57 protein-coding genes, 2 tRNA genes and 1 pseudogene (2 of these 60 cut by a window edge) are annotated in these 53,456 nt (G+C 62.3%); 23 read left to right on the top strand and 37 right to left on the bottom strand.

Annotated elements, in window-relative coordinates; genetic code table 11:
* The 5 genes in view from ACT6VE_RS19125 to ACT6VE_RS19105 are tightly spaced (at most 3 nt apart) and all read right to left on the bottom strand, a layout consistent with a single transcriptional unit that may run on beyond the window.
* Positions 1 to 241, bottom strand: the start of a protein-coding gene (locus tag ACT6VE_RS19125; protein WP_444800103.1) for a purine-nucleoside phosphorylase. The gene continues 572 nt to the left of window position 1, outside the view; only the first 241 of its 813 coding nucleotides appear in the window; its start codon is at positions 239 to 241; its stop codon lies beyond the left edge, outside the window.
* Positions 238 to 630 carry a cytidine deaminase gene (locus ACT6VE_RS19120; protein ID WP_444800102.1) on the bottom strand — a complete coding sequence of 131 codons (393 nt, stop codon included), beginning with the start codon at positions 628 to 630 and terminating at the stop codon, positions 238 to 240. Before ACT6VE_RS19120 ends, ACT6VE_RS19125 begins: the two co-directional genes overlap by 4 nt.
* 1 nt (position 631) lies before the next feature.
* Positions 632 to 1,603 (bottom strand): ABC transporter permease, encoded by a 972-nt coding sequence (locus ACT6VE_RS19115; RefSeq protein ID WP_444800101.1) that lies wholly within the window; start codon positions 1,601 to 1,603, stop codon positions 632 to 634.
* Positions 1,604 to 1,606: 3 nt separating this feature from the next.
* Complete coding sequence (locus ACT6VE_RS19110; RefSeq protein WP_444800100.1) at positions 1,607 to 2,740, bottom strand: ABC transporter permease; 1,134 nt, start codon at positions 2,738 to 2,740, stop codon at positions 1,607 to 1,609.
* Positions 2,737 to 4,272, bottom strand: a complete 1,536-nt coding sequence (locus tag ACT6VE_RS19105) for an ABC transporter ATP-binding protein (protein WP_444800099.1) — start codon at positions 4,270 to 4,272, stop codon at positions 2,737 to 2,739. The genes ACT6VE_RS19110 and ACT6VE_RS19105 overlap by 4 nt, the downstream gene beginning before the upstream one ends.
* Positions 4,273 to 4,453: 181 nt before the next feature.
* Here ACT6VE_RS19105 and ACT6VE_RS19100 point away from each other — a divergent pair, with 181 nt between their 5' ends.
* Entirely contained in the window at positions 4,454 to 4,684 is a 231-nt protein-coding gene (locus ACT6VE_RS19100) for a SlyX family protein (RefSeq protein WP_444800098.1), read from the top strand.
* Positions 4,685 to 4,747: 63 nt separating this feature from the next.
* Here the strand turns inward: ACT6VE_RS19100 and ACT6VE_RS19095 are convergent, their stop codons facing one another.
* From ACT6VE_RS19095 to ACT6VE_RS19085, 3 genes are all read right to left on the bottom strand, one after another.
* Positions 4,748 to 5,740 carry a BMP family lipoprotein gene (locus ACT6VE_RS19095; RefSeq protein WP_444800097.1) on the bottom strand — a complete coding sequence of 331 codons (993 nt, stop codon included), beginning with the start codon at positions 5,738 to 5,740 and terminating at the stop codon, positions 4,748 to 4,750.
* Positions 5,741 to 5,970: 230 nt separating this feature from the next.
* Positions 5,971 to 6,621: a peptide-methionine (S)-S-oxide reductase MsrA gene (gene msrA / locus ACT6VE_RS19090; RefSeq protein ID WP_444800096.1), complete on the bottom strand. Its 651-nt coding sequence runs from the start codon at positions 6,619 to 6,621 to the stop codon at positions 5,971 to 5,973.
* Between the two features lie 44 nt (positions 6,622 to 6,665).
* Complete coding sequence (locus ACT6VE_RS19085) at positions 6,666 to 6,986, bottom strand: hypothetical protein (protein ID WP_444800095.1); 321 nt, start codon at positions 6,984 to 6,986, stop codon at positions 6,666 to 6,668.
* Between the two features lie 236 nt (positions 6,987 to 7,222).
* Between ACT6VE_RS19085 and ACT6VE_RS19080 the strand changes: the two genes are divergently transcribed.
* A tRNA-Ser gene (locus tag ACT6VE_RS19080) sits at positions 7,223 to 7,312 on the top strand.
* A gap of 377 nt (positions 7,313 to 7,689) precedes the next feature.
* Complete coding sequence (locus ACT6VE_RS19075) at positions 7,690 to 8,046, top strand: hypothetical protein (RefSeq protein ID WP_444800094.1); 357 nt, start codon at positions 7,690 to 7,692, stop codon at positions 8,044 to 8,046.
* Between the two features lie 522 nt (positions 8,047 to 8,568).
* Here ACT6VE_RS19075 and ACT6VE_RS19070 read toward each other — a convergent pair.
* Entirely contained in the window at positions 8,569 to 9,258 is a 690-nt protein-coding gene (locus tag ACT6VE_RS19070) for a Crp/Fnr family transcriptional regulator (RefSeq protein WP_444800093.1), read from the bottom strand.
* A gap of 362 nt (positions 9,259 to 9,620) precedes the next feature.
* On the opposite strand from ACT6VE_RS19070, the gene ACT6VE_RS19065 reads away from it, so the two are divergent.
* From ACT6VE_RS19065 to ACT6VE_RS19040, 6 genes and pseudogenes are all read left to right on the top strand, one after another.
* A complete protein-coding gene (locus ACT6VE_RS19065; protein ID WP_444800092.1) occupies positions 9,621 to 10,469 on the top strand; it encodes a transporter in 849 nt (282 codons plus the stop codon).
* Positions 10,470 to 10,516: 47 nt separating this feature from the next.
* Positions 10,517 to 11,308 (top strand): hypothetical protein, encoded by a 792-nt coding sequence (locus ACT6VE_RS19060; protein ID WP_444800091.1) that lies wholly within the window; start codon positions 10,517 to 10,519, stop codon positions 11,306 to 11,308.
* 111 nt (positions 11,309 to 11,419) lie between these two features.
* Complete coding sequence (locus ACT6VE_RS19055; protein ID WP_444800090.1) at positions 11,420 to 12,388, top strand: DUF1254 domain-containing protein; 969 nt, start codon at positions 11,420 to 11,422, stop codon at positions 12,386 to 12,388.
* Entirely contained in the window at positions 12,385 to 13,752 is a 1,368-nt protein-coding gene (locus ACT6VE_RS19050) for a DUF1254 domain-containing protein (RefSeq protein ID WP_444800089.1), read from the top strand. Before ACT6VE_RS19055 ends, ACT6VE_RS19050 begins: the two co-directional genes overlap by 4 nt.
* 272 nt (positions 13,753 to 14,024) lie before the next feature.
* A pseudogene (locus ACT6VE_RS19045) lies at positions 14,025 to 14,572 on the top strand (recombinase family protein).
* 74 nt (positions 14,573 to 14,646) lie between these two features.
* A complete protein-coding gene (locus ACT6VE_RS19040; protein WP_444800088.1) occupies positions 14,647 to 15,702 on the top strand; it encodes an AraC family transcriptional regulator in 1,056 nt (351 codons plus the stop codon).
* Positions 15,703 to 15,753: 51 nt separating this feature from the next.
* On the opposite strand, the gene ACT6VE_RS19035 is transcribed toward ACT6VE_RS19040, so the two are convergent.
* The 3 genes from ACT6VE_RS19035 to ACT6VE_RS19025 all read right to left on the bottom strand — a co-directional run bounded on the left by ACT6VE_RS19035 (position 15,754) and on the right by ACT6VE_RS19025 (position 21,907).
* The gene (locus ACT6VE_RS19035; protein WP_444800087.1) at positions 15,754 to 20,910 is read right to left on the bottom strand and encodes a hypothetical protein; all 5,157 of its coding nucleotides are present in this window, start codon (positions 20,908 to 20,910) and stop codon (positions 15,754 to 15,756) included.
* A 277-nt stretch (positions 20,911 to 21,187) separates the two neighbouring features.
* Complete coding sequence (locus tag ACT6VE_RS19030) at positions 21,188 to 21,460, bottom strand: hypothetical protein (RefSeq protein ID WP_444800086.1); 273 nt, start codon at positions 21,458 to 21,460, stop codon at positions 21,188 to 21,190.
* A 213-nt stretch (positions 21,461 to 21,673) separates the two neighbouring features.
* Positions 21,674 to 21,907, bottom strand: coding sequence for a DUF805 domain-containing protein (locus tag ACT6VE_RS19025; protein ID WP_444800085.1), 234 nt, complete (start codon positions 21,905 to 21,907; stop codon positions 21,674 to 21,676).
* Between the two features lie 138 nt (positions 21,908 to 22,045).
* Between ACT6VE_RS19025 and ACT6VE_RS19020 the strand changes: the two genes are divergently transcribed.
* On the top strand, positions 22,046 to 22,270 hold the full coding sequence (locus tag ACT6VE_RS19020) for a helix-turn-helix domain-containing protein (RefSeq protein WP_444800084.1): 225 nt from the start codon (positions 22,046 to 22,048) through the stop codon (positions 22,268 to 22,270).
* 55 nt (positions 22,271 to 22,325) lie between these two features.
* On the opposite strand, the gene ACT6VE_RS19015 is transcribed toward ACT6VE_RS19020, so the two are convergent.
* Both ACT6VE_RS19015 and ACT6VE_RS19010 read right to left on the bottom strand, forming a co-directional pair.
* Positions 22,326 to 22,469 (bottom strand): DUF3768 domain-containing protein, encoded by a 144-nt coding sequence (locus tag ACT6VE_RS19015; protein WP_444800195.1) that lies wholly within the window; start codon positions 22,467 to 22,469, stop codon positions 22,326 to 22,328.
* A 2-nt stretch (positions 22,470 to 22,471) separates the two neighbouring features.
* The gene (locus tag ACT6VE_RS19010; protein ID WP_444800083.1) at positions 22,472 to 22,840 is read right to left on the bottom strand and encodes a winged helix-turn-helix transcriptional regulator; all 369 of its coding nucleotides are present in this window, start codon (positions 22,838 to 22,840) and stop codon (positions 22,472 to 22,474) included.
* A gap of 114 nt (positions 22,841 to 22,954) precedes the next feature.
* Here ACT6VE_RS19010 and ACT6VE_RS19005 point away from each other — a divergent pair, with 114 nt between their 5' ends.
* Genes ACT6VE_RS19005 through ACT6VE_RS18995 form a run of 3 tightly spaced genes read left to right on the top strand, consistent with a single transcriptional unit; the run spans position 22,955 to position 24,181 of the window.
* Entirely contained in the window at positions 22,955 to 23,581 is a 627-nt protein-coding gene (locus tag ACT6VE_RS19005) for a glutathione binding-like protein (protein WP_444800082.1), read from the top strand.
* Positions 23,581 to 23,964, top strand: coding sequence for a nuclear transport factor 2 family protein (locus ACT6VE_RS19000; protein WP_444800081.1), 384 nt, complete (start codon positions 23,581 to 23,583; stop codon positions 23,962 to 23,964). Before ACT6VE_RS19005 ends, ACT6VE_RS19000 begins: the two co-directional genes overlap by 1 nt.
* A gap of 4 nt (positions 23,965 to 23,968) precedes the next feature.
* Positions 23,969 to 24,181, top strand: a complete 213-nt coding sequence (locus ACT6VE_RS18995) for a tautomerase family protein (protein WP_444800080.1) — start codon at positions 23,969 to 23,971, stop codon at positions 24,179 to 24,181.
* 43 nt (positions 24,182 to 24,224) lie between these two features.
* On the opposite strand, the gene lhpI is transcribed toward ACT6VE_RS18995, so the two are convergent.
* The 7 genes from lhpI to ACT6VE_RS18960 form a co-directional block, all read right to left on the bottom strand.
* The gene (gene lhpI / locus ACT6VE_RS18990; RefSeq protein ID WP_444800079.1) at positions 24,225 to 25,907 is read right to left on the bottom strand and encodes a cis-3-hydroxy-L-proline dehydratase; all 1,683 of its coding nucleotides are present in this window, start codon (positions 25,905 to 25,907) and stop codon (positions 24,225 to 24,227) included.
* Between the two features lie 28 nt (positions 25,908 to 25,935).
* Positions 25,936 to 27,186: an NAD(P)/FAD-dependent oxidoreductase gene (locus tag ACT6VE_RS18985; RefSeq protein WP_444800078.1), complete on the bottom strand. Its 1,251-nt coding sequence runs from the start codon at positions 27,184 to 27,186 to the stop codon at positions 25,936 to 25,938.
* A gap of 7 nt (positions 27,187 to 27,193) precedes the next feature.
* Positions 27,194 to 27,916, bottom strand: a complete 723-nt coding sequence (locus ACT6VE_RS18980; RefSeq protein WP_069060376.1) for an amino acid ABC transporter ATP-binding protein — start codon at positions 27,914 to 27,916, stop codon at positions 27,194 to 27,196.
* Positions 27,909 to 28,562 carry an amino acid ABC transporter permease gene (locus ACT6VE_RS18975; RefSeq protein WP_444800077.1) on the bottom strand — a complete coding sequence of 218 codons (654 nt, stop codon included), beginning with the start codon at positions 28,560 to 28,562 and terminating at the stop codon, positions 27,909 to 27,911. The genes ACT6VE_RS18980 and ACT6VE_RS18975 overlap by 8 nt, the downstream gene beginning before the upstream one ends.
* An 11-nt stretch (positions 28,563 to 28,573) precedes the next feature.
* Positions 28,574 to 29,239 (bottom strand): amino acid ABC transporter permease, encoded by a 666-nt coding sequence (locus tag ACT6VE_RS18970; protein ID WP_444800076.1) that lies wholly within the window; start codon positions 29,237 to 29,239, stop codon positions 28,574 to 28,576.
* A gap of 69 nt (positions 29,240 to 29,308) precedes the next feature.
* Positions 29,309 to 30,118, bottom strand: coding sequence for an ABC transporter substrate-binding protein (locus tag ACT6VE_RS18965; protein ID WP_444800075.1), 810 nt, complete (start codon positions 30,116 to 30,118; stop codon positions 29,309 to 29,311).
* 175 nt (positions 30,119 to 30,293) lie between these two features.
* Positions 30,294 to 31,811 (bottom strand): aldehyde dehydrogenase (NADP(+)), encoded by a 1,518-nt coding sequence (locus tag ACT6VE_RS18960; protein WP_444800074.1) that lies wholly within the window; start codon positions 31,809 to 31,811, stop codon positions 30,294 to 30,296.
* A gap of 149 nt (positions 31,812 to 31,960) precedes the next feature.
* Between ACT6VE_RS18960 and ACT6VE_RS18955 the strand changes: the two genes are divergently transcribed.
* Positions 31,961 to 32,998, top strand: coding sequence for an Ldh family oxidoreductase (locus ACT6VE_RS18955; RefSeq protein WP_444800073.1), 1,038 nt, complete (start codon positions 31,961 to 31,963; stop codon positions 32,996 to 32,998).
* A 48-nt stretch (positions 32,999 to 33,046) separates the two neighbouring features.
* Here the strand turns inward: ACT6VE_RS18955 and ACT6VE_RS18950 are convergent, their stop codons facing one another.
* The 4 genes from ACT6VE_RS18950 to ACT6VE_RS18935 form a co-directional block, all read right to left on the bottom strand.
* The gene (locus ACT6VE_RS18950) at positions 33,047 to 33,679 is read right to left on the bottom strand and encodes a LysE family translocator (RefSeq protein WP_444800072.1); all 633 of its coding nucleotides are present in this window, start codon (positions 33,677 to 33,679) and stop codon (positions 33,047 to 33,049) included.
* A gap of 115 nt (positions 33,680 to 33,794) precedes the next feature.
* Complete coding sequence (locus tag ACT6VE_RS18945; protein WP_444800071.1) at positions 33,795 to 34,757, bottom strand: dihydrodipicolinate synthase family protein; 963 nt, start codon at positions 34,755 to 34,757, stop codon at positions 33,795 to 33,797.
* Positions 34,758 to 34,875: 118 nt separating this feature from the next.
* Entirely contained in the window at positions 34,876 to 35,580 is a 705-nt protein-coding gene (locus tag ACT6VE_RS18940) for a GntR family transcriptional regulator (RefSeq protein ID WP_444800070.1), read from the bottom strand.
* A 199-nt stretch (positions 35,581 to 35,779) separates the two neighbouring features.
* Positions 35,780 to 36,445, bottom strand: coding sequence for a GntR family transcriptional regulator (locus ACT6VE_RS18935; protein ID WP_444800194.1), 666 nt, complete (start codon positions 36,443 to 36,445; stop codon positions 35,780 to 35,782).
* A gap of 189 nt (positions 36,446 to 36,634) precedes the next feature.
* Between ACT6VE_RS18935 and ACT6VE_RS18930 the strand changes: the two genes are divergently transcribed.
* The 3 genes from ACT6VE_RS18930 (at position 36,635) to ACT6VE_RS18920 (ending at position 39,773) form a co-directional block, all read left to right on the top strand.
* Entirely contained in the window at positions 36,635 to 37,666 is a 1,032-nt protein-coding gene (locus tag ACT6VE_RS18930) for a trans-3-hydroxy-L-proline dehydratase (RefSeq protein WP_444800069.1), read from the top strand.
* A 167-nt stretch (positions 37,667 to 37,833) separates the two neighbouring features.
* Positions 37,834 to 38,511, top strand: a complete 678-nt coding sequence (locus tag ACT6VE_RS18925) for a FadR/GntR family transcriptional regulator (protein WP_444800068.1) — start codon at positions 37,834 to 37,836, stop codon at positions 38,509 to 38,511.
* On the top strand, positions 38,508 to 39,773 hold the full coding sequence (locus ACT6VE_RS18920; protein WP_444800067.1) for a CynX/NimT family MFS transporter: 1,266 nt from the start codon (positions 38,508 to 38,510) through the stop codon (positions 39,771 to 39,773). The genes ACT6VE_RS18925 and ACT6VE_RS18920 overlap by 4 nt, the downstream gene beginning before the upstream one ends.
* Here ACT6VE_RS18920 and ACT6VE_RS18915 read toward each other — a convergent pair.
* On the bottom strand, positions 39,743 to 40,441 hold the full coding sequence (locus ACT6VE_RS18915) for a 5-formyltetrahydrofolate cyclo-ligase (RefSeq protein WP_444800066.1): 699 nt from the start codon (positions 40,439 to 40,441) through the stop codon (positions 39,743 to 39,745). The genes ACT6VE_RS18920 and ACT6VE_RS18915 overlap by 31 nt on opposite strands.
* 73 nt (positions 40,442 to 40,514) lie before the next feature.
* Positions 40,515 to 40,859 carry a DUF488 domain-containing protein gene (locus tag ACT6VE_RS18910; protein WP_444800065.1) on the bottom strand — a complete coding sequence of 115 codons (345 nt, stop codon included), beginning with the start codon at positions 40,857 to 40,859 and terminating at the stop codon, positions 40,515 to 40,517.
* Positions 40,860 to 41,186: 327 nt separating this feature from the next.
* Here ACT6VE_RS18910 and rnk point away from each other — a divergent pair, with 327 nt between their 5' ends.
* On the top strand, positions 41,187 to 41,612 hold the full coding sequence (gene rnk, locus ACT6VE_RS18905; protein ID WP_444800064.1) for a nucleoside diphosphate kinase regulator: 426 nt from the start codon (positions 41,187 to 41,189) through the stop codon (positions 41,610 to 41,612).
* A gap of 164 nt (positions 41,613 to 41,776) precedes the next feature.
* Positions 41,777 to 42,301, top strand: a complete 525-nt coding sequence (locus ACT6VE_RS18900; RefSeq protein ID WP_444800063.1) for a hypothetical protein — start codon at positions 41,777 to 41,779, stop codon at positions 42,299 to 42,301.
* Between the two features lie 13 nt (positions 42,302 to 42,314).
* Here the strand turns inward: ACT6VE_RS18900 and ACT6VE_RS18895 are convergent, their stop codons facing one another.
* From ACT6VE_RS18895 to ACT6VE_RS18885, 3 genes are all read right to left on the bottom strand, one after another.
* Positions 42,315 to 43,466, bottom strand: a complete 1,152-nt coding sequence (locus ACT6VE_RS18895) for an HPP family protein (protein WP_444800193.1) — start codon at positions 43,464 to 43,466, stop codon at positions 42,315 to 42,317.
* Positions 43,467 to 43,637: 171 nt separating this feature from the next.
* Positions 43,638 to 43,724: transfer RNA gene (locus ACT6VE_RS18890), tRNA-Leu, on the bottom strand.
* 97 nt (positions 43,725 to 43,821) lie between these two features.
* Positions 43,822 to 45,252 carry a phosphomannomutase gene (locus tag ACT6VE_RS18885; RefSeq protein WP_444800062.1) on the bottom strand — a complete coding sequence of 477 codons (1,431 nt, stop codon included), beginning with the start codon at positions 45,250 to 45,252 and terminating at the stop codon, positions 43,822 to 43,824.
* A gap of 145 nt (positions 45,253 to 45,397) precedes the next feature.
* Between ACT6VE_RS18885 and ACT6VE_RS18880 the strand changes: the two genes are divergently transcribed.
* Positions 45,398 to 45,790, top strand: coding sequence for a BA14K family protein (locus tag ACT6VE_RS18880; protein ID WP_444800061.1), 393 nt, complete (start codon positions 45,398 to 45,400; stop codon positions 45,788 to 45,790).
* A 51-nt stretch (positions 45,791 to 45,841) separates the two neighbouring features.
* Here the strand turns inward: ACT6VE_RS18880 and ACT6VE_RS18875 are convergent, their stop codons facing one another.
* Entirely contained in the window at positions 45,842 to 46,144 is a 303-nt protein-coding gene (locus ACT6VE_RS18875) for a SelT/SelW/SelH family protein (RefSeq protein WP_444800060.1), read from the bottom strand.
* 178 nt (positions 46,145 to 46,322) lie between these two features.
* Between ACT6VE_RS18875 and ACT6VE_RS18870 the strand changes: the two genes are divergently transcribed.
* The gene (locus tag ACT6VE_RS18870; protein WP_444800059.1) at positions 46,323 to 46,772 is read left to right on the top strand and encodes a DoxX family protein; all 450 of its coding nucleotides are present in this window, start codon (positions 46,323 to 46,325) and stop codon (positions 46,770 to 46,772) included.
* On the opposite strand, the gene ACT6VE_RS18865 is transcribed toward ACT6VE_RS18870, so the two are convergent.
* Complete coding sequence (locus ACT6VE_RS18865; protein WP_444800058.1) at positions 46,763 to 47,161, bottom strand: hypothetical protein; 399 nt, start codon at positions 47,159 to 47,161, stop codon at positions 46,763 to 46,765. The two genes, ACT6VE_RS18870 and ACT6VE_RS18865, sit on opposite strands and share 10 nt — an antisense overlap.
* Before the next feature lie 191 nt (positions 47,162 to 47,352).
* Between ACT6VE_RS18865 and ACT6VE_RS18860 the strand changes: the two genes are divergently transcribed.
* Entirely contained in the window at positions 47,353 to 48,114 is a 762-nt protein-coding gene (locus tag ACT6VE_RS18860; protein ID WP_444800057.1) for a Crp/Fnr family transcriptional regulator, read from the top strand.
* Positions 48,115 to 48,160: 46 nt separating this feature from the next.
* Here the strand turns inward: ACT6VE_RS18860 and pyrC are convergent, their stop codons facing one another.
* The 5 genes from pyrC to ACT6VE_RS18835 form a co-directional block, all read right to left on the bottom strand.
* A complete protein-coding gene (pyrC, locus tag ACT6VE_RS18855; protein ID WP_444800056.1) occupies positions 48,161 to 49,201 on the bottom strand; it encodes a dihydroorotase in 1,041 nt (346 codons plus the stop codon).
* A 59-nt stretch (positions 49,202 to 49,260) separates the two neighbouring features.
* A complete protein-coding gene (locus ACT6VE_RS18850; RefSeq protein ID WP_444800055.1) occupies positions 49,261 to 49,884 on the bottom strand; it encodes a nucleoside triphosphate hydrolase in 624 nt (207 codons plus the stop codon).
* On the bottom strand, positions 49,881 to 50,657 hold the full coding sequence (locus ACT6VE_RS18845) for an ATP-binding cassette domain-containing protein (RefSeq protein ID WP_444800054.1): 777 nt from the start codon (positions 50,655 to 50,657) through the stop codon (positions 49,881 to 49,883). The genes ACT6VE_RS18850 and ACT6VE_RS18845 overlap by 4 nt, the downstream gene beginning before the upstream one ends.
* Complete coding sequence (locus tag ACT6VE_RS18840) at positions 50,657 to 51,715, bottom strand: ABC transporter permease (protein WP_444800053.1); 1,059 nt, start codon at positions 51,713 to 51,715, stop codon at positions 50,657 to 50,659. Before ACT6VE_RS18840 ends, ACT6VE_RS18845 begins: the two co-directional genes overlap by 1 nt.
* 104 nt (positions 51,716 to 51,819) lie before the next feature.
* Positions 51,820 to 52,845, bottom strand: a complete 1,026-nt coding sequence (locus ACT6VE_RS18835) for a sugar ABC transporter substrate-binding protein (RefSeq protein WP_444800052.1) — start codon at positions 52,843 to 52,845, stop codon at positions 51,820 to 51,822.
* Positions 52,846 to 53,136: 291 nt separating this feature from the next.
* Here ACT6VE_RS18835 and ACT6VE_RS18830 point away from each other — a divergent pair, with 291 nt between their 5' ends.
* Positions 53,137 to 53,456: the beginning of an ROK family transcriptional regulator gene (locus ACT6VE_RS18830; protein ID WP_444800051.1), read on the top strand. It continues 910 nt past the right edge of the window; 320 of the gene's 1,230 nt are visible here — the first part of the coding sequence; the start codon lies at positions 53,137 to 53,139; the stop codon falls past the right edge of the window.

The raw sequence follows: 53,456 nt of genomic DNA, 5'->3' as shown, positions 1-53,456 counted from the left end.
AATAGTGCACGCGGCCGGAGAGCATGATGACGGGAACCGCACCGAGATAACCGATGACCAGTTCGCCGGCATGGCCGGAGACGGAGCTGACCGGAAAGCTCGGCAGGTCGGCATAGGAGATGCGCAGCGGGTTCTGCACGGCCTCCACCAGGGAGCCGAGGCCGGAGCCGAGCACGATGCCGTAGCGCGGCAGCACACCGCCGAGGCGGGAGATCAAGAGGTCGGTGGTTTGAACGCTCATCCCAGGATATCCGTCGCAAAACTGTGCGGCAGCAGTTCTTCCATGGTCATGGTCTTCTTCACGCCCGTCTCGTCGCACAGATAGATCGGCGTTTTCGCCGTGGCGAACTCGGCGATCTTCTGCCGGCAGCCGCCGCAGGGCGGGCAGAGCGGCAGCTTTTCCGCGATGACGGCCATCTCGACGATCTTCTTGTTGCCGGCCATGATCATGTGACTGATCGCTGTCGGCTCGGCGCACCAGCCCTGCGGGAAGGAGAGGTTTTCGATGTTCGCGCCGGCATAGATTTTCCCGTCCTCCGCGCGGATCGCCGCACCCACGGGGAATTTGGAATAGGGCGCGTGCGCGAAGGCCATCGCCGCGCGCGCCGCCTCGAAGAGGTCATGGGACATGTTATCGCTCCTTGACGTAGGGCACGCCGCCGGCCTTCGGTGGAATGGCCTTGCCGATGAAGCCTGCAAGCAGGATCACGGTCAGGATATAGGGCAGCGCCTGCATGAATTGTACCGGCACCTTGCCGATCAGCGGGAAGGCGTAGCCCTGGTAGCGGATGGCGAAGGCATCGAGGAAGCCGAAGAGCAGGCAGGCGAAGAGAATGTTCTTCGGCCGCCATTTGGCGAAGATGAGCGCGGCGAGCGCGATATAGCCCTTGCCCGCCGTCATGCCCTTGGTGAAGCCGGCATTGGCCGCAAGCGAGAGATAGGCGCCGGCAATGCCGCAGAGGATGCCGCAGCAGATGACGGCGCGGTAGCGCAGCCAGATGACCGAGATTCCGGCGGTGTCGACTGCGCCCGGATTTTCGCCGACGGCGCGAAGACGCAGGCCGAAGCGCGTGCGGTAGAGGATCCACCAGCTTGCCGGCACCATCAGGAAGGCGAAATAGGTCAGCGGCGAGTGGCCGGAAAGCAGACCGGAATAGAGCGGCCCGAGAATCGGCACCTCGCGCAGCGCATCGGCAAAGGGCAGTTTGATCGTGCCGAAGCGGCCACTTTCCATCAATGCCGGCGTGCGCCCGCCCTGGCGGAACCAGGCCTCTCCGAGGATGACGGTGGAGCCGGCGACGACGAAGTTGATGGCGACGCCCGAGACGATCTGGCTGCCGCGCTGGGTGATCGAGGCATAGCCGTGTACCAGCGAGAGCAGTACGGAGACGAGGATTGCCGCGCCCAGGCCCATCGCCACGGACTGGGTGATGAAGGCGACGGTGCCGGCGGCAAAGGACGCCCCCAGCATCTTGCCCTCAAGCCCGATGTCGAAGACGCCGGCGCGTTCGGTGAAGAGGCCGGCAAGGGCGGCAAGGATCAGCGGTGTCGAGACGCGGACGGTGGACTGCGCAAGCTCGATGAAGACCTGAAAGAATTCCATGGCTCAGGCTCCCTTGGTGGCGGCCGCCTGGCGGCCCTTGGCCGACAGCGCGAAGACGATCCGCGTGATGGCCGGGCGGAACATGTGTTCGAGCGCGCCGGCAAAGAGGATCACGAGACCCTGGATGATGACGATCATGTCTCGGGAAATGGAGGGCATCTCGAAGGAGATTTCCGCCCCGCCCTGGTAGAGCATGCCGAAGAGCAGCGCCGCCGGGATGATGCCCGCCGGATGCGAGCGGCCGATCAGCGCGACGGCGATGCCGACGAAGCCCGCGCCCTGCACGAAATCGAGCTGCATGCGGAACTGCTCGCCCATGATCGGGTTCAGCGCCATCATGCCGGCAAGGCCGCCGGAGATCATCATGGCGATGACGATGATCTTGGCTTCCTTGATGCCGGCGTAACGTGCGGCGGCGGGGCTGTGGCCCATCGTCCGCATCTCGTAGCCGAGCCTGGTGCGCCAGATCAGCGCCCACACCGCGAAAGCCGCAACGAGCGCCAGCAGGAACGAAATGTTGAAGGGGGCATTGCCGACGGAAAGGCCGAAGATCGACATCAGCCAGTCGAGCTTCGGCAACTGGCCGCCGGTCTCGAAGGTGCGGGTTTCGAGCGACATGGAGCCGAGCGGCTTGAACACCCGGTTGAGCAGGTAGTTCATCAGGCTGGCGGCGATGAAGTTGAACATGATCGTCGTGATGACGATATGGCTGCCGCGCTTGGCCTGCAGCCAGCCGGGGATCATCGCCCACAGCGCGCCGAAGAACGCGGCGCCGATGACGGCGATCGGGAAGAGCAGGTACCAGGGCAGCACGCGGTCGAAGGAAAGACAGGCAAGTGCCACGCCGATGCCGCCGATATAGGCCTGGCCTTCGCCACCGATGTTGAACAGGCCGCAATGGAAGGCGACCGCCACCGCGAGGCCGGTGAAGATGAAGGTCGTCGTGTAGTAGAGCGTGAAGCCGATATATTCGCCGCGCCCGAAGGCGCCGTTGATCATGTGATAGGCGGCCTCCAGCGGGCTTTCGCCGACGATGAGCACCACGAGACCGGAAATCAGGAAGGCGGCAGCGAGGTTGACCAGCGGGATCAGGCCATATTCGGCCCAGCCCGGCAGTTTCGCGTGAGGGACACTCATTCCGCAGCCTCCTTCCGGCCTTCAACACCGGCCATCAAGAGGCCGAGTTCTCCTTCGGTGGCGTCCGGCGTGCGCTCGCCGACGACGCGGCCGGCAAACATCACCAGAATGCGGTCCGACAGCGCGCGGATCTCGTCAAGTTCCACGGACACGAGCAGCACCGCCTTACCCTGATCGCGCATCTCGATGATGCGCTTGTGAATGAACTCGATGGCGCCGACATCCACGCCGCGCGTCGGCTGGCCGATGATCAGCACATCCGGCCCGCGTTCCATCTCGCGCGCCAAAACGATCTTCTGCTGGTTGCCGCCGGAGAAATTGGCGGTCTTCAGCCTTGGGTTCGGCGGGCGGATATCGTAGGCGGCGATCTTCTCCTCTGCGTCGGCGCGGATCGCGTCGATGTCGAGCAGCAGGCCTTTGCGGTATTTCGGGTCGTCGTGATAGCCGAGGATGGCGTTCTCGCTTTCCTCGAATTTCAGCACCAGCCCGACATGGTGGCGATCTTCCGGCACATGGGCGAGGCCGCGCTTACGCAGCTCCGCCGGGTCGACATGGCCGGTGACCTCGATGGCGCTGCCATTGAGCGATACGGTGCCGGATTTCGCGCGACGGATGCCGGAAATCGCCTCCAGCAGTTCGGACTGGCCGTTGCCGGCAACGCCCGCAATGCCGACGATCTCGCCGGCCCGGATGTCGAAGGACACGTCGTCCACCATGGTCACGCCGCGGCTGTCGCGCACCGTGAGATTCTTGACTGAAAGCTTGACGTCGGCAGGCTTCGCCTCGCCCTTTTCGACGCGCAGCAGCACGCGGCGGCCGACCATCAATTCGGCGAGCTCTTCGACCGAGGTGTCCTTCGTCGTGCGCGTCGCCACCATTTCGCCGCGGCGCATGACAGAGACCTCGTCGGTGATCGCCATGATCTCGCGCAGCTTGTGGGTGATGAGCAGTACCGTCTTGCCCTCGGCCTTCAGCTGCTCGAGGATGCGGAACAGGTGGTCGGCTTCGGCCGGCGTCAACACGCCTGTCGGTTCGTCAAGAATGAGGATGTCGGCCCGGCGATAGAGCGCCTTGAGGATTTCCACGCGCTGCTGGAGACCGACCGGCAGTTCCTCGATGATCGCGTCCGGATTGACCTCCAGCGCATATTCCTTTTCGAGCCGCTTCAGCTCGGCACGCGCCTTGGTGATGCCGGCGTTCAGAATCTGGCTCTCTTCCGCGCCGAGCATGATGTTTTCCAGCACGGTGAAGTTTTCGACCAGCATGAAGTGCTGGTGCACCATGCCGATGCCGGCGGCAATGGCCGCATTGGGATCGCGGATCTTGATCGTCTTGCCGTCGATGACGATGTCGCCGTGATCGGCCTGGTAGAAGCCATAGAGGATCGACATGAGGGTGGATTTGCCGGCGCCGTTTTCGCCGATGATACCGTGAATGGTGCCCTTGCGGACCTTCAGGTTGATGTTCCGGTTGGCGTGGACGAGGCCGAAGCTCTTGTCGATGCCCTTCAGTTCGATTGCCAGTTCGCTCATGACGATCCACTCTTACGGGGATTTAGGGCCGACAGGCCATTCTCCTCGGCCGGCCGTTGGTAGTCTTGTTGCTTCCGCCGCACTTGTCCAGCCCGATTGCGGGCGCCGCTCCGGGCCGCTATAGCTCCACCCGCCCGGCCAGCCGGCCAGTTGGCCGGCAATTCGATCGAAGAGGACAGTCATGACCACGCCCAACCTTCCCGATGATAGCCAGGCCGCGCGCATCGCGAGCCTCGAAGAACATGCCGCCCACCAGGCGAAGATGATCGACGAGCTCTCCGACCAGCTCGCCGACCAATGGCGTGTGGTCGAACAGCTCCGGACGAAGCTGGATCGGCTGACGGAACGGTTCCTCGTGCTGGAAGAGGGCTCTCTCGATGCCCCCGCGATCACCCGCCCGCCACATTATTGAAGGCTGGGCTGGGGCAGGACGGAATCGGCCCGTCTGCTTTCGCAAACGGGCCGTCAATGCCGCTTAGTAGGGGCAGGTCTCGTCCGACATGTAGTCGTGCACCTTGACCGCACCGCTGTTGATGTCGGCGCGCGCCTTGTCGATCGCGGCCTTCATTTCCGGGGTGATGAGCGGTGCGTTGTTGTCGTCCATTGCGACGTCGACGCCGCTTTCCTTGAGGCCGAGCACGTTGACGCCGGGCTGGAACGTGTCGTTCTTGGCGGTGGTGAAGGCGTCATAGACGGCAACGTCGACGCGCTTGACCATCGAGGTCAGGATCTTGCCCGGCTGCAGGCCATTCTGGTTGGAATCGACGCCGATGCCGAGCTTGCCGGCATCAGCCGCAGCCTGGAGCACACCGACGCCCGTGCCACCGGCCGCGTGGTAGACCACGTCAGAACCCTGGTCGAACTGGGATTTTGCGATTTCGCCGCCCTTGACCGGGTCGTTCCAGGCATCCGGCGTCGTGCCGGTATAGGCTTCGAGGACCTTGATATCCGGGCCGAGCGACTTCGCGCCGCCGATATAGCCACAGGCGAACTTGTGGATCAGCGGGATGTCCATGCCGCCGACGAACGAGACGGTCTTCGTCTTGGAGGCCATGCCGGCCAGGATGCCGGCGAGCCAGCCGCCTTCTTCTTCCTTGAAGACGATCGAGCGCACGTTCGGCTTATCGACGACCATGTCGATGATGGCGAACTTGGTGTCCGGATATTCCACGGCGACCTTCTCAAGCGCTGCGGACCAGGAGAAACCGGCCATCACGATCGGATTGTTGCCGTCGCCGGCAAAGCGGCGGAGCGCCTGCTCGCGCTGCGCATCATTGGCGATTTCGAAGTCGCGGTATTCGATGCCGGTCTCGGCCTTGAACTTTTCCGCGCCATTATAGGCTGCTTCGTTGAACGACTTGTCGAACTTGCCGCCAAGGTCATAGATGATCGCCGGCTTGATGTCCGCGGCGAATGCAGTGGCCGACATGGCAGCCGTGGCAAGAAGGGTCAGAAGGGTTTTTTTCATTGTGCAGCCCTGTTCGCTATTGATCTTATAGGGACCTTCCGCCTGGGCGCTGCAGGAGCGCGCAACGGAGCCACCGACCCTTTCCCCTGGGTCAGGCTGGCGGCATCCTTGCACGGCTCCGGGAAAAATTCACCAGAAATTTTTCAGTTGGTAAAAAATAGAAGCCGCCGCGAAGAGGGGTGGAAAACCCCATTCGCGGCGGCTCGAAAGGCAGGAATTCTGCGGTGCGATCAGCCGATCGCGCAGGCAACGCCTGTGCCGCGCAGGTTGCAGTAGCCGCCCGGATTCTTGGCGAGATATTGCTGGTGCACCTCCTCGGCGAAGTACAACGGCCCCGTCTTGGCAATTTCCGTCGTGATGCGATCGGTGCGCCCGGCCGCCGTCAGCGCCGCCTGATAGACGTCGCGGGCGCGGCGCGCGGCGGCGAGGTCCGCCTCGTCGTCGAGATAGATCGCCGAGCGGTAGGTCGTGCCGATATCGTTGCCCTGGCGCATGCCCTGCGTCGGGTCATGCGCCTCGAAGAAGGCCTTCAGCAATGTTTCAAGGGTGACCACCGTGGGGTCATAGACGACGAGCACGACTTCGGTGTGGCCTGTCAGTCCTGTCGTGGTCTCGTGATAGGTCGGGTTGGGCGTGATACCGCCGGAGTAGCCGGCCGCCGTCACCCACACGCCGGGGATCTTCCAGAGCAGCCGTTCAGCACCCCAGAAGCAGCCCATGCCGAGCAGCACGGTCTTGAAGCCCTCGGGATAGGGACCCTGCAAGGCGCGACCATTGACGAAATGGGTGGCGGATGTGGGAATGGGCTGGTCGCGGCCGGGCAGGGCTGCATCGGGCGCGGGCATGGTGGTCTTCTTGTTGAACATGTCGATCAAGAACATCGTGGCCTCCTGGCCGGGCCGCAAGCATAGGCGGCGGTTTGGGTTCAGGCAGTGAAGCGGCCTGCAACGGGTCGACGCTTGTAGGCGATCACCCAGAAGAATAGCGAGACGCCGAGCAGCACGGCAAAGGCCGGCTGGGACAGGACCCACATCGCCGCAGGATCCCAGGCATAGGGATGGAGGTTGCGCATGATGCCGTCGGCCACGAGTGCGATCGTCTCGGGGCTCGCCGTGCTCCAGGCAACCGCCAGCGGCGTCACCACCGGCTCGGAGGCCGAGACGGACTGGATCGCGTCGATCGTTCCCGCCATCACGGCGATGACCAGCGCAATCAGACTGATCGCCTTCAGGATGAACCGTATCATCGCGCACCCTTCCGGTATCGCCGCCGAAGCCTCGATTTAGCTCCGCTTTCTTCCGCCTATAAATAGGAAGACGGCCAACCTTCTGCAATCCTTCACAGTGCCGGACGAAAGAACCTTCAAAAAACTGTCAGAAAGCGGTTGATCCCGCGTGAAACCTCGGTATATATCGCGCCGTCTCGCCGGAATGGAAACAGGAAAGCGACCCGCGCCGGATTGACCACCGGCAGCGAGCGGACGGACAGGTGGCCGAGTGGTTGAAGGCGCACGCCTGGAAAGTGTGTATAGGGGAGACTCTATCGCGGGTTCGAATCCCGCTCTGTCCGCCATTTTTCCTTTTAATGTATTGTTTTGTTGTGTTTTTTGGCTCGCTGGATTGAAGGCGCCCTCAATTCGCCCCACATTTTTTTGTGGCTTGATTTGTGGCGACCTGCGGAGCGAATACCTACTTGCTTGTAAAGCGGCCAGCTGATCCTCGACCTTCCACTTAGTCCGCGCCCGCTGTTCCCAATGCCAATTAATTCTGTGTACCGCGGCCCGTAAAGGGTCACGCGACCTCGGTGGTATGACGAACGTATTGCTCTTCAGCTAGGGCGCCGGACCGCATTGCGATCCGGAGCAGAAGGAACAGCATGATGAGAAAAATTGAAGATCTCGTACTGCAGAAATCAAAACCCAAGCGGATCGGAAGAATGTCGAGCAAGTCATGGGATTGCGCCGCGGAAATAATCAGCGTCGTACTTACACAGAAGCTTCTGGCCTGCAAACAGTGCAGGTAGTGGCGCTTCACACTTCTGGCATGAAAGACTCAGGAGTGTTGGCGCTGCTAGACAAGCGAGTGAAGGAGGTCAGCGCCTTCGGCATCGTTGAACGCTCGTTGCACTACGGAGAAGCGATGGACGAAAATCTGTCGCCGGCCGAATCTGTGCAAATGCGCATAGTCATGTGGAATTCGGAATTGAGTGCCGTCGCAGAATTTTGCGATCTCTACAGCAGCATGGCTGAGGTATCGCATGACTACATTTTACGCGCGGCAACGTACCGGGATGCGCCTGTCGCATAGGCCATCGAGTGGATCGCTCAGTATGCTAAGTCCCCTATAGCGAATTATGAGGAGAGTGTGATCCTGACCTTGCGTTTGAACTTCGGCAACTCACAGTGCAACTTGAGCAAGACGACCTCTACAAGGTGCCTTGTTCTCGCTGGCGCATGCGGCGGAAGCGTCTCGGCCGTCGCATTGGTTGCGAGCGTCTAGCCAATTTTATTTTGGCGCATGGCAGTGGTATCAGAGTCAAGCAGGCAGTAGTCAATCATCCGTAGTGGCCATAGAACTAGAAGTCGTAATGATATGAAAGCTCGGGGCGGATCAACTCCGCCACACAATCAATGCTGGCCTTCTCAGATCAGGAATGTCGCCGTTAACGTATCAGAACAGCGCCGGATGTAAGCTCATTTTCCATGGCGACTTTGGGGCCGGAAGTGGACTGTCGGCAATCAGCCGCATGAATATTGAAAACAGTCGTTCGGCTGCTGACCCAATCTTCACTGCCTCCGCGTGAACCCGCGTCCCGTTTTCCGCTGCTCCTTACTCAGTTCCGTCGCCTTCGGAAAACTGCCCCAGCGCATGGGGGTTGGTGACCGTGACCGATCGATAGGTGTAATCCACCCAACCTGCGGCAGCAAAGCGCCGCATGGCCATGTTGACCTGTTGCCGCGACGCATTCGCCATGACGCCAAGTTCGCTTTGCGACAATGGAATCGGCACATCCCCGAGCCAGCCGGCCCGTTGGAGGACAGAGGCAATTCTCCGACCAACGCTGCGCTTCTGCAAGTCATGAACGATGCGAATAAGAGCATCAACGGTAAATACAGTGTTCAGTCCCACGGCACGCAATACGTTGGGATCGCGAGTCGTCATCTGCTCGAGGGCATCGAGCGGAACATGCATCATCCAGCAGTCGCCAAGGGTCCTTAGTTCGATCCGGCGTGGCTGGCCGGTGAGGAACGGGCCTTCTCCCGTCCATGCACCCGGAATCCCGAGATGGATCAGACGAGGGACCGCGTCGGGCGGCGCGGAATTGATCGTCAGCGAGCCGGTGACAAGCCCGTACATCCCGCCGGTGGGATCACCATAACGATAAATGACCTGATCGGGAGCAAAGCGCTGCAGCCGTGCATTGCGCAACAACTCCGTCCGGAATGGCTCAGTCATATTCGCAAGCCAAGTGCCCGCGCGCATGATTTGCTCGGCCTTCTCCCGTGTTAAATCCAACATTGCCCCTCCCACGTCGCCAAAATCCGGACAGAATACCCTTCACCAACCGAATACAAAGCAATCCAGTATTCACGCTCCTGTCACGGTGGCAAAACAGCAACCGGGGGACGGTATGTGATTTATGCTTTTTTCGCAGATTGTCCGGATTCGAACAATCTGGTGCCGACGCGTATGCAAAGTTTTCCCGAGGGTGATTATTCTAGGGTGGATTGCACAAGCGTCGATTGCTGAAAAGAGGCTGAAACTCTTTAAATTGCGCCACACTGTTCCAGGTAGGCAACGGTGGCGCCGTCAGCAAGCTTGCTAGGCCTTCCTGTTAATTCTCTCCAAGACGGATCTGAGAAAGAGACTGGGAGAAGGCAATGAATTCTGCAATCAGGAGGCGACCTCCTTTCGTAAATATTAAGTACCCCAGTGGTGAGTTCGCGTTTATTTCGGCTTTTTCTCTGCTCGTCACATTCTGCTGCGGCAATGCCTCGGCTCAGGAAACGGCTGACGATCTTTCGCAAAAGCTCGCCAATCCACTTGCGAACCTGATCAGCGTTCCCATCCAAAGCAATTTCGATTTCGGAGCGGGCGCGGATGGCAATGGTTTCGCCTACACCATGAATATCCAGCCCGTCATTCCGTTCGCATTGAATGACGACTGGAATCTTATCACACGCACCATCATTCCCGTCGGCTATCGTGATTATCTGCCCGGCGGCGATGTCGGCGGTCTGGGCGACATCACTGCAAGTTTCTTCCTTTCGCCGAAAGATCCGGGACCAGGCGGTTTGATCTGGGGTGCTGGTCCAGTGTTCCTGTTGCCCACGGCCACAGACGAGTCCTTGGGCGCGGAGAAGTTCGGCATCGGACCGACCGCGGTCGGGCTTGTTCAGCAAGGCCCTTGGACAGTCGGGGCGCTAGGCAATCACATCTGGTCAGTCGCCGGGTCGGAGAGCCGGGCGGATGTCAGCGCGAGCCTGCTACAACCGTTTGTTTCCTACAACTTCGGTCACGGGACCTCTGCTTCCTTGAGTGTCGACTCGACCTATGACTGGACTAACGATCAATGGACCGTGCCAATCAACTTGGGCGTGACGCAGGTCTTCCAGATCGGCACGCAGGCCATGAGCTTCCAGATCGGTGGAAAGTACTATGCAGATGCACCTCCCGGAGGTCCCGAATGGGGAATCCGAACGACGTTAACATTCCTGTTCCCCAAATGAGTACGTCGCGCATTTTGAACCAAACTGATTTCTCGTAGGAAAGCGTCATGAACGTTCGGAAAGAATTCGCACTCGCATTGTTGCTCGGTGTCCTGACGGGTGTTCCCGTCCACGCAGCCGATATCGCACAGCCAGTCTTGATTCCCGAGGCCAAACCAGTTGGCGACAGCGGATGGACCTTTGCTGCTAGTCCATATTTCTGGGGTGCTGGCATGTCCGGGAATGTGGGGCAATTCGGTCTTCCGGCCGTCCATCTGGAATCCGACTTCGGCGACATCCTGAAAGACCTCGATTTTGCTTTCATGGCCATCAGTGAAGCCCGCAACGACCGATTCAGCATCTTTGGGGACGTGATGTACACCAAGATCTCGACCGGCTCCGGCACACCCCTGGGCATCGCTGCAGGCAGCGTCGACCTCACGTCGGAGACTTTCGCGGCTCTGGTAGGAGCAGGGTATTCCGTGTTTCAGGACGGACAGAGCAATCTCGACCTCGTGGTCGGTGCCCGTGTCTGGCACGCTAGCACGGAGATCTCGTTCAATGGCGGCCTGCTGGATGGTGTTTCGGTCAGTGACGGTGAGACCTGGGTCGATGGCATGGCAGGCTTTCGCGGCAAGTACTCTCTGACCGAAAACGTCTATCTGAGCGGCTGGGGCTTGATCGGCGCGGGGCAGGCGGATCTCGACTGGGATGTCGCCGCAGCCATCGGCTACCAATTCAACGATCGCATTTCAGCCGTGGCGGGATATCGAGCGCTGGGTGTTGACTACAGCAAGGACGGCTTCGTGTTCGATGCCGTTCAGCAGGGGCCGATCCTCGGCATGGTCATGCACTTCTAACGCTACGGACAGGGCAGCTTCTGCTGCTCCAGCAATTCAATCAAGGAGGTTTCAGTGCCCCGAAAAAAAATATACTTCTCGACGATTGCGGCGACGGCGCTGCTTGTTGCCTTGCCAGCCGCCGCCGATTCGACCGTCGTCAATAGCGACAACTTCATTCGTGCCGAGAGCGATCTCTATTTTTCAGCCGTCGTTGCCGCCGGCCGCTTCGGCAAATTCGACCATGACCGCGAGATGACGCCTCTGCACAAGCAGGCAATCATCCGTATGAACCGCGACACACTCTATTCCTCAGCCGTGTTCGATCTCGATGCCGGGCCGGTAACGGTCACGCTGCCCGATACTGATGGGCGCTTCATGTCGATGCAGGTCTTCGATCAGAATCATTATACCCACGGCGTCCATTACAAGCCTGGCACCTACACCTTCACCCGTGAGGAGATCGGAACGCGCTATGTCTTTCCGGGCATCCGCATCCTTGTCAATCCTGAGGACCCCAAGGACATGGCGGCGGTGCACGAACTGCAGGACAAGATCACGGCTGAACAGCCTGGCGGCCCCGGCAAGTTCGAGATCCCCGACTGGGATAGCGCCAGCCGCGACAAGACCCGCACAATCGTCCTGCAACTGGGCGAGCCGCTGCCGGATACGCGTGGCATGTTCGGGGGCAGGGATCAGGTTGATCCGGTTCGCCATTTCATCGGCTCGGCCTTGGCTTGGGGCGGCAACCCTGAGGAGGACGCCCTGTATCTGAACCGTACGGTGGCCACGAACGACGGCAAGACCGTATATCGCGCCAAGGTCGCCGACGTGCCAGTCAAAGGCTTCTGGTCAATCAGCATCTACAATGCCAAGGGATTTTACGAGCCGAACGCGTTGAATGCCTACACGGTCAACAATCTCACCGCCGCCAAGGACGCCGACGGCGGCGTGACCGTCCAGTTCGGCGGCTGCGACGGAAAGATCGCCAACTGCCTGCCGACGCCGGAGGGCTGGAACTACATGGTCCGCCTGTATCGGCCCGAGGCAAGCATTCTCGATGGAAGCTGGAAATTTCCTGTTGCGGAGGAAATGAAATGAAGCGCCGGACCTTTCTTGCAGGCACCGTGGCAGTGATGGCATTGCCATCACATTCGGCATTCGCACAGGACAACATCCGGGCCTCAGCCCGTGAGGCCTACATCTACACCTATCCGATGGTGAAGAACTACCTCACGATGTATCAATATGCGCTGGAACCGGGCGGCAACCAATACAAGGGGCCGCTCAATACGCTGGCCAGCATTGCTCGGGTCTATACGCCCGAGGATACGGCCATCATCACGCCGAACTCGGACACGCCCTACTCCTTCATTGTCTTCGATCTAAGGGCGGAACCCGTCGTCGTGACGATGCCGCCGATCGAGAAGGAACGCTATTACTCGCTGCAATTGATCGACCTCTATACCAACAATGTCGACTATCCGGGGACGCGGGTCGACGGCAATGATGGCGGCGATTTCCTGATCACCGGCCCCGGCTGGCAGGGCAATGTGCCGAAAGGCATCACGCGCGTCATCGAAATGCCGACCATGCTCGCCATCGGCATCGTCAGGACGCAACTCTTCTCGCCTGCCGATCTCGACAAGGTGAAGGCAATTCAGGCAGGCTACAAGGCCACGCCCCTCTCGACCTATGCCGGCGGCCAAGCGCCCGCGGCTCCGCCATCGGTCGATTGGCCGCCGATCTCCGACGAAAAGATGCTCTCGAATTACTGGTCGATTGCTGCCTTCCTGCTTTCCTTCGCCCCCCCTTACCCCGGCGACGAGGCGCAGCGGGACAATCTCGCCAGGCTCGGTATCAGGCAAGGCGTGAAGTGGCCGGGAGCGGATGTCCCGCCCGATAGGCTAGCATTGATGAATGCGGTGGCGGTCGCGACGGAAAAGGAAATTCGTGACAATGCCGGCCGTCTGACGGATTCATCCAAGCTGTTCGGCACGCCGGAGGTCATGAAGGGCCAGTACATGGTTCGTGCCGCTGCCGCGCAAGGCGGGATCTACGGCAATTCCGTGCAGGAAGCGCTCTATGTCATCTATGTCTTCGACGGAACGAAAGCGGTTCTCAACGGTGTAACGGGAAAGTATACCCTGACCTTTACACCGGAGACGCTTCCCCCGGTCGATGCATTCTGGTCACTGACCATGTATGACAGGCCAAAACAGTTGCTTGTCGACAACCCTATCGATCGCTACCTGATCAACTCTGCGATGCTTCCCGAACTCAAGAAAAATGACAAGGGAGATATCATCCTCTATCTGCAACACGAAAGCCCCGGATCGTCATTGGAAGCGAACTGGCTTCCCGCCCCGAGCGAAGTCTTCTATGCCGTCATGAGACTCTACCTGCCCAAGGCGGAAGCACTGGACGGACGCTGGACACCGCCGCAGATCGAAATCGCGCTCTAGTCGAGGTTGGCGCTTGCTCGCCAACGCATACTAGTCGAATGCGCTGTATCGGGATCGTGTATCCGCTGTTGGCGCAACTACGATCCGCATTGTTACGGTGTCATGTCCGCTTTGCAGCAACAGCGACCGGTGGCTCGATGACCACTATGAGGGTGCGAAGCGGTCGCCAGGTGGTCACCTCAACCATCAGGGTACGCTTCGGCGTGGCGTCACCAGCTGGGGAGGTTGTTCGGTAACTTCCGGTTGACCGGCGCTATTTGTGACAGGGTAGTTTGAGCCTTGCCCGCATTGGATACGCCCGCGTTCGTACCGTCGATCAAGACCTAGAAACCCAGCTCGCCAAGCTGAAAGCGGAAGGCTGCGGCATTATTCGTTCGGAGAAGGTCTCAGGCGGTAGCCGTGACGGCCGCGCCGAACTGGCCACCGTGATCGAGTTCCTGCGCCTCGGCGACGAACTGGTCGTGACCCGGCTCGACCGACTGGGGCGCGATACGCGCGACGTGCTGAACATCGTACACGAGTGCGCGCAACGCGGCGCGTTCGTGACCGTGCTTGACTCTCACGTCACCACACGGGGCGATATGGGTCAAATGGTGCTGACCGTACTGGGCATGGTCGCGGAGATGGAACGCCGCTTCATCAAGGAGCGCCAACGCGAGGGCATCGAGAAGCAAAGCGGGAGGGTGTCTATCGCGGTGGCGTGGCCCGGATCGATCGGCAGGCCGTTTTCGAGGCACACGCCGCTGGGGCCGGCCCTGCAGAAATCGCCCGCCGTGTAGGTTGCTCGCGAATGCAGGTTTATCGTATTCTGCCGCCGTAGATTAACCGGCAGCCGTTCAGTCGTCCCGGCACTTTCTTGAAACGTAGGAAGGCCGATTGATATGAGAATTCTGCATGCACAAAGAAAACAGAACGCTTCCACCCGATGAGCTGAACATTCAGGCATCTGCAGGTCAGGGGGCGAATTCTATTGATGTCTTTTTTGACGCCTGTTCGCCAATTTTTGCAGCCGAACTTTCCGATCGATCCGAAAACAGCGAATTTTCAGTTTCACTAAAGGGAATTCAAATGGGCGCGCTCGTCATGAGCGAGGTTCATATGGCGGGTGGTCGCTATGATTACAGTCGCGATCTCCCGCGTGTTGCCGCAACGGGCCTCGATTTGCTATTTGTCCAGATCATTACCGGCGGCAGCGATACAAGGTTGGTCGGCGGGAGCGAGGTGCATTCTCGACCAGGCGATATCTTTGTCGCAGACCTCACCCGCACGATGCGGACACGCGCGGAAAATTGTTCAAACTTCAGCTTTGTGCTGCCGCGCTCCGCGTTTGGCGGCCGAGAAGCTGAAATCGATCGGTTCCACGACCGCCACCTTCCCAGTGGAAGCGTTGCCGCTACGGTCCTTGAGAACCATATTCGCTCAATATGGTCTCAACGTCATATAATCCGCCCTTCAGATATTTCCGGCCTGTCAGCTGCAACGGCCGGCCTTCTTGGCGGGCTTCTCTCAAACGATGGGGACCGCAGGAGAGACGAGGCCGGCGAATGGTCGCCGAAATACGTTCAGATCTGCCAGTTCATCGACCGCAATCTATCGGATCAGGACCTCAATCCAGACAGTCTAACACGCCGTTTTCACATATCGCGCGCGGCACTCTACCGCTTGTTCGCACATAGCAATGGCGTTGCCGACTACATTCGTGAACGCCGACTGAGGAGAGCTTTCAGGCAGTTGACGACGCCCGGCCATGCAACGGTCGCCACCATCGGATTTGCATGCGGCTTCCAGAACCCTTCGAGCTTCATCAGGGCGTTCAAGAACCGGTATGGGATTACGCCCGGAGAGACGTTCGAGGCGACCCAGCTTCGTTATGCCGAGGAGGCTAAGCGTGAAAACCAGCTTGAAAGTTCACTTCTGCGAGGGTGGCTGGAAGATGCAGATCGTGGATAGTCCAGTTCTGCGCAAGCCTCCCCCTCGCTCCGTTGCCATTGTGGAACGGTATCACAATATGAAATCTCCTGCCTTCAGATTGATGATGGCATCGATGTGAAGAACAAAGTCGGCTTTGCCGTTGCCGTCGATGTCGCCATAAACATAGGTGTCTGCCGCCGTTTTTTCATAGCGTAGTTCGCCTGCACTATTGGAGAACTTGTTAGTGCCGATGAAGCTGAACGCCTGATCGCCTGTTTTCTTAAGGTTCGCGTCGATCGCTGCAAAATCGATGACATCCTTGTCCTTCTGCGAGAAATCGAAGATCGTGTCCGTCGCCGTCTTCGATGTGCCAACTTCATTCACGGATCGGAAGACGAAGCGGTCGCTGCCTGCTCCCCCATACAGATCGTCGAAGCCGAGCCCTCCGATGAGCCGGTCATTGCCGGCACCACCAGAAAGAAGGTCATTGGCGGCGCCACCGTCGATTACATTGGACTTGGCGTCGCCTGTCAGCTTGTCGGCATAAGACGAGCCCGTGAGGTTTTCGATCGAGGAATAGGTGTCGCCAATGGCATCGCCTTTGTTGAGCCCCGGTTTGATAAGACTTGCAACGACACCCGCCGTTGTACTGACATAGGATACGGTGTCCGTGCCGTTGCCACCAACAAGACGGTCGGCGCCAGCTCCACCAATCAGCAGGTCATTTCCATCACCGCCTTCCAGCGTATCATTGCCTGCGCCGCCATTCAGCACATTCGCTTTGGCATCGCCAATCAGCTTGTCGCCATAGGAGGAGCCGACGAGGTTCTCGATGAAGGAATAGGTGTCGCCCTTGGCATCACCCGTGTTGATCGACGCATTGGTAAGGCTTGCCACCACGCCAGCCTTCGCGCCAGCATAGGAAGCGGTGTCGTTGCCATTGCCGCCGAGAAGACGGTCGACACCGGCTCCACCGTTTAGAACATCGTTTCCGTCCCCGCCTTCCAGCGTGTCGTTGCCGGCATAGCCATACAGCGCGTCGTTCCCGGCCAGACCAAGCAACCGGTCCATGCCGATGCCGCCCTTCAGCACCTCCCCCTTGGCTGTGCCGCTGATCGTTTCCAGGATATCCGTGACCGTGATGGTGAAAACCTTCGTCACCTTGTGCACACCGTCAGAGACTTCGATCGTCACCGTGTCCTTCTGCACTTTCTCGTAATCGATCGCCTTTGCCGTCACGAGCTTGGCGCCAGATAGCTTGAAGAGGCCTCCCGCGGTATCCAGGAGCTTGTAGCTAAGTGTTTTGCCCTCGGGGTCCTTCGAGGAAAAGGTGCCGACGACAGTTCCGATCGCGACATTCTCCTTCACCACGGTTCCGGCAAGGGTCGGGACGGAGGGAGCCTCGTTGACATCCTTCACGCTGATGGCGATTGCCTGCGTGTCGATCAGCTTGCCATCACTGACCTGCACGATGATGTCGTAGACGTTGTTCTTGCCGCTGTCCTTCGGGATCTCGTAATCGGGCGCAGCCTTGAAGACGAGCGCTCCAGTGCCGGCATTGATCGTGAACAGCGCTTTGTCGGCGCCGCCGACGATGGAATAGGTGAGCTTCGCCGCCTCCGCGTCGCTCGCCTTGACCGTGAAAACGCTCGTTGTGTTCTCAGCAATCGCTACGCTGGCCGTGGCGCCGCCGCCGTTGGAGGTAATGACGGGGTTGTAGTTCACCGTATGGTTGGTGAGGTCATATGTGAGGTTCGAGAAGGTGATCGACGTCAGGCCTGTGATACCATCGACACCGGCAGCGACAAAGGCTTTCAACTCCGCGTAAGTCAGTGCCTTCAGCTCCGTGGCCGTCATGTCGATTTCGATACGATCGACACCGGCTGCGGAAAGTGCATCGCCTGCCACCTTAGCAAACGTCTTCGCGTCGACATAACTGAGCTTCACCGTTACCGTATCTGCCGCCGTAAAGCCGATGCCGGCGTTCACATAGGTCTGCGCGGCGGCAAGCGACAGCGTCAGCTTGTTGTCGGACGCATCAATTCTATCGACGTTGATGGCGGCGAACCCCACGACATCGAGCGTGTCCGGATCGCTGAGCGTAGTCGACGATGCGCTGACGGAGACCGTGTCGGCTTCATCGAAGACCATCTGGAGGGCAGCGAACTGGTTTGCCTGCGCGAGGCTTAGCGTGACCGCGTCGTTGGTCACATCCACTTGAGTTACACCCCTGCCGCCGAGGGCCGAAATATTAGAGAGAGAGAGCCCAGCAATCGCAGAGCCCGTATCGGCCAACCGGACGACATCCACGCCCATCGCGCTGTAGGCAGAAAAATCCGCATTGGATGCGAGGATCAGATTTGCAGCTGTGTCCGTGAGGCGAGTGATGAAGCCGGTGCCCAGCGGCAGCCCGGATGATCTAACGGTCTCCGATGTGGCAATCGTCAGATCCAAGGCGGATGCCGCAGTGGTGATCGCAACAGCGCCGAAAGTCTTCGCGAGTGTGAGCTCGCTGGCACTGATCGTCAGCAGGGACGCTGTTGTCACCGACAGCAGAACTCTGTCGTCACTGGCGAAGACGGCGTTGACCCCGTCATATGCTTTGATCGCGGAGATCGACAAAGCAACCTCGTTATCCGTCGTGTTGAGTGTGGTGATGCCTAGGTCGGATAGGTTGGCGATCTGGGCGACGCTGAATGCTTCGAAATTCTCCCCGGTATCGGCGATCGTGACCTTGCCTGAGAAGGCGTGAATTCCGATGCCATGCTGCGCATAGGCGTCGAATTGCAAAACCGTGATGGTAAGCGCCTGCGGCGCAATCACACGGGCGACGCCTAGGGCCGCCAGATTGGAAATATCGCTCGCGCTTAAACCCTCCACGATTTCGACGGTATCGACGACATGGACGAAATCGTCATTGGCAAAGCTAATACCGGCGGTGATAAATGCCGTTGCCTGCGCGACAGACATTGTCATCGGCGTATTGTCGGACAAATCGATCTTCGTAACGTTCATTTCGCCAAGGCGAGTGATCTGCTCGGTGGTCAGACTGGTGATATTGGATGGGTCGTCGCTGACCGTCAGCACGTCTGAGGCGGCGAAACGCAAACCGAAGTAGTCGACAATCTGAAATGCCGCTGTCGAGAGACTGACCGCGTTCTCCGCAATGTCGACGACCTTCATGCCGAAAGCGGTATAGAGATTTAAAAAGTTTGCCGATTGCGTGAACTGCGCAAAGGTCATGTTGACCGTTAAGGCATCTCCGGCCGCGAAGTTAATACCGTGGCTGACAAGGGCGTATGCCTGATCATAGGACAGGGTGGCAACGTTGTCGCTCGCATCGAAACCGGTAACGCCAAGAGCTTTGAGCTTGGCAATATCAGTGACGGAAAAGTCGTCCAGCGCTGAGCCGGTGCCCCGCACGGTCACCGTTTGCGCGCTGCCGATATGTAGACCCGCAACCGCTATCAGCCCGGCCGCAACCGCCTGATCCAGCGTAACCGCCCCGCCGTCGGAAATCGTGATGGTGTCGATGCCAAGCTCATGAAGATTGGCGACGTCCGAAAGTGTTAGTGACGAGATCGTGGATGCCGTACCGCTCAAGGTCGCAGCGTCGGTGTCGTGCTGGAAGACCCGAGTATAGTATTTCGCGTCGGTGCTATCATGCCACGTGATCGCAAATCCGCCGCCGGCAAGCGCTGTAATTTTCTGGTATTGCTGAAAGCCGGCTTCGTTGACGTTGATTTCCAGTTCTCCGCCGACCTTTTGGCCGTTGGCATCGAAAACCTGCGCGTTGATCTCCTTGTAGCTGCCGTTATTTTCGATGTCTTCAGACCAAACGATCACATAGCCTCCACCCTTCAGTCCGACGATCTGCGGATCGTACTGATTGCCGACCACCGTCGTATTTACGAGTGATGGCGAACCGATCTTGTTGCCGGTGGCGTCAAAAAGCTGGGCGTAGACGCCCGCTTGCTGTTCCGAGGCGGCGGACGGATCGTCCTGATTAAACCATGTCCACGTTACGACGTAGCCGCCATCCTCGAGGGCCGTTACCTTGGGATCGCCTTGTGCATGCTGGTCCGAATTTACGGTAATCTCGGAACCGATCTTTACGCCCGCGCTATCGAAGAGCTGCATGGCGATCGTATCAGTGGGCGAAATGCTTAGCCAAGCGACGACGACGTTTCCATTGGAAAGTGTAGTGACGGACGACGGTCCCTGATACCATTCGGTCGTCGTGTTGATGACGAAGGTTTCGCCGACCTTGGCACCCGAGCCATCGATAATCTGCGCAAGAACGCCCTGTCCGTCCTCATCTCGCCCGGCCCATATGATCATGACGTTGCCATTGGCGAGTTCGATCGTGTCGGTGAATTTGACACCTTCGTCAAAGATTGTGGTGCCCGTGAAGAAAGCCGTTGTCGCTAGCGTCTGCGCTTGGCCCAGAAGCTGTCCGTCAGCATCGTATCTGAGGGCTGCCAGCACCTTGCCGGAACTTGTGAATTGATAGGTAGTGACAATGTAACCGCCGTCCGAGAGACCGGTAACAGCGGGAGCGTAGCTGCCTTGTGCTGAAGTGAGGGCGGCCGGGGTTCCGGCAGCAATGCCATCGGCGTCATACCGTTGGGCGTAAACGGTAGTATTGCTGTGCGACCAGACAACCATGTATCCGCCATCCGCCAGCGCCGAAATGCTCGCCTGCCCTTCACTGGACAAGGACTGGCCGCTGACCACCGTGGCAGCGCCGCTCGTATTGCCGCTTGAATCGTAGTGTTTAAGGTAGATTCCATACCCAGAACCAGCGAGAGCCCCCCGATAGACGACGACATAGGCCCCATCGGCCAAGCCGAGAATGGATTGTCCAGCCGCACCGCCTCCCGGAAAATCGCCGACAAACACATCGCCAGATGTCGCTGCACTCCTTGTCTCATACTGGGTGCAGGCGGCGATATTCTGAGCAGCGAAGGCGTTGACCTGTGCGAGACTGAGCGCAAAGCCCGCATCCGTCGCCAGAACTTTCGAAACGCCCAGCGATTTGAGGTCGGCGATTTGCTGCACGCTCATCGCTGCGATGTCGGCGGCGCTGTCTTTGATCAAGATCGTATCGTTGCCGGCAAAGCGTACGCCCTGCCCGATCAGATCCAACGCCTCGTCGAGTGTGAGCGTGGCCCGGTCGTCGTTGAGATCGATGGCCTGCTGACCGGACGTGGGAATACGGGTGAGAATATCGGCGTAGCTCGTCATCGCGTTTGCTCCCCACACCCAACTTGCTGTCAGGCGCTTGAGTTGGTGCGCAGCCGAGATTTGGCAAAATGGCGGCGCGGAAATGAAACAACTGAAATCATTCAGATATCTCGACACAGCGTCGCGCGCTGGATTTTGAATTGCTCCAGCGTCTCAGATTGTCCACAAACTGTCTCGCGGTGTTCGGAAGGGCGTGTTCCTCTTGATGGCAAGGAGGCAAAAGAAGCAATGCGGACACTCTGATCCGGAAAGGAAGGCGCGTTATGTGATCCCGGTATTACGGGGTCGAAGTCGAGCCAGCGGCAGCAGCCTTCCTCTTGCCCGAGCGCCAAGCGAAGAACGCCATGGCGGCCATGCCGAGTGAGGCGAAGCCCCAAATCTGAAGATCAGGGAACTTGGCCGACCCGGCAATGGCGAGCAGCCCAGCCAGAGTGAAGGTGACGATGGAGACGATCGGCAGTCCAAAGGCGAAGGCCCCGCCGACGAACAGCAGCAGGCCCGCCAGAATGCCGAGCGCCCCGGCATCGCCGCCCGCCTCGTTGCCGATCATATGGGAGGCTGTACCAACCCCGTGCAGGATTGCAGCAGGACGAGGAGGCCGAGCATGAGGCCAACAATACCGATTGCGATTTTCATACACGGTCTCTCGATGTGGTTGACGGTGAGGCGGCGCGGACTAGGTCCGCAGCAAAGCCGCTTTGGTCGAATTGAGTAGGCGTGGGTTTGTGGGGTGCTGAGCTTTGGCTGGGGCGGTTGTTGGCGGCTAACCCGCATTCGCCTGCTGGCGGGCCTGTACGAGCGATTGTGCGCCCTTGCCGGCCTGCCCCATGCCGAAGCGATTCACACCCGGCGTCGAGGGCTGGCAGTAGAAGACCAGCAGGACCAGTGCGCCGATGCCGCCGACGATCACGACGAGCGTGAACATCCAGAATTCGGTTCGGGTCGCCCGTCCCTTGAAGTCAAAATAGCGCCTCATGGCGTCGATGTAGGCATTCATCAGAGATTGTCTCCCGTTCGTGTCGAAGTTGAATAAATAAGGGACTGACAGTACGTCGATTGCCAAACCTCTGATGTGGCTCATGTCCTCGGCATGGACACGCGCAGCACCATCGGTTGAAACCTCCGCCGCCTTCGGGTGGCAAAGGGCCTTTCGCAAGAAAGGCTGGCGCTGGAGTCCGGTATCGACCGCGCCTATGTCGGCCGGGTCGAACGCGGTTCGGAGAACATGACCGTCTCGACTTTGGAGGCTTTCGCCAATGTGCTGGACGTGCGGGTCTCCGCCCTGTTCAGGGATGTCGATTCAAGCGAGCCCGAGCCCGCACCACTGAAGGCGGGCAGGAAACCCAAAACTCCGAAATGAAGAAGCCCGCCGAGGGCGGGCTTGCTGGGTGCGGTGACGATCACGGTGGCCGACATCAGTATTCATCCGCCCGCATGACGGTCATGACGCGCATGGTGAAGGCCGGGTCAGTGGGATCGGGTGCGGCATGGCGAAGGTCGAGGTCGTAATAGTCGATCTTCCAGAAGTACCGCACGCCCTTTTCCGACCAATTGCCAATCCCTATGAACCGTTGTCGTGCGGGTCTTGCCGCGCGGCCTTCAGCTTGTGTCCGACATCGACAATCGCGCTCAGGGCGGGCACCAGTTCCTGTCCCAGGCCTGTGAGAGCGTATTCGACGGACGGTGGCGTGGTTGGTTGGATCGTGCGCGTGAGCACGCCGCGGCTTTCCAGTTCGCGCAGGCGCTGCGAGAGCACTTTTGCCGATACGGGCGGAATATCGATGCGCAGTTCGCTGAACCGGCGGGGGCCCGCGCGCAGGTGCCAGATGACGTTCGGTGCCCAGGCTCCGGCGATGATCGCCATGCACTCGGTCAGCAGGCAGGGTTCCGGCGGGGGCGTGCTGCGGTTCTTTCGGATCTTGAGGCTCATGATGCGCACCGGTTACCACGGAGAAACGAGGATATGCGGTAACCCATAGAAATCAGGTTGGCAATGGAAACCAAGGTCAATAGCCTTGCGCCGTTGTCAAGGAAAGGTTTCCCCATGTTGCTTTATTTCAAACCCGGTGCCTGCTCGCTCGCCTCCCGTATCGTGCTCATCGAACTCGACCTCCCCTTCGTAGCGATGGCGGTCGATACGCAGGCCGGCACCACGAAGGCTGGCGCCGACTATCGCCGCATCAATCCCAAGGGCTATGTGCCCGCGCTCGAGGTTGCGCCCGGCGTCATCGTCACGGAAAATCCGGCTGTCCTGCAATATCTGGCCGATCACGTGCCCGAGGCCGGGCTTGCGCCTGCGGCAGGAACGCTCGACCGTGTCCGCCTGCAGGAATGGCTGAACTTCATCTCCGCGGAACTGCACAAGGCGTTCGGCCCCTATTTTCACGGCGACGTTTTGCAGGGGCCTGAAAAGGCGCGGGTGGAGGCGACGCTGCTGCGCCGTATCGACGACGTGGAAGCCGGCCTTTCCGACGGGCGGTCGTTCCTGCTCGGCACGGTTTTCTCCGTCGCTGACGCCTATCTGTTCGTCGTGCTCAACTGGGCCAGTTTCATCGGCGTCGATCTCGCGCGCTGGCCCTGCATCAGCGCCTTCATGACGCGGATGCTGGCGCGACCGGCCGTGCGCAAGGCCCTCGCCGCGGAAGGCCTCCTGCAGGACGAGGCGGCCTGATGAGCAAAGCGTTCCAGGACATTTGCGTGCTTCTGCAGGACTATTTCGACGCGCTTTATTTTTGTGACGTCGAAAAATTGCAGCGCGTGTTCCATCCGAGAGCAATCTACGCGACGGCGGACGAGACACCGCTTCTCTACCGCACCATGGCGGAATACGTGCCGGTGGTCGCCGCCCGGCAATCGCCGGCGTCCCGCAACGAAGCCCGTCGCGATCATGTCGACGCGATCGACATCGCCGGCGAGAACACCGCCGTGGCACGCGTGCGCTGCTCGATCGGCACCCGGGATTTCGTCGATTTCCTCACGCTCGTGCGCACGGACGGGCAATGGCGGATCATCGCCAAGGTCTTCCAGATTCTGGAACGGCAGATACAGGAGTAATGCAATGCCTTACGTCAATATCAAGATCACCCGCGAGGGCGCGAGCCCCGCGCAGAAGGCCGAACTGATCCGCGGCGTGACCGATCTTCTCGTGCGGGTGCTCGACAAGAACCCCGCCACCACCTTCGTCGTCATCGACGAGGTGGCGATGGAGGATTGGGGCGTCGGAGGGCTTCCCGTCGAGGCCTACCGCAAATCGCTCACGACACCCTCGTAACAGCCCATACCGGCGTGCAAGGACGCCGGTATGGCACCCTTTTTCAGGCAAGCCATGCCGGCAAACGCGGCGGGACGCGGCCGGTTAGAGCGGCCTCGATGCAGTCGGCGAGATTGCTGAAACGCACGGTGCGGCCGGACAGGCCCGGGCCGTAATGGGCGTATTTGCCGGAGTTGGTGATGAGGGCGCGCGTCGCAGTCGGGAAGACGGGCTCGGAGATCGAGCACCAGCAGAGGTCCGGCAGCACTTGCACGCCGCTTGCCCTTAGCCGGGTCAGCACGTCGCCGGCTTCCGCCATGATATCGCGGCCGGCGGTAACGATCACGGTGACATCCTTGTGCCGCTTGCGGTCGCCAAGCGCATCCGCAAGCGCGCGACACTCGGAGAGGGATGCATGCGGGCTGCCGATGGCGACGAGTTCGACCTCGTCGGGGCCATCGTTGAACGTGGTCCAGACATCGATCATGTCGGCGCGGGTGATGGTCGTTGTGTCGGCCTGCGCTGCGGCCGCACCGTCGGCTTCGGGCGTCACACCCTCGATATGCAGCATGGGCGCCGCGGAGGTGGTACCGAAGGCGGCGCAGAGGGCCTTGAGGTCGTCGCGCGTCGGCCTGGCGGCGGCAAGGCCGCGCAGCAGCGGAATGCGGTCGGGCGCGGCGCGGCCGGCGAGATAACCGACGAGCGGCCAGAAGGCATCGTCGATATTTTCCGGCAGATCGACGTCGATGATGCGGCGCGCCTTGCGGTGTTCATCGAGATAGACGCCCGAGAGCGGCGCGCGGCCGGTCAAGGCGATGCAGAGATCGAGGAAATCGGGGTGTTTTGCCGTACGGGCGCCGAGCACGGTGTTGGCGAAGATCACGGCGTTGGATTCGGCCCAGGCGATTGCCTCGCCGGCTTTTGGCGCGCTGTCGAGCAGATAGGGCGAACAGGTAAAGGTCGGGCGACAGCCCATGCGGACATAGGCATCGGCAAGGCGTGCGGCCGGGTCGCCGAAATCGTGCGGCACGCCCTGCGCCTGCCAGTTGACGCGGTCGACGGAAATGGCGTTCATCGTGGTGGGGATGCGTACTGTCGCACCCATCTCGGCCATCTTTTCCGCGAAGGTGAGGTTGGCCGGGCTGGCATAGATGCAGCCGTCGATATGGCCCTGCATGACGTCGATGAGCTTTTCCGCGCCCTGTTGCGCGGCCATGGCGACGGTGATGCGCAAGGCAAGCTGCACGGCGACGCCGTCGCGGCCTTCCAGCATGGCACGGTCATCGGCAGTCAGGTCGAGAGCGGCCGTCGCGGGGGGCGCGACGGGGATCGTCAAGCCGTCGGCCTCAATGGCTGTATCGCTGATCCGTGCGCTCTTCGCGCGACAGAGTGCGGCATAGGCATCATGGGAAACGCGCAACACCGGAAGCGACTTGCCGAACATTTCCGCGGCGATCAGCGCGCCGAGCGTCAGCACATCCTCCGCCTCGCTGAACACCAGCGCTGCCGGTGCGCGGCCGGTGAGGGCGAGATCGAGCAGCACGCCCGATCCGGTGCAGGAGCCGCGGCTCGAGGGCATCATCAGGATACCGCCGGTGATCGTGATGCCGTGCAGCGGGTGGTGCACGTCGATGACCTTGCCGGTGGCCGGATCGACGCCGCCCCAGAAACTCAGCGCCTCGCCGGCCGCGATGACCGGGCCGGAGGCGGTGCCGGCGAGAATGCTGCGGGCGGAGAGATCGGCCATGGAGCGGCTCCTGTGCGGTTGGACCTTGTCAGAAACGTTGCGGCGAGAAGGCGGCGATGTCGATGGCTGTCCGGTCGTTCGTCAACAGGTCGGCGACGAGCCGCGCCGTGCCCGCCGACTGGGTGAGGCCGAGATGGCCGTGGCCGAATGCATAGACGACCCGCGGCGTCGCGCGGGCGCGGCCGATGGCGGGCAGGCTGTCGGGTAGCGACGGACGAAAACCCATCCACTGCACGCCGCCCGCAGGCTTCAGGCCGGGCAGGAAGCTGCGGGCCTTTTCCAGCATGGCTTCCGACCGGCGGAAGTTCGGCGGTAGCTTCAGTCCGCCAAGCTCCACCGCGCCGCCAACGCGGATGCCGGTCGAAAGCCGGGTAACGACAAAGCCGTGGCCGCCGAAGGTCACCTGCGTGCGCAGGTCGAAGGCGTCAGGCGGCAGCGTCGTGTTATAGCCGCGCTCGGTTTCGAGCGGAATGGATTCGCCAAGCGAGCGCGCGACCTGATGGGAGAAGGCACCGGCCGCCAGCACGACGTTTTGCGCGCGCAGCGTCCGACCGTCAGCCGTGCGGATTTCCACGCCACCCTCGATCGGGTGCAGGCTGGAAACCTCGGCGCGTTCGATTGTGCCGCCCTTGGCGCGAAAATGGTCGGCGAGCGCCAGCGTATAGAGTTTTGGATCGGCGATCGAATACCAGCCGGGCGTGAACGTGCCGTGCGTGAAGCGGGGCGCAAGGCCGGGCTGGATGTCCGCCATGGCACTTGCGTCCATGTGGCGGAATTCGACGCCGTGCGCTTCGCGCGCCTTCCAGCCGGGCAGCGAGGCGTTCAGCTCGGCCTGGCTTTCATAGACCTGGAGGTTGCCCTCCTTGCGCAGCATCGTGATCGTGCCGGTCTCGGTGAGGAAGGGCTCCAGCGCCGCCTTGGAGAGGTCCATCAGCGCGGTCTGCGCGGCGGTGGAATGGGCAACGTGCCTGGCCGAGCAGGCGCGCCAGAAGCGGAACATCCACGGCGCGATCTGGAGAGCGTAGGACGGCGGGATGCTGAGCGGCCCGAGCGGATCGAGCAGCCATTTCGGCGCCTTCTTCAGGATGCCGGGCGAAGCGAGCGGCAGGATGTCGGTAAAGGCGAAAGCGCCTGCATTTCCGGCAGAAGCACCGGCGGCCGGGGCCTCGCGTTCCAGCACGGTGACGGAAAGGCCGCGCGCCTGCGCGGCAATGGCCGCCGAAAGGCCGACCACGCCGGCGCCGATGACGACGACGCCGGGCTCGATATCTGTCTTCATGATGCTCTCAATGCGTGGCGGCGAGGAAGGTCTGCAGCTCGGGATCCTTCGGCGCGCCGAACAGCTGTTCCGGCGGTGCGATCTCGGCCATCACGCCTTTGTGGAAGAAGGCGACGCGGTCGGAGACTTCGCGGGCGAACTTCATTTCATGCGTGACGCAGATCATCGTCATGCCTTCGGAGGCGAGCATGCGCAGCGTGTCGAGCACTTCGCCGACGAGCTGCGGGTCGAGCGCCGAGGTCACCTCGTCGAACAGCATGTAGGCCGGCGACATGGCGAGCGCGCGGGCAATCGCCATGCGCTGCTGCTGGCCGCCGGACATGCGGTTCGGATAGACCTTCAGCTTGTCGCCGAGACCGACATGGGTGAGCTGCTTGACGGCCATGGCCTCGGCTTCGGCCTTCGACTGGCCGAGCACCTTGACCGGCGCCAGCATGACGTTTTCCAGCACCGTCAGGTGCGGGAAGGCGTTGAACTGCTGGAAGACGATGCCGAGCTTGCGGCGCAGCTTGTTGAGGTCCGTCGCCTTGGCATGCACATCGGTACCGTCGACCACGATGCGGCCGGCATCGATCGTCTCGAGACCGTTAATGCAGGTGAGCAGCGTCGACTTGCCCGAGCCCGAGCCGCCGATGATGGTCAGCACCTCGCCCTTCTGGACGGTGAGGTTGATCCCCTTCAGGACTTCCAGCTGGCCGAAGGATTTGCGGACGTTTTCGATCTCAATCATTGGGGGACCACCGTTTTTCGAGATAGCCGCCAAGCCGGGCTATGGGGAAGCTGATGATGAAGTAGATGGCGCCGCAGATCAGCAGGATGAACAGCGGCTCCTGCAGGCGCGTGACGAGGATCTGCGAGGCGCGCAGGAGCTCGATCAGGCCGAGCCACAGAACCAGCGCCGAATCCTTCATGACGCCGAGCGTCAGCCCGATCCAGGCGGGCAGCGAGACGCGGGTGGCGAGCGGCGCCACGATGTAGCGCATGTCCTGCCACCAGGTCATTCCGAGCGAGCGGGCCGCGCGGCGCGTCGTTGCCGGCACGGAAGAAATGCCACCACGCACGATTTCGGTGCAGTAAGCGGCCGTATAGAGCGACAGCACCACGCAGGAGGTGGTGAAGGGCGCCCAGCCGAGCTTCATGATCGATTGCGCCGCGTTGCCGAGCACGAGCTGGATGAGCAGCGGCACGGAGCGGAAGATATCGAGCAGGAAGGTGATCGGTAGCGACCAGTAGGGGCCGAGCTGGTTGCGCAGCACGCCGAAGAAGACACCGAGAATGGTGCCTGCGAGGACGGAGACGGCGGTGACGGCAAGCGTCATCGCCGCGCCCTTGGCGAGGAAGCCGAGATCGGCAAGCGTGAGAGCGGTATCGAACATGGGTTACCCTCTCAGTAGCGGAACATGCGCGTGGCAGCGAGGCGTGCTGCCAGCGTCACGGCCTTGGCGATCAGGTAGTAGATGACCGCCGCGAGCGCGAAGAATTCGAAGGTACGGAAGGACACCGCGTTGAGCGACTGGGTGACGCCGGCCAGATCCGTGTTCATGCCGACGGTGACGCCAAGCGAGGTCATCAGGATTGCCCAGACCATCTGGTTGGTGGCCGGCAGGAAGGCGATGCGCAGCATCTGCGGCATGACGATATAGCGGAAGGCCTGCAGCGGCGTCATGCCGAGCGAACGGCCCGCACGCGTCTGCGTATCGGGGATCGCCTTCAGCGCGCCGCGAAAATTTTCCGCGAGATAGCCGGCATTGTTGAAGGCGATACCGACGAGCAGCGCCGTATAGGGGCTGAGGTGGATGCCGAAATTGCCGAGGCCGAAATGGGCCATGTAGATCTGGAAGAGGGCCGGCGTGTTGCGTGCGACCTCGACCCAGGCCGTGGCGAAGCCGTTCAAGGCGCGGTTGCCGGACAGCCGGAAGAGCGTCAGCGCGAGCGCGACGGCAAGGCCGATGGCCATGGACAGCAGCGCGATCTGGAGCGTGACAAGCGCGCCTTCCAGCATCTGCGGCAGGGCCTTGAAGGCCTGGTTCCAATGGAAATTGTAACTGAACATTGCCGTCCCACCCTTCGGAAACGATCAGCGGCGCGGAAGAGGCTCCCGCGCCGCCTTCGAAACGGCAGATTAGCGATAAACGCCGTTGATCGAAAGGGACGGCACTTCGCCGCCGACCCACTTTTCGTAGAGTTCGTTGTAACGGCCGGTGCGAACCTGCTGGTTGATGAAGAGGTTCAGGTAGTTGATCAGGCCGTATTCTTCGCGGTTGGTGAAGAGCGCGACATAGTCGATGTCGTAGGGCGCGTTGCCGACGACCGAGACGCCGGCGAACTTGCCGCTCTTGACGTTGGACTGGGCAACCGTCGAGGTGGAGACCGTGGCGTCGATCTGGCCCTGGCTCAGCGCGAGGAAGACGTCAGCCTGGGTCTGGTACGGACGGAATTCGCCGGCACCCCATTCCTTGACCGACTTTTCCAGCGCGATGGCTTCGAACGTGCCGGCGGTGGCCCCGACGACCTTGCCCTTCATGTCTTCGAAGGATTTTACGCCCGACTTGTCGTTGGCCGTGACGGCCATCTGGAAGGCGAAGTAGGGAACGGTCATGCCGACCGTCTTGGCGCGTTCCAGCGTGTCGGAGGTCGAGGCGACGCCGACATCGACGCGGCCGGACATCAGGGCCGGGATGCGCTCAGGGAAAGGCGTTTCAACGATTTCGGCTGTGACGCCGAGCGCCTTGGCGAGATCGTTGCAATAGTCGACGTCGAAACCGATCGGGTTGTTGCTCTCGTCGCGCGCGCCCATCGGCGGGAAGTCGAGAACGACGGCGCAGCGCAGCGTGCCGGACGAGATGATGTCGTCCAGCTTGTCGGCCTTAGCCGGGCTGGTCAGAGCGGTGGCGGCCACGAGGCCGAAGGCGAGGACCGAAGTCTTCTTCATAACTCTCTCCCTGGATTGGTCTGTCGATTCAGCCGGCGAGGTCCGTCCTGCGCCAATGCGTAAACCGGCCTTAAAATACAACTAATATACAAAAAGTATATACCCAGGCGCAGAAAATATGAGAGCGGCGCCTTGCTCTCGCAAGACGCCGCTCCTGGCAAGCCAGAGGCTTGAATCAGTTGAGGAAATCCTCGGGCAGCAGGCCTTCCGGCATGTTCTGGTACGAAACCGGACGCAGGAATCGGCGGATCGACATCGTGCCGACGCTCGTCGCGCCGAAATTCGTCGAGGCCGGGTAGGGGCCGCCATGCACCATGGAATCCACCACTTCCACGCCGGTCGGGAAGCCATTGACCAGCACGCGGCCGGCCTTGCGCTCGAGGACCGGGCGAAGCTTCCGGGCGTCGTCGAGGTCGCCGGCATCCATATGGATCGTCGTCGTCAACTGGCCTTCGAACTTGCGGGCAAGCGCTTCCATCTCGTCGACCGAACCGACACGCACGACGAGGCCGAGCGGGCCGAAGACTTCTTCGGAGAGCGCGTGGTCGGCGAGGAACTGTTCGCCGGAGATCTCGAAGAGGTTCGGCAGCGCTGTGCGGCCGGAGGATTCGGTGGTGAACAGCGGCTTCACCGTGTTGCGGCTTTCAAAGCGCGCCTGGCCGTCGTGATAGGCCTTGGCGATGCCGTCGGTCAGCATGGTCTGCGGGCCGACCTTGCCGAGCGCCTCGACGGCAGCAGCGGTAAAGCGATCGGCATCCGCGCCATCAGCCACGATGGCGATGCCCGGATTGGTGCAGAACTGGCCGGCACCCATGGCGAGCGAGCCTGCCCAGCCCTGGCCGAGCGATTCCGCGCGGGCCTTCAGTGCTTCCGGCAGCAGGAACATCGGGTTGACCGAGCCGAGTTCGCCGAAGAACGGGATCGGTTCCGGGCGTGCGGCGCAGAGGTTGAACAGCGCGCGGCCACCGGCAAGCGAGCCGGTGAAGCCGACGGCCTTGATCAGCGGATGCTGCACCAGCGCTTCGCCGACCTGGCGGTTGCCGCCCTGGATCAGCGAGAAGACGCCCGGATGCACGCCGGTCTTGCGGATTGCGGCCTCGACGGCTTCGGCGATGATTTCGCCCGTGCCTGGATGGGCGGAGTGGCCCTTGACGACGACGGGGCAACCGGCGGCCAGTGCTGCGGCCGTGTCACCGCCGGCCGTCGAGAAGGCAAGCGGGAAGTTGGAGGCGCCGAACACGGCGACCGGGCCGATCGGCCGTTGGATCAGGCGGATTTCGGTGCGCGGCAGCGGCTGGCGGTCGGGAAGGGCGGCGTCGAGGCGGCGGTCGAGATAGTCGCCCTTCTCGATATGGTCGGCGAAAAGGCGAAGCTGGCCGGTCGTGCGGCCGCGCTCGCCCTGCAGGCGGGCTTCCGGCAGGCCGGTTTCCTGGCTACCGATCTCGGTGATCGCTTCGGCGCGCGCCTCGATCTCGTCGGCGATGGCGCGGAGAAATCCGGCGCGTGTCGCACGCGAGGAATAACCGTAGCTCAGGAAGGCTTCTTCGGCGGCTTCCGCGGCGCGGTTGACGAGCGCGACCGTGCCGACGGCGAAGTTGTGGACCGGGCCATGGGCCGGCGACGAGGCGAACGTGCCGTTTCCATCGAGCCATTCGCCGGCGACGAGGTGTTTACCGTTGGGAGTGAAAGCCATTTGACGTACCTTTCTGGCGGAAGAGGGATTCGCCCCTGACATAGGGTCTTACGGGGCGAATTGCACTTGTCGAAATCTTGTATACTCTATGTATGCAAATGTTCAATCGCCAACCTGCCGCGGTCGGCACCAGCCTGAAGAGACGAACGATGACGCAAACCACCACCTTGACGATTGCCGCCCTCCACGAGCGTGTGGAAGCTATCTTCCGCAATGCCGGCCTCAACGCGGTGCAGGCCGGCGCACTCGGCCGTGTCATCGTTGCCGGCGAGCGTGACGCCTGCAAATCGCACGGCATCTTCCGCATCGAAGGCGCGCTGCGCACCGTCAAAGCCGGCAAGGTGAAGCCGGACGCGGTGCCGGAACTCGACCTCAACGAGGGTTCCGCGATCGTCAAGGTCAACGCGAATGGCGGCTTCGCCAACCCGGCCTTCGAACTCGGCGTTCCGGCATTGGCCGAGCGCGCCCGCAAGCTCGGTATCGCCGCGCTGGTCATCAACGACTGCACGCATTTCTCCGCGCTGTGGCCGGAAGTGGAGGCGGTGACCAATGAAGGTCTCGCCGGGCTCGTCATGTGCCCGAGCTACGCGACGGTCGCGCCGACCGGCGGCAACAAGCCGCTGCTCGGCACCAACCCCTTCGCCTTCGGCTGGCCGCGCCCGAACCAGTCGCCCTATGTCTTCGACTTCGCAACCTCGGTCGCCGCCCGCGGCGAGATCGAGCTGCATCGTCGTGCCGGTAAACAACTGCCGGAAGGCTGGGCGATCGACGCCGACGGCAACCCGACGACTGACCCGGAAGCCGCGCTGGCCGGCGCCATGCTGCCCTTCGGCGGCCACAAGGGGTCTGCCATCGGCACGATGATCGAACTTCTCGCCGGCATCATGATCGGCGACCTGACGAGCCCGGAAGTGCTCGACTATCTCGGCACGACGACGCTAGCACCCTTCCACGGCGAACTGATCATTGCCATGTCGCCGGAAGCCTTTTCCGCCGGCCGTCCCGGCAATCCCTTCGCCCGCGCCGAAGTGCTGTTCGACGCGATCGTCGGCCAGGGTGCGCGCCTGCCCTCGCAGCGCCGCTTCGTGGCCCGCAAAAAATCCGAAACGGACGGCGTCACGCTGACGGCCGCCGAGACGGAACAGCTCGACCGCCTGCTGGCCCTCGGCCTCGACGCGATCGCCTGACGGATATTTAACCTGAACTGAACCGCGGCGGCGCTGTTGCCGCGGTTCTCAGCCCTTCTGCAGGGCGAGATGGGCGCCAAGCCCGATGAGCACCGTCCCGCCCGCCTTGCGCACGAGGGATTGCACGCCGCTCGACCGCTTCAGCCGTGCGAGGATCACGTCCGCCAGCAGGACGCTGACCACATCGGCGAAGGTGAAGATCAGATTGACCATCGTGCCGAGAATGGCGAGCTGGACCCAGATCGGCAGGCCGGCGCCGCTGTCGACGAATTGCGGCAGGAAGGCGAGAAAGAAGATCGCCGTCTTGGGGTTCAGGATCTCGACGGTGACGCTTTGCGCGAAAGCCCGTCGCCCGCCCTTCGGTGCAGAACCTGCCGCATCGTCCTCTCCCGTGTCCGTCGAGCGAAAGAGCGAAATGCCGAGCCAGATCAGATAGGCGGCACCTGCGAGCTTGACGCAGGTATAGGCGACCGGAACGGCGTGAAACAGCGCCGAAAGCCCGGCTGCGGCCGCGATGATATGGGCGTAGGCACCCAGATGAATGCCGAGCACCGCCATAAGGCCCGCCGCGCGACCGCCCGCCATCGTCCGGGCGGCGGCGTAAAGCATCGCGGGACCGGGAATGAAGGCGAAGATCGCCGTGGTGACGGCAAAGGCAAGCAGTACGTCCAGGGAAGGCATTCGCAGGTCCTCTCGTTTGTCCTGCGACCGTCGCAGAACCGAGCGCCTGCGGCAAACGAAAACCGCCCGCAGCGTCGGCTGCGGGCGGCGTCGATATTCCGATAGAAAAGACCGATCAGGCCTTGTAGGTCTGCACGGCGCCGGGGAGCTTGCTCCATTCGGCATACCAGGTGTCGAACAGCTTGAGCTGGGCTTCGACATAACCGCGCTGGCTGTCGGAAAGCGCGTCGTCCGCATTGAAGTGCAGCGTATATTCCTTGTCGCCCTTCAGCACCATCATGTGCTTGAAGTAGAGAACGAGGTCCGGGCCTTCGTCGAAGGAGGAGAGCACGGCGAGGGCCGATTCCAGCTCCAGCGCACGGGCCCGGGCATCCGGATCACCCTTGGCGGCAGCCTGTGCAAGAGCGCACATGTGCAGCACTTCCTTCGGCAGCACGCAGCCGATGCCGGTGATCGCGCCAACGGCGCCGCAATCGACAAAGCCCGTGAAGACGCAGGTGTCGACGCCGATCATCAGCGAGACGTCATCGTCGCGGCTGGTGATGTTTTCGGCCGCATAGCGCATGTCGGCAGCGCCGCCGAATTCCTTGAAGCCGACGAGGTTCTTGTGATCCTCACGCAGCGCAAAGAACAGGTCGGCGCGGGTCTGGAAGCCGTAATAGGGGCTGTTGTAGATGACGGCCGGCAGGTCCGGCGCGGCGGACAGGATCGCCTTGAAGTGGTTCTTCTGGGCGGCGACGACGGTGCCGCGGGACAGGACGCGCGGGATGACCATGAGGCCCTGGGCGCCGACCTTCTGGGCGTGCGCGGCGTGGGCTGCGGCGGAAGCGGTGTTGACAGCGCCCGTGCCGACGATCAGCGGAATGCCGGCCTTCACCAGGCGTTCGACGCCTTCCATGCGCTGCTCATCGGTGAGCAGCGGCCAGTCACCCATCGAGCCGCAATAGACCACGGCGGACATGCCCTTTGCGATGAGTTCCTTGCCCTTGCGCACCAGCGCATCGAAGTCCGGGCTGCGGTCGTCCTTGCAGGGGGTCATCAGGGCGGGAATTACGCCGGAAAAAATCTTGGCCTTCATGTCGATCTCCTATGGGCGGTTGGTCGGGAGTCTCCCGCACATAGGCAAGGCCTCCCCTCTCTCGATGGTGGATATAGCATCTTGTATTTTATTTGTCGACAAGAAAAATACAAGGCCGCTAGAGGACGATGTCGAGCCTCTGATTGCGGCTGAACAGCTTCTGGACCTGAGCCACGATCTGCTCGGCATGCACCTTTCCGAGACGATCGGCGGCCTCGACGTCGCGGGCCTCGATCGCGGCGATGATTTCCGCGTGCTCTTCGACAAAGCGTTGCGGAAACTGCGCTTCATAGGATTGGTAGTAGAGCCGGAGGATGCGCCGCGCCTCGTCCAGGAGCCGGCGGAACAGCCCGGTGAAATAGGGGTTGCGGCCCGCGTCGGCGATTGCGGCGTGAAAGGCCGCATTCGTGGCGATCATCGCCAGCGTGTCGCGGGCCTGAACCGCCGCCGCATAATCCTCATGAAAACCGCGGATGATCGGCAGGTCCTCGGGACGATGGCTCTGGGCCGCCAGCCGGGTCGTCACACGATACATCAGCACCAGCGCGTCGAAGAGGGTGTTGAGGTTGAGGAAGTCGATGTTCGCGACCATGGTGGAACGATTGGGCAGGGTCTCGATCAGCCCTTCGCCCGCGAGCCGCACCAGTGCCTCGCGGATCGGCGTGCGCGACATCTTGAACCGCTCGGCCAGCTGTACCTCGTCCACCGGGCTGCCGGGGGCGATCTTCAGGTCGAGGATTTCGTCGCGCAAAAGGTCGTAGACCATTTTGACGCCGGAGCCGCGTTTGCGTTCCGGCAGGGAATTGGAATCGGTATCGGTCATCGAAAATCCTCTTGTCGACAAAAGAAATACAATTCTCTGTGGACGCTATCAATCGTTTAAAATGGGCATTTTGACGAAAGCGTCGTCAAGCCTCCAAAAGAAAGGTTTTTGGCAATTTATGAGATAGCGGTGCGAAAGATGAAAAGGCGGGGAAATCAGCACCTGCCGCGCAGGAAAAATGCGGAGAGGCGGGAAGTCCTCAGGCCCGGTGTTCTCGCAGAAACGTCACCAGCGACCGTCCGGCGTCGAGGATGTGGTCGCGTGTCAGGCGCGAGGCGAGGTCGGCATCGCCACGCTCGCAGGCGGTAAGGATCGCTTCATGCTCGCGCCCGGCGCGCGGCACGCCGTTGGTGAAGGTCAGTTGGGCGCGCAGATACCGGTCGATGCGGTCGAGGGAGGAGTGCACGTTCTGCAGATAATAGGGGCGGCGGGAGGCTTCGTAGAGCGTGTAGTGGAAATTGCGGTTGATTTCGCCCCAGCGGTGCGGATCGGTCTCCCGGTCGAACGCGCTGCAGTAGCGCTGCGCCTTTTCCAGCGTCTCGCGGTCGAGATTGGGGACCGCGAGGCGGATGACCTCGGCCTCGATCAGCGCGCGGAACTCGAAGGTTTCCTCGATCTCCTCGATGGAAAGTCCGGCGACAACGGCGCCTTTATAGCGCTGGGTGGTGATAAGGCCATGCTGTTCCAGCCGGGACAGCGCCTCGCGCACGGGAATGCGGCTGGTGTTGAACATCTGCGCAATCTCTTCCTGCCGAAGGTTTGCGCCCTCAGCGAGGTTTCCCTCGATGATCGCCTTGCGCAGGGCCTCATAGACGATGTCGGCGGCCGAGGCGGCCTGCCTGACATCGACGGCAGCAAATTTCATCACGTCGAACCCCGGTAGAGTGAAGCTATGCTCATAGGTGGAATCCGGCGAAGGGGCAACAGAACGAGCGCCCGCCGCCGTCGCATAAAAGCTGATTGTATATTGGATCCAATCTATCTATGAAAGGTCAACCGCGTCGTCGGGATCGGCCCGCAACGCGAAGAACAGCCTGAAATCGGAGAAAGTGCCATGCGCAGCAGCAAGGTCATCCACATCGTCTCCTGCCACGCCGAGGGCGAGGTGGGCGATGTCATCGTCGGCGGCGTCGCGCCCCCGCCGGGAAACACGCTGTGGGAGCAGCGCAATTTCATCGCCGAAGATAAGACTTTGCGCAATTTCGTGCTGAACGAACCGCGCGGCGGCGTCTTCCGCCACATCAATCTCCTCGTGCCGCCGAAGGACCCGCGCGCCACCATGGGCTTCATCATCATGGAGCCGGAAGATACGCCGCCGATGTCCGGCTCCAACTCGATCTGCGTCTCCACCGTGCTGCTCGATAGCGGCATCGTGCCGATGGTCGAGCCGGAAACCCACATGATACTGGAAGCGCCGGGTGGGCTGGTCAACGTCGTTGCCACCTGCCGCAACGGCAAGGCCGAGCGCATCACCGTCACCAACGTGCCGTCCTTCGCCGACAAGCTGGATGCCAGGCTGGAAGTGGAGGGCCTGGGTACGCTCACCGTCGACACCGCCTATGGCGGCGACAGTTTTGTGTTCGCCGATGCCCGTGCCCTTGGTTTCTCGGTCACGCCGGACGAGGCGCGCGAACTTGCCGAAACCGGCATCCGCATCACCAAGGCCGCCAACGAGCAACTCGGCTTCACCCATCCGGAAAACCCGGAATGGAACCACATCTCCTTCTGCCAGCTGACGCTGCCGGTCGAGGAGCGTGATGGCGCCCTGCATGGCCGCAACACGGTCGTCATCCAGCCCGCAAAGCTCGATCGCTCGCCGACCGGCACCGGTTGCTCCGCCCGCATGGCGGTGCTGCATGCCCGCGGCCAGATCAAGATCGGCCAGTCCTTCTCCGGCTATTCGATCCTCGATTCGCGCTTCGATTGCCGCATCGTCGGCGAAACCACGGTCGGCGGCCGCCCGGCCATCGTGCCGGAAATCTCCGGCCGCGCGTGGATCACCGGCACCAGCCAGGTCATGCTCGATCCGGAAGATCCATGGCCTGCCGGCTACCGCCTCGCCGATACCTGGCCGCGCAAGCAGTAGTCGGTCTTCCGTGATGGCCCGGGCCGTACCGGCCCGGCGCCTGTCTCGAACGGCTGAGCAGCGCGGTTTCGCCAATCGGCCGGTGCGTTCGGCGCCGGCCCACGTCCTTGACGCCAGCCGTGGAGACCGCTACTCATAAAGTCATCAGATGACTTTATGAGTTTGCCATGTTTTCCCTCAGCAAGACCAATCTCGCCGACACCGCCGTCGAGGCGATCCGCGATGAAATCCTCAAGCGCCGCTGGGCGGTGGGCGAAAAACTGCCGAACGAGGCGACCTTGTCCGCCATGCTGTCCGTCAGCCGCGGCACGGTGCGCGAGGCGGTGCGCGTGCTCGCTTCGCAGGGTTACCTCGAAACCCGGCAGGGTTCCGGCACCTATGTGCTCTCGGCGGCCGATAGCACCCGCCCGCTCACCATGGCCCGCCGTGCGGGCCTGCGTGATCAGTTCGAGGCGCGCCTTGCGCTGGATGCGGAGGCCGCGCGGCTTGCGGCGCTGCGCCACACACCGGCCGTGATCGCCGGGCTGCGCGCGCTGCTTACCGAGCGTGGCGACCACGGCGATGGCGACAAAGCGGGGTTCGTTGCCCGCGACTTCGCCTTCCATCGGGCGGTGATCGCCGCCTCGCAAAACAGCGTTTTGATCGGCATGTACGAATTCTTTTCCACGCTGATTTCCGAAACCATCGAGGCGACGCTGGGTGAAGACCTTCCGGAACCGGATATGGCCGCCCATGCCGCGATCATCGATGCCATCGAAAGCGGCGATCCGGAGGCGGCCGATGCCGCGGTGCGCCGTTTCATGGCGCCCATGCTGTCGGCTCTCGACCGGTTGCTGCTGTCATGACCGTTCTCAATGATCCCGGCGCCATCGACCTCATCGACGCCGAAGCCGACAGCGTGCCGGCGCCCGCAGCGCACCTGCCGAAAAGCACGCTGGCGCGCGTCCTGCTCGGCGCCAGCCTCGTGCTCATCGCCTTCAATCTGCGGCCGGTATTTTCCAGCGCCTCGGCGCTGCTGCCGGAGATCCGCGACCTGCTCGGCCTTTCCGCCACCGGCGCCAGCCTGCTGACGACGCTGCCCGTCGTCTGCCTCGGCCTGTTCTCGCCGCTCGCCCCGCGCCTCGCGCAACGCATCGGTACGGAGCGAACCCTGCTGGTCGTCCTCCTCGTGGTGGCGCTCGGCACGGCGCTGCGTGGCCTGTCCTCCGTGCCACTGCTCTTTCTCGGCACAGCGCTTGCGGGTGCTGCGATCGCGGTCGGCAATGTGCTGTTGCCCGGCCTCGTCAAGCGGGACTTCCCCGACAAGGCGGCGCTGATGACGGGGTGCTACACGATGGCGCTTTGCGCCGGTGCTGCGAGTGCTGCCGGCCTGACCTTGCCCTTCGAACATGCCCTTGGCGGCTCTCTCGATGGGGCGCTGGCGATCTGGGCGCTGCCGGCCTTCCTGGTGGGGCTGCTCTGGCTGCCGCAGGTGCTTGGCACCCGCATGCAGGCCAAGCGTACGGGATTTCGCGTCGAAGGGCTCTGGCGCGACAGGCTCGCCTGGCACGTCACGCTCTTCATGGGCCTGCAATCGGCACTGGCCTATTGTGTCTTCGGCTGGCTGGTGCCGATCCTGCGCGAGCGCGGGCTGGATGGCGTGACAGCCGGGGCGATCGTTTCAATCTCCGTGATGGTGCAGGCCGGCGCCTGCCTTGTCGCGCCGCATATCGCCGTGCGCGGCAAGGACCAGCGGCTGATCAACGTCGTGCTCTGCGGCTTCGCCGTCGTGGCGCTTCTTGGCCTGCTCTTCGCGCCGCTCTGGTCGGTGTGGATCTGGGCCGTGCTGCAGGGCATCGGCCAGGGCGGACTGATCGCGGTGGCGATGACCGTCATCGTGCTGCGCACGCGTGACCCGCATGTGGCGGCGCATCTGTCCGGCATGGCGCAATGCGTCGGCTACCTGCTGGCGGCCATTGGCCCGCTGATCGTCGGCCTCATCCGCGGCTGGACGGGCAGTTTTGCCTGGAGCGCCGTGCTCTTCGTGCTGCTTGGCGTTGGCGCTGCCGTCAATGGCTGGTTCGCCGGCCGGGCGCTCTACGTCAATGCCCGCACGGTGGAAATGTAGGGACGGACGGTGCCGGCTTCCGTGACGATAACGTCCATCGGAATGTCGTGCAGTTGCGGATAGATCGTCGCTAGTTTTGCGACGCTGTAGCCGACGCCGATGACGCGTGGCTTCTTCGGCATCGCCGCCAAGGTCCTGTCGAAGAAACCGCCGCCATAACCGAGCCGGTAGCAGGCCGGGTCGTAGCCGACGACGGGCGCGATGACGATGTCCGGCAGGCAGGGTCGCTGCTCGGCCGGGATCGGAATGTTCCAGACGCCGCGCGACAGTGCCTCACCCGTCTGCCAGAGATGGAATTCCAGCGGCCGTCCCTTCTCGACGACCACCGGCAGGGCCGTGCGCCCGCCGCGCTCCGCCACGGTTTGCAGGAATGGCCGCAGATCCGGCTCGCCGCGAAACGGCCAGTAGGCGCTGACGATGCGGTCCGTCAGATCGCCGATTTCCGCCAGCACGCCGGCCGCAATCGTGTCCCCATGGTGCGCCCGTGTTTCGGCCGGAATGGCGAGACGCTCGGCGATGAGGCGCTCGCGCTCGCTCTTGCGCCAGCGGTTGACGTCGGTCCAGGCTTGCAGGTCGAGCGGCGCCGGCAGCCCCGAATAGGCCGGATCGACCTCATGCAGGAAACAGGCCGGCGAGGCGAAGGTGGCAGGTTTGTCGTCGTCGTCCATGAATTCGGCCTCTGCGGCGCGGGGAGTTCGAGGATTGCGCCTTTCTCCTTACCTGGCAAACGAATTCCGCTTGCTATGTCTCCAGCAGAAAATCTGCCAGCACCCTGGCGTGGTTGAATTCCCGGTTGCGCGATCCGTAGAGCAGGGTGATGGTTTCGGTTCTGGCGCGCTCGCGCAGCGTATCGATCAACGGGTTTTCCCGAAGCTCCTCCCGGTAGCGTGTCTGGAACTCCGCCCAGCGCTCCGGCCTGTGATCGAACCACTGGCGAAGGGCCGTTGTCGGCGCCAGCTCCTTCATCCATTCGGCAAAGGCGGCCTTGTCCTTCGAAATGCCGCGCGGCCAGAGCCGGTCGACGAGAATACGCGCGCCGTCCTGCGGTTCGGCTTCGTCGTAAACGCGCTTGATCCCTATCGGCATGTGAGCCTCCTCGTGGCCGGCTTGCCTATCTGAAACCGGAACGGCCTGCGCTTCAAGCGCGACGTTCCGGCGCGCCGGCTTGACTTTGCCACCCCGCTCATCCCATCATAGACGCATGACCACGATGCCATCCCTTGCCCGGTTTCTGAAACGGCTGTTTCCTCTCGCAGGACACTAGCCCCTCGGCTTGGTCGCGTCGTGCCCCAGCCGTGGGGCAAATGCGGTTCCGTAAAATGGGAACCGTGCCAGACCAGCGCGACACTCAAATCCCCGTTTTTCATTTTCGTGTGCCTGTCGGGCCGCGAGACTCCGTGTCGTGAGGTTTCCATGACCAGCAAGACCAAGGGCGGCCGTAGGCCTGCCATCACCATCGCCCGTTCCGAACATGTCCGCCTGTCGAACCTTGCCGACATGCTGGCCGAGCGCGATCCGCATGCCGCAGAACAACTCGCCGCCGAACTCGACCGGGCAAAGATCCTCGACGACGCGCGCATGGCGCCCGGCATCATGCGCATGGGCTCGATTGCCGAATTCCGCATCGACGACGACGCGGTGCAGACCGCCGAACTGGTCTTCCCGAAGGATGCCGATATTTCCCGCCAGCGCATTTCTGTGCTGACCCCGGTCGGGGCCGCCCTTCTCGGCCTTTCCGCCGGCCAGTCGATCGAATGGGCCGCGCGCGACGGCCGGGTGCGGCGCCTCACCGTTGTCTCGGTGCATGCCGCCGCGCCGGAAACGGCCCGCGCGTCCTGAGGCGCGCGTGGCGATGAAGTTCCTGTCCTTCTCATCTTCCGGACGCATCGGAGGCTGCCTCGTCGCAGGATCGTGACCCCCTGAGCCGCATCCGCGGCCAGGGGGCTTCTCCACCATGGGTTTGTTTGCCGCGCCTCGAGGGGCGGGCAGGATGGAGAATGGCTATGGGACGCGATCCCGCAATGCTCACGGCAAGAGACGTCTATGTGCTGGAAAAGCTGCGAAGCGACTGGCCGCCGCTGACGGAGGAATGGACGGCATTGCTCGACCGGAAACTGTCGGCCGGCCGCCTGACGGCAGAACGCCGCCCGCCCGCGGATCTGGCAATGATCGACGCGCGCGTATCGTTCCGCTGCGCAAGCGGGCTCACCGATACCCGCACGCTTTGCCTTCCCGGCACCTATGCCCCGGGAAGCGCCTTCCTGCCGGTCACCACCTTCTATGGCCTGGCGCTGCTCGGCCTCAGCGAGGGGCAGGCCATGGCCTTCGCCCGGCCAGAGGGCCGGCGAGACTGGATCGTTCTGGAAAAGGTGCTTTTCCAGCCGGTGGCCGTGTCCGATCTCTCCTATGCGTCGATCCCGATGGTGCGGCCGGCATTCCGGCTGATTGCCGGAGGGCTGGAAGAACGCGCCTTCGCGCCGGCGAACGAAAACGGACCTACAACGGGTCCAGGGCCGTCGGCGGCCTGAAGCCGGTCGGCTCTCAGATACCCTGCCCGTGGCCGGCCATCAGGCTGGCCGGGCCGGCCTGGGAGAGGCTTTTTGCCAGCGTCGCCAAAAGGTCGGTCTGCGAAATGATTCCGACGACGTAGTGCTCCTCATCGAGGACCACGACAGCGTGGATGCTGCCGTCCGTCAGGCGCGGCAAAAGGCCGATCGCCGGGTCGGACGGTTTAGCGATCGCGGCCTGCGATACGGGAAGCGGCGTGCCGGGCGCCATGGCGGCCAGTTCCCGGAGGCCAACGGTGCCGCGAAGATGTCCTGTCGCGTCGAGCACCGGCAGCGTGCGGATATCGTGGTCGAGCAGCAGGGCGCGCGCCTCGTCCGCCGTCGCATTCTCGGCGACCGTCACCACGTCGCGCGACATGATGTCGGCGGCGGTAAGCTCGCCGCGCTGGCGCAGCAGAGCCTGAAGCTCGACCTGACGCAGCAGCGCGTCGATATCGGCGCGGCTGACGTCGAGCGTCTCGTTGAGGCTGGCAATGGCGACGTCGATGTCCTTGCTGTTGAACCCGACGCGAAAGGCGGCCGGCGGGTCGGCGGTCTTGTGCGCGTTGACGGGCGAAATCGCCTGGCGATGCGGATATTGCCGCCCGGCAAGCCTGTGAAACACCATGCCGACGGCCACAAGGATCAGCGAGTTGATCGCGATCGGCACCAGCGGAAACCAGAAGCCGGCCCGGGCGACGGCAGCACCGCCGACGACGGCGGTCAGCGCCGCAGCACCGCCCGGCGGGTGCAGCGAGCGGGTCAGCGACATGACGAGGATGGCAAGGGCCACGGCAAGGCCGATGGCGAGCGACGGATTGGTCACGAGCGTGGCGACGCTGACGCCGACAAAGGCGGAAATCGTGTTGCCGCCGACGATCGACCAGGGCTGGGCAAGCGGGCTTGCCGGCACGGCGAAGAGCAGGACGGCGGAGGCGCCAATGGGCGCGACGATCAGCGGCAGGTTCGGATCCTGCCCCATAAAGAGTGCGCAGACGAGGCTGGTCAGGCAGATGCCGATGAGCGCGCCGACGCAGCCGATCAGCCGCTCCTTGAGCGTGGCACCGGCGAGAATCGGTGCAAAAAACCTGAACCTGGATGAAGTGCCCGGTTTCTGGGCATCGTGCGGAGGAATGGCCACGATGATCCTGATCGCAGAAGCGGATGACTGATTCTCAGGCTTATGTGCCTATCGCAGCTCGGACGCAAGGCGCAATCGGAAGATTCTGCGCTACGGCGAGCAGGGTATCTACCGGCAACAAAAAAGCCCGGCAGAGCCGGGCTTTTTTAGTGTTTCGGAAAAACCGAAACGGGAATTTGGTGCCCAGAAGAGGACTCGAACCTCCACACCCTTTCGAGTACCAGCACCTGAAGCTGGCGCGTCTACCAATTCCGCCATCTGGGCGACGGAGAGCGATGTAGAAGGAGCGCCGCCCGGTGTCAACAGGCTTTTTGAAGTTTTTGCAACAGCTTGGCGAAAACTTGCTGCTGCGCAAAAACCTTCACTGGCCGAGCGCCCATTCGCGAATGCGCGCAAGCCCGGCCGCCAGCATCCGGAGAGCGGCGGCCTCGTCGCGGGCCTCCACATAGCAGCGCATTTCCGGCGCATTGCCGGACGGACGAAAATGCACGACGTCGCCGGTCTCCAGCGTCACGCGCAATCCATCGATGTCGCTGACCTTGGATGGCACGCCGATCGGTGCCAGGAACGCAGCAAGCGCGCCGGCGCCGGAGCGCAGTTCGGCCATCAGCGCGGCGCTCGTTTCGACGGGGAAGTTTTCGAGACGGTCGCTTGCTGCGGCCGGCAGGGCGAAGCCGGCGGCGATCGTGGAGAGCGGGCGTTTTTGCCCGGCTGCAAGCGCCAGCACGGCGAGCACCGGCATCAGGCTGTCGCGCGTCGGCAACGGCGCGAGCGCGTGGCCGTTCACGGTGAAGGGGGTGGCGGTCAGCGTGCCGCCATTGGCCTCGAAACCGGCCACGGCGTTTTCGCCGGCCGCGACCGCTTCGTTCATGGCCGCGATGACGAAAGGGGAGCCGACCCTCGTGCGCAGTACGGTGCCATCGACTGCGGCTTCGATGCCGGAATTGGATGTCACGGGCGTGGCGATGGCGGTGGCGCCGAGGAAGCGGCTGGCGATGAGGCCGACCAGGTCGCCGCGAATCGGCGTGCCGGTCTCGTCGGTGACGAGCGGCCGGTCGCCGTCGCCATCGGCCGAGATGATGGCGTCGAGCCCGTGCTGCACGGCCCAGCCCTGCAGCAGCGCGACCGTCTCGCTGGAAACTGCCTCCGTATCCACCGGAATGAAGGTTTCCGACCGGCCAAGTGCCACGGCATCCGCGCCGTAATGGGCGAGCACCGAGACGAACAGATCGCGTGCGACCGTCGAGTGCTGGTAGACGCCGACCCGCAGGCCGGCGAGGCTGCCGTCCGGCAGCAGCAGGCGGTTGCGTGCGTCGTATAGCGCCATCGCCGCGTCATGTAGATCGCCTGCCGTTTCCTGTTCGGCGGCAAGGACGGTACCCTCGGCGCGGATCGCGTCGGCGGCCGCGGTGATGGCGGCTTCATCCGTCTTGTCGATCTCGCCGTCCGGCCGGTAGAATTTGATGCCGTTGCGGTCGGCGGGAATGTGCGAGCCGGTGACCATCAGGCATGCCGCCTTGCGGGCGAGGCCGAGCAAAGCAAGTGCCGGCGTCGGCAGCGCGCCGCAATCGCGCGGGGTAAACCCGGCCTTGCGCAGGGCGGCGATCGCGATGGCCGAGATGGCCGGGCTGGAGGCACGAAAATCGCGGCCGACCAGAACCACGTCGCCCTCTCGGGCGATGCCTGCCACCAGCAGATGGCGGGCGAAAGCCGTGGCATAGAGTGCTGTCGCCGGTCCCTCCAGATCGACCGAGAGACCCCGAAGGCCGCTGGTTCCAAATTTCAGGCTCATCTCGTCCCCTCATGCCTCTTGCGGATCGCAGATCCGGCGGTAAATCCCGTGCTGATGCGCGATCATGAATAAAACAAAATGCGTGAACGTAATGCAAAGTAGGGACGTGACAGGGATAAATCCCGCCAGAACAGTGAGGATCAACATGTCGAAGATTCGAAACTTCGTTTTCGGTTGCGCGATGAGCATTGCCTCCGCAATCGCGCCCATGGGAGCGGCCGAGGCCGTTCCGCTGGCCGTGCCGAAGGTCGAGACAAAAAGCGACGTCACCAGAGCCCAGGTGGAGTTCTGCTACGGCTATGGTTGTGAACGCCGGCAATATCGCCGCTACAATCGCCCGTATTACGACGGTTACGAGCGTCGCTACGAGCGGCCACGCTATTATCGCCCGCGCTACGAGCGGCCGCGCTACTACGGTGGCGGCGGGAACGCGCATGTCCGGTGGTGCTCCAACCGCTACCGCACCTATGACCCCTATACCAACCGCTACCATGCTGGCGGCGGTATCTATCGCATGTGCTATTCGCCTTACCGCTAGCGTGGTCGGGTGACGGATAGGAACGGCGGGCCTCGGCCCGCCGTTTTCGTTTCATCCGGGATTGCCGTCGGCCACGCGATCCGTGTGACCGAGATCGCGGCCCGGTTCTATGACGTCGCGCACGCGCTGCTTCAGTTCCTTCGGCCCGGGAAAACCGCCGTCGCGCTTGCGCTCCCACACCAGCGCCGCGCCGACCCGGATCTCGAAATTGCCGCCGCTTCCGGGAATGAGCGCCACCTCGCCGAGGGAATCGGAAAAGGTCGACAGCAGCTCCTGCGCCATCCAGCCGGCGCGCAGCAGCCAGTTGCACTGGGTACAGTAGAGTATGGAAACGCGCGGCTTTTCCCCGGTCATGGCTACCTCCTGATGATCGGGAAAGCATATAGCAGCGCACGCGGCTTGGCACCTGCCTGCGCGCGATCACTTCACGGAAATGTCAACTCAATTTATCATGTTTTGTAGCTGGACATCTTGTCGCAGCCCGGTTCATGAGGGAGACGTGGTGCAGTGCAATATTTCACCAGGAGACCCCATGACCGACTTCACCACCAGCCGTCCCCGCCTCATCATTCCGTCGCTTGGCAACCTCTATGCGGCGCTCGGTGAGAGCGCGGAAACGATCCTGCGCGTTGCCGCCGGCCTGCTGCTCGTCACCCACGGTTACGGCAAGATCATCAACCCCTTCGGCGCGAGCGGCATGGTCGAAAGCCTCGGCTTTTATCCCGGCGTCTTCTGGTCGCCGCTGCTTGCCGCTACCGAATTCTTCGGCGGCATCCTGATCGCCATCGGCCTCTTCACGCGGCCGGCCGCTTTCGCGGCGATGATCGTGCTGGCCGTCACCGTCTATTTCCACGGCATCGTGCAGGCCGAGGGCCTGATGGGCGCGGAAAAGTCGATCCTCTGGGCGCTGATCATGTTTTACTTCGTCATTCGCGGTGCAAACAGCCACTCGGTCGACGCGAAGCTCGGCCGTCAGTTCTGATCGATGCTTTCGAGCGGTTGCGGCCTTGGCCGCAGCCGCGTGTTGATGAGCGCTGCAATCGCCTCGCCGTCATAAGGTTTTCTGGCGACGGGAATGATCTCGAAGCCTTCGACGCCGCGGGCATCGATGTCGCCGACCGTCGTGAAAAGCAGTGGCACCCGCGCGCTGATCAGCCGCTCGATACGCGCCTTTATGTGTGTCGCGTCGAGCGGTACGTCGAGCAGGCAGAGATCGATATCCGAAAGCGCCGCCTCATCCCACTGGTCGAGTTGCTCCGGCCGGATGAGGGATATGCGGCAGTCGAGCGCCGCCTTGATCAGAAATTCCGCGTCGAGCGCGATCAGGAATTCGTGTTCTGCGATTACGATGTGCGGAAGAAAAGGTTTCATGGCGCCGCACTCCTCATCCATGCGGAACCGCCGGATTGACCGACGGTTCGGGACGCGGACTGTGGGCTTCGACCCCAAATGTGTCATTTAAAAAAGACATAGCAAAACCGCCTTTTGGAACAACGGGAGATGTTCCACGTTCAGCAAGCCAGCCCGGTGTTCAGGGCTGGGAACGGAAGGGGTAAGGCAGCATGGCGGGCAGCACGGCGGGAAACCATCTCTCGAAATGGCGCACGCCCTGCCAGCAATGCCCCTTGCGGGAGCTTCCGGGCTTCCGCGATTTCACCTCGAAGGAGCTGGACTTCGTTTCGCAGTTCAAGAGCGGTGAACTGTCGAGCGAGCGCGGTGCGACCATCCTCGTCGAGGGCATGCACAGCGCCCATCTCTTCACCGTGCTCTCCGGCTGGGCCTTCCGCTACAAGCTTTTGCCGGATGGCCGGCGCCAGATCATGAACTATGTGCTGCCCGGCGATCTTCTCGGCCTGCAAGGCAGCCTGATGGGCGAGATCAATCATTCCGTCGAGGCGCTGACGCCCGTCACGCTCTGCGTCTTCGAGCGCTCCAAGCTGGAACGGCTGTTCGAGCGGCACGCCTCGCTTGGCTACGACCTCACCTGGATCGCCGCCCAGGAGGAGCGCATCCTCGACGAACATCTGCTCAGCGTGGGCCGGCGTTCGGCGCTGGAGCGCACGGCCTATCTCCTGTCCTTCATCCACCAGCGCGCCCGCTCGGCAGGCGTCACGGGCGGGCGGCGCGTCATCCCGATCACCCAGCAGCATGTCGCCGATACGCTTGGCCTTTCCCTCGTCCACACCAACAAGACGCTGCGCAAGCTGTCGGATCGCAAGCTGATGCGCTGGGAGGACAAGGGCTGCGAAATCCTCGATGCGGACGGCCTGCTCGCGCTGGCCGGATGGGAGGGGCTGAAGAGAGAAGCCCGACCCTTCATCTAGACCTGTCTTCCAACGCAAAACCGCTGCACACTTTTGCTGGAATTGCTCAGGCGACGTCCCAGTGCAGCGGGAACATCGGGTCGAAGACTGTTACAGGTCCTGCCCCCGTCTCGATCTTGGCCGGGAAGGAAACCGGCTCCGCACGCTTGACCAGGCGGATCGTCTCTTCGTTGACCGGCAGGCCGTACCAGGTCGGGCCGTTCAGCGAGGCGAAGGCTTCCAGCTTGTCGAGTGCGCTGTCCTGTTCGAACACATGTGCCAGACAACTCATCGTGTTGATCGAGGTGTAGATGCCGGCGCAGCCGCAGGCGCATTCCTTCAGCGGATCGACATGCGGCGCGGAATCGGTGCCGAGGAAGAATCGGGCATCACCGGACGTTGCCGCGGCCCGCAGCGCCAGCCGGTGCTCCTCGCGCTTGGCGACGGGCAGGCAGTAGTAATGCGGCTTGATGCCGCCGACGAGGATGGCGTTGCGGTTGATGATCAGGTGATGCGTGGTGATCGAGCCGGCAAGGTTCGCCTTCGACGTCGTGATATAGTCGACGCCGTTCTTCGTCGTGACATGCTCCATCGTCACACGCAGCTCCGGCAGGCGCTGACGCAACGGATCGAGCACCGTCTCGATGAACACGGCCTCGCGGTCGAAGATATCGACCTCCGGCGTCGTCACCTCGCCATGCACGCAGAGCGTCAGGCCGATTTTGCCCATGCGTTCCAGCACCGGCATCGCTTTGTCCATGTCGCGCACGCCGCCATGCGAATTGGTCGTCGCACCGGCCGGGTACAGCTTGACCGCACGGATGAGGCCACTCTTGTAGCCGGCTTCCACGTCGTCCGGGTCGGTGTGCTCGGTGAGATAGAGCGTCATCAGCGGCTCGAACCGGTCGCCAGCGGGAAGGGCTGCGAGGATGCGGTCGCGATAGGCGGTGGCGTCGGCGGTGGTGACGACCGGCGGCACGAGGTTGGGCATGATGATCGCGCGGGCGAAGTGGCGGCTGGTATCGCCGATCACGCCTTCCAGCATGGCGCCGTCGCGCAGGTGCAGGTGCCAGTCGTCCGGCCGGCGGATGGTGAGGTCTGTGGTCATCGGTGTCGCTCCCGTGTTTGCGGCTGCGATAGCATCCGCGGGCGCTGACGACAATCGCTTCAGAACAGGTCGATATGCAGGTCGGCAGGCCGGGAATTTTCCAGGATGCGCTTTCCGTTCGGCAAATCATTGCCGTAGAGCTTCCAGCCGATCTGGTCCTCGGGCAGCGCATAACCCATCCAGCGCTGGCGCAGCCGTTCCTCCAGCACGGGGTAGGGCGGGCCGACGAAGATGGTGAAGTCGAACACGCCGTCCAGCCTATCCCAGGGCGCATCCTTGAAGAGCAGGTAATTGCCTTCGGCAAGGATGAAACGCGTCTCGACCGGAATGGCGCGGGCGGCATTGATGGCAAGCTCGCGCGACCGGTCGAACACCGGAACCAGCACTTCGCCATCTGCCCGTTTGAGCGCGTGCACGATATCGACGAAGCCGCGCCCGTCAAACGATTCCGGCACGCCCTTGCGCTGCAGCAACCCGCGCTCGGCGAGAATGCCGTTGTCCATGTGGAAGCCGTCCATCGGCAGGATTTCGGCGCGCTCGCCCCGGGCAACGAGCCCGTCGCGCAACGCTTCGGCCAAGGTCGACTTGCCGGCAGCCGGCGGACCGGCAAGGCCGACGAGGAAGCGGCGCGCGTCCCCCGCGCGCCGTAGGAGTGCATCGACGATGGTGGTCGGCGATATCATGCGGCAATGGCCTCCGTGGGCGCTGCCTTTGCGCCGGTCATGAAGGCGACGGCGTCGGACATCGTGTAGTCCTTGGGATTGATGACCGTCAGCCGCCGTCCGAGCCTATGGATGTGGATGCGGTCGGCCACCTCGAAGACATGCGGCATGTTGTGCGAGATGAGCACGATCGGAATGCCACGCCGCCGCACGTCGAGGATCAACTCCAGCACGCGCCGGCTTTCCTTGACGCCGAGCGCCGCCGTCGGCTCGTCGAGGATGATGACCTTCGAACCGAAGGCCGCAGCGCGGGCCACGGCCACGCCCTGGCGCTGGCCGCCCGAGAGCGTCTCCACCGCCTGGTTGATGTTCTGAATCGTCATCAGGCCGAGTTCGGAGAGCTTGTCGCGGGCGATCGTGGCCATTTTCGGCCGGTCGAGCATGCGGAAGATTGATCCCATCGGCCCGGGTTTGCGGATTTCGCGGCCAAGGAACATGTTGTCGGCAATCGACAGGGCGGGTGAAAGCGCCAGGTTCTGGTAGACGGTTTCGATGCCGGCCTCGCGCGCCTCCAATGGAGAACGGAAGTTGACGACCTTGCCGTCAAGCCGGATTTCGCCCTCGTCCGGATGGATCGCGCCCGAGATTGCCTTGATCAACGAGGACTTGCCGGCGCCGTTGTCGCCGATCACGGCGAGGATCTCGCCGGGATAGAGGTCGAAATCGGACTGGTCGAGTGCCGTCACCCGGCCATAGCGCTTGACGATACCGCGTGCGGTGAGAAGAGGTTCCATCAGCCTGCTACCTTTCTGATCCACTGGTCGACGCCGACAGCCGTAATGATGAGGACACCGGTCAACAGGACTTTCCACTGCGGATCGGCGCCAAGCATGTTCAGCCCCATCGACACCACGCCGACGATCAACGCGCCGAACAGCGTTCCAAGGATCGAGCCGCGCCCGCCGAACAGCGAGATGCCACCGATAACCGCTGCGGTAATGGCCTGGAGATTGTAGTCCGTGACCGCCCAGGATGGTGAAATCGAACCGTTGCGGCCAATCGAGACCCAGGCAGCAAGCGCTGCAATGGCCCCGGCAAGACCGTAGACGCCGAGAAGCACGCCCTTGACCCGGATACCCGACAGTTCCGCCGCTTCCGGATCGTCGCCGACCGCATAGACGTGGCGTCCCCAGGCGGTGTGGTTGAGCGCATACCAGAGCGCGATCACGGTTATCACCATCATGATCACGCCAAGCGTGAAGACGGCCGAGCCGAGCTTGAAGCTGGCGCCGAAGAGGCCCAGCAGGGGTGCCGCGGTTTCTATATCGGCACGGCGAATGGTTTCGTTGGCCGAATAGATGTAGTTGATCGCCGCGATGATATTCCAGGTGCCCAGCGTGACAATGAAGGGCGGTAACTTCATTCGGGAGACCAGGAAGCCGTTGACCATCCCGCAGACCGTGCCGGTCACGAAACCGGCCAGAACAGCCAGCGGTGCCGGCAGGCCATAGGTCACGGCACAATTGCCCATGACAACCGCCGAAAGGACCATGATGACGCCGATCGACAGGTCGATGCCTGCTGTCAGGATGATCAAGGTCTGTGCAGCACCTAGAATACCGACGACGGCGATCTGCTGCAAAATCAACGTCAAGGTGCCGGCCGTGAAGAACCGCTCGCCCTTCAGGACACCGAACACGATGATGGAGAAGATCAGAACGATGGCCGGAATGGCGGCCGGTGTCGAATGCAGAAAATGTTGGATGCGCCGCAGAGGCGAACGATCTTCGAATGAAGCGACCGATTTGTCGCTCTGATCCAGTGTTTTCTCGAATTCCTGGACGCTTGTCATGACAACGCCTCCCTCCCAAGAGACCGGCCTACCAACCGGTTGTTGAAAAGGGCGGCTTTGAAACCGCCCTTTCATAGTCATTCTGTTCTGAAAGCCTCAGGGCATCAACCCCAGCACTTTTCCGTGCCGGTCTTGACGTCGATCGATTCGACGCCCGTTGCCGGCTTGTCGGTGACGAGTGCGACGCCCGTGTCGAAGAAGTCCTTGCCTTCGGTCGGCTTCGGCTTGGTGCCGTCCTTGGCGTACTGGGCAATGGCTTCGATGCCGAGCGATGCCATCAGCAGCGGATATTGCTGCGACGTTGCGCCGATGACGCCTTCGGCGACCGACTTGACGCCGGGGCAACCGCCGTCAACGGAGACGATCAGAACGTCCTTTTCCTTGCCGACAGCCTTCAGCGCTTCATACGCGCCAACTGCGGCCGGTTCGTTGATCGTGTGGATGACGTTGATGTCCGGATCCTTCTGGAGAAGGTTTTCCATGGCGGTGCGGCCGCCTTCTTCGTTGCCGTTGGTCACGTCATGACCGACGATGCGCGGATCGTCTTCATCGCCGATCTTGTTCGGATCCTTCGGGTCGATGCCGAAGCCGATCATGAAGCCCTGGTCGCGCAGCACGTCGACGGTCGGCTGCGACGGAACGAGGTCGAGGAAGCCGATCTTGGCATCCTTGGCCTTGTCGCCGAGTGTCGCAGCGGCCCAGGCGCCGATCAGCTTGCCGGCTTGCAGATTGTCCGTCGCAAAGGTTGCGTCGGCAGAGCCGGCCGGATCAAGCGGGGTGTCGAGAGCGATGACGAGCAGGCCGGCATCCTGTGCCTTCTTGACCTGGTCGACGATGGCCTTGGTGTCGGAAGCGGCGATCAGGATGCCCTTGGCGCCATCGGCAATGCAGGATTCGATGGCGGCAACCTGGCTGTCATGGTCACCGTCGACCTTGCCGGCATAGGACTTCAGCGTGACGCCAAGTTCCTTGGCCTTCGCTTCGGCGCCTTCCTTCATCTTGACGAAGAAGGGGTTGGTGTCGGTTTTGGTGATCAGGCAGGCGCTGACATCGGCGGCAGCAGCCGGCGAGGAAAAGGCAACGCCGAGCGCAAGCGCGCCGAGAGCGGCGGAAACAATGGTCTTCTTCATATAATCAATCCTCCCAAGGACGAAACGGGACGCGCCCCTTGTCCGGGGCCATCCGGTCACACGGGCCAGGGGCTCCTCCGCCGGCCTTCCGTGTTTCCGGGGGTGAAAAGACCACCAAAAGAAATGCCTGTCAATAAATAAATCGAATTGAATTATTAATTCGATGTGGCATGCTGGTGGAAAGAACGGGTGAAAGCCCCGGCTGCATCGTTTCCGATGGAAGAGCGGAACCGCAGCCGATAAGAGGACCGGAAAGGGCGCGCCGCGTCGTGACCGGCACGGGAGGAGACGATGAGCAAACATGCCGCGACGGCACCCGCCGCGCCGGCCGAAATCCTCGATCCCAGCGGGGGCGCCAACCAGGTGCGCGTGCGCGCCTATAACGAGCGGCTCGTCATGTCGCTGGTGCGACGGCACGGCAGCTTGTCGAAGGCCGAGATCGCCCGGCGCAGCGGCCTTTCCGCCCAGACCGTCACCGTCATCATGCGCGTGCTGGAGGCCGAGGGTCTGCTGATGCGCGGCGAGCCGATGCGCGGCAAGGTCGGCCAGCCCTCCGTGCCGATGCGGCTCAATCCCGACGCGGTCTACTCCTTCGGCCTGAAGATCGGCCG

Origin of the sequence: Shinella sp. (genome assembly GCF_052438155.1) — a bacterium.
Taxonomy (GTDB): Bacteria; Pseudomonadota; Alphaproteobacteria; order Rhizobiales; family Rhizobiaceae; genus Shinella.
This window is presented reverse-complemented; position numbering and strand designations above follow the sequence as displayed.

Bases quoted from the DNA above. Each gene is read 5' to 3' on its own strand.
- ACT6VE_RS19110 (WP_444800100.1), bottom strand. From the start codon at position 2,740: ATGAGTGTCCCTCACGCGAAACTGCCGGGCTGGGCCGAATATGGCCTG.
- ACT6VE_RS19010 (WP_444800083.1), bottom strand. From the start codon at position 22,840: ATGAGCCTCAAGATCCGAAAGAACCGCAGCACGCCCCCGCCGGAACCC.
- ACT6VE_RS18875 (WP_444800060.1), bottom strand. From the start codon at position 46,144: ATGACCGGGGAAAAGCCGCGCGTTTCCATACTCTACTGTACCCAGTGC.
- ACT6VE_RS18960 (WP_444800074.1), bottom strand. From the start codon at position 31,811: ATGGCTTTCACTCCCAACGGTAAACACCTCGTCGCCGGCGAATGGCTC.
- ACT6VE_RS18985 (WP_444800078.1), bottom strand. From the start codon at position 27,186: ATGAAGACAGATATCGAGCCCGGCGTCGTCGTCATCGGCGCCGGCGTG.
- ACT6VE_RS18940 (WP_444800070.1), bottom strand. From the start codon at position 35,580: ATGACCGATACCGATTCCAATTCCCTGCCGGAACGCAAACGCGGCTCC.
- ACT6VE_RS18975 (WP_444800077.1), bottom strand. From the start codon at position 28,562: ATGTTCGATACCGCTCTCACGCTTGCCGATCTCGGCTTCCTCGCCAAG.
- ACT6VE_RS19105 (WP_444800099.1), bottom strand. From the start codon at position 4,272: ATGAGCGAACTGGCAATCGAACTGAAGGGCATCGACAAGAGCTTCGGC.
- ACT6VE_RS19100 (WP_444800098.1), top strand. From the start codon at position 4,454: ATGACCACGCCCAACCTTCCCGATGATAGCCAGGCCGCGCGCATCGCG.
- ACT6VE_RS18885 (WP_444800062.1), bottom strand. From the start codon at position 45,252: ATGAGCCTGAAATTTGGAACCAGCGGCCTTCGGGGTCTCTCGGTCGAT.
- ACT6VE_RS18835 (WP_444800052.1), bottom strand. From the start codon at position 52,845: ATGAAGAAGACCATTGTTTCCGCCGCTCTCGGCGCGCTTGCGCTCGGC.
- ACT6VE_RS18865 (WP_444800058.1), bottom strand. From the start codon at position 47,161: ATGAAACCTTTTCTTCCGCACATCGTAATCGCAGAACACGAATTCCTG.
- ACT6VE_RS18850 (WP_444800055.1), bottom strand. From the start codon at position 49,884: ATGATATCGCCGACCACCATCGTCGATGCACTCCTACGGCGCGCGGGG.
- ACT6VE_RS19115 (WP_444800101.1), bottom strand. From the start codon at position 1,603: ATGGAATTCTTTCAGGTCTTCATCGAGCTTGCGCAGTCCACCGTCCGC.
- ACT6VE_RS19060 (WP_444800091.1), top strand. From the start codon at position 10,517: ATGAACGTTCGGAAAGAATTCGCACTCGCATTGTTGCTCGGTGTCCTG.
- ACT6VE_RS19040 (WP_444800088.1), top strand. From the start codon at position 14,647: ATGCACAAAGAAAACAGAACGCTTCCACCCGATGAGCTGAACATTCAG.
- ACT6VE_RS18900 (WP_444800063.1), top strand. From the start codon at position 41,777: ATGGGACGCGATCCCGCAATGCTCACGGCAAGAGACGTCTATGTGCTG.
- ACT6VE_RS18910 (WP_444800065.1), bottom strand. From the start codon at position 40,859: ATGCCGATAGGGATCAAGCGCGTTTACGACGAAGCCGAACCGCAGGAC.
- ACT6VE_RS18930 (WP_444800069.1), top strand. From the start codon at position 36,635: ATGCGCAGCAGCAAGGTCATCCACATCGTCTCCTGCCACGCCGAGGGC.
- ACT6VE_RS18995 (WP_444800080.1), top strand. From the start codon at position 23,969: ATGCCTTACGTCAATATCAAGATCACCCGCGAGGGCGCGAGCCCCGCG.
- ACT6VE_RS19030 (WP_444800086.1), bottom strand. From the start codon at position 21,460: ATGATCGGCAACGAGGCGGGCGGCGATGCCGGGGCGCTCGGCATTCTG.
- ACT6VE_RS19120 (WP_444800102.1), bottom strand. From the start codon at position 630: ATGTCCCATGACCTCTTCGAGGCGGCGCGCGCGGCGATGGCCTTCGCG.
- ACT6VE_RS18935 (WP_444800194.1), bottom strand. From the start codon at position 36,445: ATGAAATTTGCTGCCGTCGATGTCAGGCAGGCCGCCTCGGCCGCCGAC.
- ACT6VE_RS18880 (WP_444800061.1), top strand. From the start codon at position 45,398: ATGTCGAAGATTCGAAACTTCGTTTTCGGTTGCGCGATGAGCATTGCC.
- ACT6VE_RS19035 (WP_444800087.1), bottom strand. From the start codon at position 20,910: ATGACGAGCTACGCCGATATTCTCACCCGTATTCCCACGTCCGGTCAG.
- ACT6VE_RS19000 (WP_444800081.1), top strand. From the start codon at position 23,581: ATGAGCAAAGCGTTCCAGGACATTTGCGTGCTTCTGCAGGACTATTTC.
- ACT6VE_RS18945 (WP_444800071.1), bottom strand. From the start codon at position 34,757: ATGAAGGCCAAGATTTTTTCCGGCGTAATTCCCGCCCTGATGACCCCC.
- pyrC (WP_444800056.1), bottom strand. From the start codon at position 49,201: ATGACCACAGACCTCACCATCCGCCGGCCGGACGACTGGCACCTGCAC.
- ACT6VE_RS18845 (WP_444800054.1), bottom strand. From the start codon at position 50,657: ATGGAACCTCTTCTCACCGCACGCGGTATCGTCAAGCGCTATGGCCGG.
- ACT6VE_RS19065 (WP_444800092.1), top strand. From the start codon at position 9,621: ATGAATTCTGCAATCAGGAGGCGACCTCCTTTCGTAAATATTAAGTAC.
- ACT6VE_RS19005 (WP_444800082.1), top strand. From the start codon at position 22,955: ATGTTGCTTTATTTCAAACCCGGTGCCTGCTCGCTCGCCTCCCGTATC.
- rnk (WP_444800064.1), top strand. From the start codon at position 41,187: ATGACCAGCAAGACCAAGGGCGGCCGTAGGCCTGCCATCACCATCGCC.
- ACT6VE_RS18860 (WP_444800057.1), top strand. From the start codon at position 47,353: ATGGCGGGCAGCACGGCGGGAAACCATCTCTCGAAATGGCGCACGCCC.
- ACT6VE_RS18925 (WP_444800068.1), top strand. From the start codon at position 37,834: ATGTTTTCCCTCAGCAAGACCAATCTCGCCGACACCGCCGTCGAGGCG.
- ACT6VE_RS18870 (WP_444800059.1), top strand. From the start codon at position 46,323: ATGACCGACTTCACCACCAGCCGTCCCCGCCTCATCATTCCGTCGCTT.
- ACT6VE_RS18955 (WP_444800073.1), top strand. From the start codon at position 31,961: ATGACGCAAACCACCACCTTGACGATTGCCGCCCTCCACGAGCGTGTG.
- ACT6VE_RS18950 (WP_444800072.1), bottom strand. From the start codon at position 33,679: ATGCCTTCCCTGGACGTACTGCTTGCCTTTGCCGTCACCACGGCGATC.
- ACT6VE_RS19070 (WP_444800093.1), bottom strand. From the start codon at position 9,258: ATGTTGGATTTAACACGGGAGAAGGCCGAGCAAATCATGCGCGCGGGC.
- msrA (WP_444800096.1), bottom strand. From the start codon at position 6,621: ATGTTCTTGATCGACATGTTCAACAAGAAGACCACCATGCCCGCGCCC.
- lhpI (WP_444800079.1), bottom strand. From the start codon at position 25,907: ATGGCCGATCTCTCCGCCCGCAGCATTCTCGCCGGCACCGCCTCCGGC.
- ACT6VE_RS18980 (WP_069060376.1), bottom strand. From the start codon at position 27,916: ATGATTGAGATCGAAAACGTCCGCAAATCCTTCGGCCAGCTGGAAGTC.
- ACT6VE_RS18915 (WP_444800066.1), bottom strand. From the start codon at position 40,441: ATGGACGACGACGACAAACCTGCCACCTTCGCCTCGCCGGCCTGTTTC.
- ACT6VE_RS19025 (WP_444800085.1), bottom strand. From the start codon at position 21,907: ATGAATGCCTACATCGACGCCATGAGGCGCTATTTTGACTTCAAGGGA.
- ACT6VE_RS18920 (WP_444800067.1), top strand. From the start codon at position 38,508: ATGACCGTTCTCAATGATCCCGGCGCCATCGACCTCATCGACGCCGAA.
- ACT6VE_RS18970 (WP_444800076.1), bottom strand. From the start codon at position 29,239: ATGTTCAGTTACAATTTCCATTGGAACCAGGCCTTCAAGGCCCTGCCG.
- ACT6VE_RS19085 (WP_444800095.1), bottom strand. From the start codon at position 6,986: ATGATACGGTTCATCCTGAAGGCGATCAGTCTGATTGCGCTGGTCATC.
- ACT6VE_RS19075 (WP_444800094.1), top strand. From the start codon at position 7,690: ATGGGATTGCGCCGCGGAAATAATCAGCGTCGTACTTACACAGAAGCT.
- ACT6VE_RS18965 (WP_444800075.1), bottom strand. From the start codon at position 30,118: ATGAAGAAGACTTCGGTCCTCGCCTTCGGCCTCGTGGCCGCCACCGCT.
- ACT6VE_RS19095 (WP_444800097.1), bottom strand. From the start codon at position 5,740: ATGAAAAAAACCCTTCTGACCCTTCTTGCCACGGCTGCCATGTCGGCC.
- ACT6VE_RS18840 (WP_444800053.1), bottom strand. From the start codon at position 51,715: ATGACAAGCGTCCAGGAATTCGAGAAAACACTGGATCAGAGCGACAAA.
- ACT6VE_RS19050 (WP_444800089.1), top strand. From the start codon at position 12,385: ATGAAGCGCCGGACCTTTCTTGCAGGCACCGTGGCAGTGATGGCATTG.